Source organism: Clostridium sp. 19966, assembly GCF_032335695.1.
GTDB lineage: Bacteria > Bacillota > Clostridia > Clostridiales > Clostridiaceae > JACTOJ01.
The window spans coordinates 1-46,719 of record NZ_JACTOJ010000033.1 but is presented as its reverse complement, the minus strand read 5'-3'; the positions used below and the strand labels follow the sequence as shown (position 1 = coordinate 46,719).

Annotated in this window: 47 protein-coding genes, 1 pseudogene and 1 other annotated feature; of the genes and pseudogenes, 28 read left to right on the top strand and 20 right to left on the bottom strand. The window is 33.7% G+C overall.

Annotated features, from left to right (window positions below; translation table 11 throughout):
- The first annotated feature begins 470 nt into the window (after positions 1–470).
- Positions 471–719, top strand: a complete 249-nt coding sequence (locus IAI10_RS22020) for a hypothetical protein (RefSeq protein WP_315675470.1) — start codon at positions 471–473, stop codon at positions 717–719.
- Positions 720–723: 4 nt separating this feature from the next.
- Here IAI10_RS22020 and yyaC read toward each other — a convergent pair whose 3' ends face one another.
- Both yyaC and ytvI read right to left on the bottom strand, forming a co-directional pair.
- Entirely contained in the window at positions 724–1,314 is a 591-nt protein-coding gene (gene yyaC / locus IAI10_RS22015) for a spore protease YyaC (protein ID WP_315675469.1), read from the bottom strand.
- Between the two features lie 49 nt (positions 1,315–1,363).
- Positions 1,364–2,419: a sporulation integral membrane protein YtvI gene (gene ytvI, locus IAI10_RS22010; RefSeq protein WP_315675468.1), complete on the bottom strand. Its 1,056-nt coding sequence runs from the start codon at positions 2,417–2,419 to the stop codon at positions 1,364–1,366.
- 212 nt (positions 2,420–2,631) lie between these two features.
- Between ytvI and IAI10_RS22005 the strand changes: the two genes are divergently transcribed.
- The 14 genes from IAI10_RS22005 (at position 2,632) to IAI10_RS21940 (ending at position 15,453) form a co-directional block, all read left to right on the top strand.
- Positions 2,632–2,880: a DUF3343 domain-containing protein gene (locus tag IAI10_RS22005; RefSeq protein ID WP_315675467.1), complete on the top strand. Its 249-nt coding sequence runs from the start codon at positions 2,632–2,634 to the stop codon at positions 2,878–2,880.
- 11 nt (positions 2,881–2,891) lie between these two features.
- Complete coding sequence (locus IAI10_RS22000; protein ID WP_315675466.1) at positions 2,892–3,773, top strand: mechanosensitive ion channel family protein; 882 nt, start codon at positions 2,892–2,894, stop codon at positions 3,771–3,773.
- Position 3,774: 1 nt separating this feature from the next.
- On the top strand, positions 3,775–3,996 hold the full coding sequence (locus IAI10_RS21995) for a DUF951 domain-containing protein (RefSeq protein ID WP_315675465.1): 222 nt from the start codon (positions 3,775–3,777) through the stop codon (positions 3,994–3,996).
- 85 nt (positions 3,997–4,081) lie between these two features.
- Positions 4,082–4,369, top strand: a complete 288-nt coding sequence (gene rpsF, locus IAI10_RS21990) for a 30S ribosomal protein S6 (protein WP_315675464.1) — start codon at positions 4,082–4,084, stop codon at positions 4,367–4,369.
- A gap of 12 nt (positions 4,370–4,381) precedes the next feature.
- Entirely contained in the window at positions 4,382–4,822 is a 441-nt protein-coding gene (locus IAI10_RS21985) for a single-stranded DNA-binding protein (protein ID WP_315675463.1), read from the top strand.
- Positions 4,823–4,842: 20 nt separating this feature from the next.
- Positions 4,843–5,106 (top strand): 30S ribosomal protein S18, encoded by a 264-nt coding sequence (gene rpsR, locus IAI10_RS21980; RefSeq protein ID WP_315675462.1) that lies wholly within the window; start codon positions 4,843–4,845, stop codon positions 5,104–5,106.
- A 130-nt stretch (positions 5,107–5,236) separates the two neighbouring features.
- Positions 5,237–6,217, top strand: a complete 981-nt coding sequence (locus IAI10_RS21975; RefSeq protein WP_315675461.1) for a ribose-phosphate pyrophosphokinase — start codon at positions 5,237–5,239, stop codon at positions 6,215–6,217.
- Between the two features lie 21 nt (positions 6,218–6,238).
- Positions 6,239–6,724 carry an LURP-one-related family protein gene (locus tag IAI10_RS21970; RefSeq protein ID WP_315675460.1) on the top strand — a complete coding sequence of 162 codons (486 nt, stop codon included), beginning with the start codon at positions 6,239–6,241 and terminating at the stop codon, positions 6,722–6,724.
- 86 nt (positions 6,725–6,810) lie between these two features.
- Complete coding sequence (locus IAI10_RS21965; protein WP_315675459.1) at positions 6,811–7,809, top strand: DUF2232 domain-containing protein; 999 nt, start codon at positions 6,811–6,813, stop codon at positions 7,807–7,809.
- 33 nt (positions 7,810–7,842) lie between these two features.
- Positions 7,843–9,819: a DHH family phosphoesterase gene (locus IAI10_RS21960; RefSeq protein ID WP_315675458.1), complete on the top strand. Its 1,977-nt coding sequence runs from the start codon at positions 7,843–7,845 to the stop codon at positions 9,817–9,819.
- Positions 9,819–10,259 carry a 50S ribosomal protein L9 gene (gene rplI / locus IAI10_RS21955; protein WP_315675457.1) on the top strand — a complete coding sequence of 147 codons (441 nt, stop codon included), beginning with the start codon at positions 9,819–9,821 and terminating at the stop codon, positions 10,257–10,259. Before IAI10_RS21960 ends, rplI begins: the two co-directional genes overlap by 1 nt.
- Before the next feature lie 14 nt (positions 10,260–10,273).
- On the top strand, positions 10,274–12,172 hold the full coding sequence (lonC, locus tag IAI10_RS21950) for a Lon family ATP-dependent protease (protein ID WP_315675456.1): 1,899 nt from the start codon (positions 10,274–10,276) through the stop codon (positions 12,170–12,172).
- 103 nt (positions 12,173–12,275) lie between these two features.
- Entirely contained in the window at positions 12,276–13,601 is a 1,326-nt protein-coding gene (locus IAI10_RS21945) for a replicative DNA helicase (protein ID WP_315675471.1), read from the top strand.
- Positions 13,602–13,734: 133 nt separating this feature from the next.
- Positions 13,735–15,453: a hypothetical protein gene (locus tag IAI10_RS21940; RefSeq protein ID WP_315675455.1), complete on the top strand. Its 1,719-nt coding sequence runs from the start codon at positions 13,735–13,737 to the stop codon at positions 15,451–15,453.
- 223 nt (positions 15,454–15,676) lie between these two features.
- On the opposite strand, the gene IAI10_RS21935 is transcribed toward IAI10_RS21940, so the two are convergent.
- From IAI10_RS21935 to mvk, 5 genes are all read right to left on the bottom strand, one after another.
- Entirely contained in the window at positions 15,677–16,786 is a 1,110-nt protein-coding gene (locus IAI10_RS21935; protein WP_315675454.1) for a phosphomevalonate kinase, read from the bottom strand.
- 76 nt (positions 16,787–16,862) lie between these two features.
- The gene (locus tag IAI10_RS21930) at positions 16,863–18,221 is read right to left on the bottom strand and encodes a tripartite tricarboxylate transporter permease (RefSeq protein ID WP_315675453.1); all 1,359 of its coding nucleotides are present in this window, start codon (positions 18,219–18,221) and stop codon (positions 16,863–16,865) included.
- Position 18,222: 1 nt separating this feature from the next.
- Positions 18,223–18,495, bottom strand: a complete 273-nt coding sequence (locus tag IAI10_RS21925) for a hypothetical protein (RefSeq protein ID WP_315675452.1) — start codon at positions 18,493–18,495, stop codon at positions 18,223–18,225.
- A 14-nt stretch (positions 18,496–18,509) separates the two neighbouring features.
- Complete coding sequence (gene mvaD, locus IAI10_RS21920; protein ID WP_315675451.1) at positions 18,510–19,484, bottom strand: diphosphomevalonate decarboxylase; 975 nt, start codon at positions 19,482–19,484, stop codon at positions 18,510–18,512.
- Between the two features lie 63 nt (positions 19,485–19,547).
- Positions 19,548–20,507, bottom strand: coding sequence for a mevalonate kinase (gene mvk / locus IAI10_RS21915; protein WP_315675450.1), 960 nt, complete (start codon positions 20,505–20,507; stop codon positions 19,548–19,550).
- Positions 20,508–20,758: 251 nt separating this feature from the next.
- On the opposite strand from mvk, the gene IAI10_RS21910 reads away from it, so the two are divergent.
- The gene (locus tag IAI10_RS21910) at positions 20,759–22,513 is read left to right on the top strand and encodes a glycoside hydrolase family 2 TIM barrel-domain containing protein (RefSeq protein WP_315675449.1); all 1,755 of its coding nucleotides are present in this window, start codon (positions 20,759–20,761) and stop codon (positions 22,511–22,513) included.
- A 105-nt stretch (positions 22,514–22,618) separates the two neighbouring features.
- Here IAI10_RS21910 and IAI10_RS21905 read toward each other — a convergent pair whose 3' ends face one another.
- Genes IAI10_RS21905 through IAI10_RS21895 form a run of 3 tightly spaced genes read right to left on the bottom strand, consistent with a single transcriptional unit; the run spans position 22,619 to position 25,192 of the window.
- Positions 22,619–23,404, bottom strand: coding sequence for an ABC-2 family transporter protein (locus IAI10_RS21905; protein WP_315675448.1), 786 nt, complete (start codon positions 23,402–23,404; stop codon positions 22,619–22,621).
- Between the two features lies 1 nt (position 23,405).
- Positions 23,406–24,215, bottom strand: coding sequence for an ABC-2 family transporter protein (locus IAI10_RS21900; RefSeq protein ID WP_315675447.1), 810 nt, complete (start codon positions 24,213–24,215; stop codon positions 23,406–23,408).
- Positions 24,212–25,192 carry an ABC transporter ATP-binding protein gene (locus tag IAI10_RS21895; protein WP_315675446.1) on the bottom strand — a complete coding sequence of 327 codons (981 nt, stop codon included), beginning with the start codon at positions 25,190–25,192 and terminating at the stop codon, positions 24,212–24,214. The genes IAI10_RS21900 and IAI10_RS21895 overlap by 4 nt, the downstream gene beginning before the upstream one ends.
- 229 nt (positions 25,193–25,421) lie before the next feature.
- On the opposite strand from IAI10_RS21895, the gene IAI10_RS21890 reads away from it, so the two are divergent.
- Positions 25,422–26,570 carry a PLP-dependent aspartate aminotransferase family protein gene (locus IAI10_RS21890; RefSeq protein WP_315675445.1) on the top strand — a complete coding sequence of 383 codons (1,149 nt, stop codon included), beginning with the start codon at positions 25,422–25,424 and terminating at the stop codon, positions 26,568–26,570.
- Positions 26,571–26,655: 85 nt separating this feature from the next.
- Here the strand turns inward: IAI10_RS21890 and IAI10_RS24725 are convergent.
- The 6 genes and pseudogenes from IAI10_RS24725 to IAI10_RS21865 form a co-directional block, all read right to left on the bottom strand.
- Positions 26,656–26,937 (bottom strand): annotated as a pseudogene (locus IAI10_RS24725) (IS3 family transposase); the annotation flags it as partial.
- Positions 26,921–27,313, bottom strand: coding sequence for an HTH domain-containing protein (locus IAI10_RS24720; RefSeq protein ID WP_396334417.1), 393 nt, complete (start codon positions 27,311–27,313; stop codon positions 26,921–26,923). The gene IAI10_RS24720 and the pseudogene IAI10_RS24725, both read right to left, overlap by 17 nt.
- Before the next feature lie 100 nt (positions 27,314–27,413).
- On the bottom strand, positions 27,414–28,316 hold the full coding sequence (locus tag IAI10_RS21880; RefSeq protein ID WP_315675444.1) for an AraC family transcriptional regulator: 903 nt from the start codon (positions 28,314–28,316) through the stop codon (positions 27,414–27,416).
- Between the two features lie 199 nt (positions 28,317–28,515).
- Entirely contained in the window at positions 28,516–28,803 is a 288-nt protein-coding gene (locus tag IAI10_RS21875; RefSeq protein WP_315675443.1) for a hypothetical protein, read from the bottom strand.
- Positions 28,804–28,834: 31 nt separating this feature from the next.
- Positions 28,835–29,644 (bottom strand): methyltransferase domain-containing protein, encoded by an 810-nt coding sequence (locus IAI10_RS21870; RefSeq protein WP_315675442.1) that lies wholly within the window; start codon positions 29,642–29,644, stop codon positions 28,835–28,837.
- A gap of 49 nt (positions 29,645–29,693) precedes the next feature.
- Complete coding sequence (locus IAI10_RS21865) at positions 29,694–30,791, bottom strand: glycoside hydrolase family 113 (protein ID WP_315675441.1); 1,098 nt, start codon at positions 30,789–30,791, stop codon at positions 29,694–29,696.
- A gap of 159 nt (positions 30,792–30,950) precedes the next feature.
- Here IAI10_RS21865 and IAI10_RS21860 point away from each other — a divergent pair, with 159 nt between their 5' ends.
- The 4 genes from IAI10_RS21860 to IAI10_RS21845 all read left to right on the top strand — a co-directional run bounded on the left by IAI10_RS21860 (position 30,951) and on the right by IAI10_RS21845 (position 37,357).
- On the top strand, positions 30,951–31,334 hold the full coding sequence (locus tag IAI10_RS21860) for a GntR family transcriptional regulator (protein WP_315675440.1): 384 nt from the start codon (positions 30,951–30,953) through the stop codon (positions 31,332–31,334).
- The gene (locus IAI10_RS21855) at positions 31,331–32,449 is read left to right on the top strand and encodes a DUF1648 domain-containing protein (RefSeq protein WP_315675439.1); all 1,119 of its coding nucleotides are present in this window, start codon (positions 31,331–31,333) and stop codon (positions 32,447–32,449) included. The genes IAI10_RS21860 and IAI10_RS21855 overlap by 4 nt, the downstream gene beginning before the upstream one ends.
- 57 nt (positions 32,450–32,506) lie before the next feature.
- Positions 32,507–32,753 (top strand) — a binding site (T-box leader).
- Positions 32,754–32,851: 98 nt separating this feature from the next.
- A complete protein-coding gene (locus tag IAI10_RS21850) occupies positions 32,852–35,227 on the top strand; it encodes a valine--tRNA ligase (RefSeq protein WP_315675438.1) in 2,376 nt (791 codons plus the stop codon).
- Between the two features lie 102 nt (positions 35,228–35,329).
- A complete protein-coding gene (locus IAI10_RS21845) occupies positions 35,330–37,357 on the top strand; it encodes a methyl-accepting chemotaxis protein (protein ID WP_315675437.1) in 2,028 nt (675 codons plus the stop codon).
- A gap of 150 nt (positions 37,358–37,507) precedes the next feature.
- On the opposite strand, the gene hsp18 is transcribed toward IAI10_RS21845, so the two are convergent.
- Entirely contained in the window at positions 37,508–37,951 is a 444-nt protein-coding gene (gene hsp18, locus IAI10_RS21840) for a heat shock protein Hsp18 (protein ID WP_315675436.1), read from the bottom strand.
- Positions 37,952–38,275: 324 nt separating this feature from the next.
- Positions 38,276–39,082, bottom strand: coding sequence for a rhomboid family intramembrane serine protease (locus tag IAI10_RS21835; protein ID WP_315675435.1), 807 nt, complete (start codon positions 39,080–39,082; stop codon positions 38,276–38,278).
- Between the two features lie 232 nt (positions 39,083–39,314).
- On the opposite strand from IAI10_RS21835, the gene IAI10_RS21830 reads away from it, so the two are divergent.
- The 3 genes from IAI10_RS21830 to IAI10_RS21820 all read left to right on the top strand — a co-directional run bounded on the left by IAI10_RS21830 (position 39,315) and on the right by IAI10_RS21820 (position 41,910).
- Positions 39,315–39,788, top strand: a complete 474-nt coding sequence (locus tag IAI10_RS21830; protein WP_315675434.1) for a GNAT family N-acetyltransferase — start codon at positions 39,315–39,317, stop codon at positions 39,786–39,788.
- Positions 39,785–40,252: a deoxyuridine 5'-triphosphate nucleotidohydrolase gene (locus IAI10_RS21825; protein WP_315675433.1), complete on the top strand. Its 468-nt coding sequence runs from the start codon at positions 39,785–39,787 to the stop codon at positions 40,250–40,252. Before IAI10_RS21830 ends, IAI10_RS21825 begins: the two co-directional genes overlap by 4 nt.
- A 98-nt stretch (positions 40,253–40,350) precedes the next feature.
- Positions 40,351–41,910 (top strand): AAA family ATPase, encoded by a 1,560-nt coding sequence (locus IAI10_RS21820; protein ID WP_315675432.1) that lies wholly within the window; start codon positions 40,351–40,353, stop codon positions 41,908–41,910.
- A 144-nt stretch (positions 41,911–42,054) separates the two neighbouring features.
- Here the strand turns inward: IAI10_RS21820 and IAI10_RS21815 are convergent, their stop codons facing one another.
- Entirely contained in the window at positions 42,055–42,891 is an 837-nt protein-coding gene (locus IAI10_RS21815) for a class I SAM-dependent methyltransferase (RefSeq protein ID WP_315675431.1), read from the bottom strand.
- Positions 42,892–43,389: 498 nt separating this feature from the next.
- Between IAI10_RS21815 and IAI10_RS21810 the strand changes: the two genes are divergently transcribed.
- Positions 43,390–43,575, top strand: coding sequence for a hypothetical protein (locus IAI10_RS21810; protein WP_315675472.1), 186 nt, complete (start codon positions 43,390–43,392; stop codon positions 43,573–43,575).
- A 19-nt stretch (positions 43,576–43,594) separates the two neighbouring features.
- Positions 43,595–44,005, top strand: a complete 411-nt coding sequence (locus IAI10_RS21805; protein ID WP_315675430.1) for a peptide deformylase — start codon at positions 43,595–43,597, stop codon at positions 44,003–44,005.
- Between the two features lie 294 nt (positions 44,006–44,299).
- Here the strand turns inward: IAI10_RS21805 and IAI10_RS21800 are convergent, their stop codons facing one another.
- Complete coding sequence (locus IAI10_RS21800; RefSeq protein ID WP_315675429.1) at positions 44,300–45,052, bottom strand: alpha/beta hydrolase-fold protein; 753 nt, start codon at positions 45,050–45,052, stop codon at positions 44,300–44,302.
- 152 nt (positions 45,053–45,204) lie between these two features.
- Here IAI10_RS21800 and truA point away from each other — a divergent pair, with 152 nt between their 5' ends.
- On the top strand, positions 45,205–45,951 hold the full coding sequence (gene truA / locus IAI10_RS21795) for a tRNA pseudouridine(38-40) synthase TruA (protein ID WP_315675428.1): 747 nt from the start codon (positions 45,205–45,207) through the stop codon (positions 45,949–45,951).
- A 284-nt stretch (positions 45,952–46,235) separates the two neighbouring features.
- On the top strand, positions 46,236–46,619 hold the full coding sequence (locus IAI10_RS21790; protein WP_396334416.1) for an AAA family ATPase: 384 nt from the start codon (positions 46,236–46,238) through the stop codon (positions 46,617–46,619).
- Positions 46,620–46,719: the final 100 nt, after the last annotated feature.

Below are 46,719 nucleotides of genomic sequence, written 5' to 3'. Positions count from 1 at the left end.
TAGAAAAAGGGAAGAGCACGAAATATTTTACTAAATCGTGAAATGCTTCGTGCTCTATTTAGCATTTAGCTAAATTCTTCATGAAAAAGCGAAGCTTTTTCAGTGGCCTCCCCGAACTGAAGGAAGTTTTAAATCAGTGTAAAAATCAACACTGATTTAAAACAGAACCTAAATAAAAAGAGATAGAAATACTAAAATCTATCTCTTTTTATTTTTGCTTCTTACCATGACAAAATTATACTGATTATAAGTCGTACTTCCTAAGAGTGTTTTTCAACTCTCAATATAATCAGATATATATAAAAGTATAATTTTATATATTGAGTTAGATTTAAATTGGAATTTATAATCAACATTTATTTAAAACAGAAGCTATTTTAAAATAGATTAATTTTATTGAATAATAATTCGCTATAAGTTTAATAATAAATAATAAAACATAAATTGTATTCGGAAAGGGCTAATGGAATATGAATGTATATATTGATGGAAATATTGATATAAAAAATGAATTATTAGATAGAGGCTATTGTATTATACAAGATGATAGTGAAATCTGCGATGTAGTAATCTGCGATTTAAAAAATTGCGATTTAAACCAATTAAATAGTAAAATAAATTATAAAAAAGAAGGTTCTTTAATCATTGATATAGGAAGTAAAAATATAAATGACATAGATTACATTCTCAACAACAGGTCATACAGTAATATATTCTAAATAATTAAACTTTAGAAGTAATATTAGATAAAGAAGAAATTTTATCTATACTTTTCACTTTAAGTATAGAATGATATATAGCATGGGATATGACATTTGCAAGCTGCATTACAGTGAATAATCTAGTATTTTGTAAGACCATAAATTCTAATGAACCACATATATTAACTATTCCAGTTATGCTTATATCACCAACTGGTGGAAGTTTTTTGTTCATTGCAGAACCAGGATTTAAGGGTTTCTTTTCAATTATAATATTACCTACATTATTTATAGATCCTAAACAGGCATCTACAGCAATAATGAATGGATCTGAATATTTATCCTTTATGAGGGCAAGTACATCTATTAAGTTTTTAGCATGAACAGGTGATTCAAGGTTACCAAATACAGATATATTGTTTCCCTTTAAAAATTTAAGCTTATCTCCAATTAAAGGACCTAAACTATCACCGGTAGACCTGTCCGTTCCAATACATAAGAAAACAAGCTGTTTTTGCTGCTCTAATGCATCAAGTATATATTTAAATAATATATTGCTAAGGGTATAACTTGCATTTATATCTAAACAATTTAAAACATATTTATTATCCATAATAAAAACCTCCTTATTTGAAGTTTATCCAAAAAGGAGGTAAAATATTCTAAAGAATTTTAACTTTTCTAAAAATATTAAAGAATACAACTAGGAATATGCAGAAAATCATTCCCATAAAACCAGCGGCTTTTAGACCTATGAAGAAAGCTGCAAGAACAGCTACGGGGTGAAGGCCTAAGGAAGAAGAAACTATCTTTGGTTCAGCTATCTGTCTGGTTATGAAAACTATTATATACCATACCAGTATACCTATTGCAGCAAAATAATTTTTATCCGCTGCATAATATCCAATTAATGGAAAATATACGATAGGAATACCTAAAACCGGTAACAAATCTAATATTCCACATAAAACACTTAGCGCAAAGGCATATCTAACATTGAATATTATAAATCCAATAAGAGTTACTACAAAAGTTATACTTATAACTATCATATAGGATTTCACATAATTACCTAGTGTTATTTTTATCTCATTAAGTACATCCCAAAACTTTGAGTATTTTGAATCAAACAAGGGAGAAACCTTATTTGAATTTCTAAATTCAGAAATGTCTCTAGAGAAGAAGTAAGTTGAAATCACAGTGAAAAGAAACAGCATAATCCAATAAGGTATAGAGGATACAAAATTGGTAACCAAATTCAGCAAAAAGGATATTGTCAGAGTACCAAAATTAGCTACATACTTTGTTACATTGTTCCAGTTACTTTCAATAGCTTTTGTAATCGTAGGATTTAAATTATTATAAAATTTATTAATGTAGTCGTATGTATTTTGTATATTTATGTTTTTAGAAGAAACAAAAGTAGTTATTGATGAAGTAAGAGAAATAAGTTCACTAATTAAAGAGGTAAGTATCAGCCCGATAATAGTGAAAAATACAATATAAAATACTAATGTAGTAATAAGCGAAGCTAGGTACGGCTTTAAAGAAAATTTTCTAGCTAAAAACTTCGTTGGTTTTTGAAGTATAAGGGCAAATAAAAAAGCTAGTACGAAAGGAATAGTGTAGGGTAATGTCTTAAAAAAAGTAAAAAAAACAAAGGTGTAGATAATAAAGAAAATAATATATCTGTCCAGTTTTTCTAATAAATTATCCATATTCACTCCTAATAAATTATTTAGTAATATTATTATAAAGATAAAAACTTATGGTGTCTAGAGAGAATATTATCTGCAATAATTACTAGCTCTTCACTATCAATTATCACTTATAATTTGTAAATTGCAAATTAAAGAATATTATATTTCATCAGCAATAAAAATAGGTTATACTAATTATTGAATCTAATAATAAAGGGGCATGTAATTTTATGAACGAATATTATTTAATAACCTTTGATAATACAAGCACTACCATGCAGGCAGAAGGAAAATTAAAAGCTAAAAACTTTGATATAAAGATAATGCCTACGCCAACTTTTATAACAAAAAGCTGTGGGATAAGCATAAGAGTAGAGACAAGTGATGGAGAAAGTATAAAGAGAATACTAGAAGGAGAAGAGATAAAGTTTAAGGGATATTTCTATAAGAAGGAGAATAGTTATAAACAATTGATTTAATGGAGGAAGTTATGGGAAAATTATTCAGTATAGATATAAAAAATGGTGTATTTAAGATATTAGGTATAACTATAACCTCAAGTAATATAAATTCTGCAATATCCTTTATAATATTCTTAGTAGTGCTTTTCTTAGCCATGTATCTATCAATAAAGATAGGAAATAAAGTTATTGCTAAAACTGTAAAGAAGCAAAAGAATATGAGGTTTTCACTAGATGATAAAAAAGCAAAAACCATGGGAGCTATATTATCCAGTATTTTAAGATATACGGTGTATTTTATTGGTATAAGTGCATTACTAACTAAACTATTTGGAAATATAAGTATTACCTTCGCCGGAATTGGTGGTGCGGCTATCGGTTTTGGAGCACAAAGTCTTGTAAAAGATATTATAAATGGATTTTTTATATTGTTTGAAGACCAGTATGTAGTGGGAGATTATATATCAGTAGATAATATGAAGGGTATAGTGGACAGCATAGAGCTTAGAGTAACAAAGCTCAAAGATTTCAATGGAGATTTACATATCATACCTAATGGAATGATCACTAAGGTTACTAACCACTCTAGAAATAATATGAGATTTATGGTAGAAATGGATATTGCCTATGAAGAAGACACCTACAAGGCAACTGAAATTTTAAAGGAAGCCTGCGAAAGCTTTAAAAAGGAACATGAGAATGTGGTAGAGGGTCCTAATGTAGTCGGAGTGGTGGCTTTGAAAGACAGCGGAGTAACCCTTAGAGTTGTTGGAAAAGCGAAGCCTATGACTCAATGGGATCTTGAGCCTGAATTGAGAGCCTATCTGAAAAAGATTTTAGATGTTAATAATGTAGAATTAGCTTATCCAGTTACAAGAATAGTTAATTATGATTTAAGAAAGGAGAAATAGTATGCCAAAGGTTTTTTATATGGGTGATATAGTACAACTAAAAAAACAGCATCCTTGTGGTAGCACAGAGTGGGAGATAATAAGACTTGGAGCTGATATAAAAGCTAAATGCTGTGGTTGCGGCAGGATAGTTATGCTTCCTAGATCCAAATTTGAGAAGGATGTTAAAAAAATAATTAAGCAAAACGAGCCAGATAATAATGAAAAAAGTATTGAAATCTAGGTGACATTGTGGTATAATAACCAATTGTAGTCCCTGCTGTAATCAAAGATTACGGCCGTTAGTCCAAAGGGAGGAGGTGGAATTGATGAGAAAGTATGAAACTATATTTATATTACATCCATCACTAGACGAGGAAAGCGTAAAAGCTAATATCGAAAAGTTTAAAGGTGTAATAGAAAATGGCGGAGGTACTGTTGACAATGTTGATTTCTGGGGTAAGAGAAAGCTTGCTTATGAAATAAACAAAGTTGGCGAAGGCTTCTATACATTAGTTAACTTCAGTGCTAATCCTGAATTACCTAAGGAGTTAGACAGAATATTCAGAATTACTGATGGTGTTATCAGACACATAATAGTTAAGGAAGAGAAATAAGGTGGTGCCATAATGAACAAGGTTGTTTTAATTGGTAGATTAACACGAGATCCGGAGTTAAGATTTGCTCCTGGCAGTGGTACTGCTGTTGCAACCGTAACTTTAGCGATTGATAGAAGAGTGCCAAATAAGGATGGACAGCGTGAGGCTGATTTTATATCCGTAGTAATATGGGGAAAACAGGCTGAAGCTACAGCAAACTACATGGGAAAGGGACGTCTCATGGGGGTTAGCGGAAGAATCCAGACTAGAACTTATGATGCTAAAGATGGTACTAAACGTTATGTTACAGAAGTTGTAGCAGAAGAAGTACAATTCCTTGACAAAGGAAATGGTGCTAGTAACCCTAGAACCAATAACACAAATTCTGAATTTGGCATGGCAGGAGGATTTAATTCCGATTCATTTGATATGGATATGACTCCTGTAGATGATGGAGATATACCATTCTAACAGAGTAAGGAGGGATAAGCATGAGTGATAAGAGAGAAAGAGATTCAGTTAAAAAGACTGGCGGAAGAATGAAAAGAGGCAAGAGAAAAGTTTGTTCTTTCTGTGTAGAAAAAGCTGAGTCAATTGATTATAAAGATATCAACAAGCTTAGAAAGTACGTTACTGAAAGAGGAAAGATACTTCCAAGAAGAATTTCTGGTAACTGCGCTAAGCATCAGAGACAGCTTACAGATGCTGTTAAGAGAGCTAGAAACATAGCTTTATTACCATTCACTACTGAATAGTAAATTTAAACCACACTTTTTACAAGTGTGGTTTTTTTATACATAAAATTATATTGCCTTTATAGCTTATTATTTGATATTATGTAATATAAAAACAAGTTTATAAACTTAGGAAAATGGGGGAAGTGGCGTGATTAGAGAAGAGGTAAGGATATTTTCAGGAAGCAACGGAAAAGAATTGGGCAAAAGAATATGTGACTGCTTGGGAACTACTCTTGGAGAATCGAAGGTTATAAAATTTTTGGACGGAAATATATTTGTAAAGATAGAAGAAGCTGTTATGAATAGGAGAATATATTTAGTTCAAACAATAGGCTTAAACCCTAATGATGAATTTATGGAACTGCTGTTTTGGATGGATGCCTTCAAAAGGGCTGGGGCTCTATCAGTAACCTTGGTTATTCCATACTTTGGCTATGGAAAATCAGATAAACAGGAAGAGGATGGAGTATCTATAAGAGCTAGAGTATGTGCGGAATGTATTGAAAGACTAGGCGTGAAGAGAGTTATAACTATGGATTTGCACAGTCCACAGGTATTAGGATTTTTCAATAGTCCTATAGAAAATTTGATGGTTTCACCTGTGCTTTGTGAATTTATAAGGTCATTGAATTTAAAAGAATATGTAGTAGTATCGCCTGATGCAGGTTTTTCAAAGGATGCCAGAAAAATAGCAAGCCATCTTGGAGTAGGAGTAGCAATAGGGGATAAAACTAGAAAATGCCATGATGAAAAGGCAGAAATTTTAGATTTAATAGGAGATATAAAGGGAAAAGACGCTGTTATATTTGATGATTTTACCATATCTGGAGGAACGCTTATTGAACTGGCAAAGGCGTTAAAGGCTAGAGGAGCTGGAAAGATATATGCATGTCTTTCGCATCTTCTTTTAAATGAAGAGAATTTAAAGAAGGTTGAACAAAGCGATATAGACCTTATAGTAAGCACGGATTCTGTAAATAATAACTATATTACAAATAGTAAAAGAATAAAGATACTGTCTGCGGCACCATTGTTTGCAGAAGCTATAGATAAGATAGAAGATGGTAAATTAGTCAGTGAGATATATGATAAGAAGAACTTAGAAAAAATTTATGCGAAAATGCAATAATATTAAAAGGGGATTGATATTATGAGATATATTATGAAGCAAAGAATGTTTTCTTTTGGTGACAGCTTTACTATAAAGGATGAATTTGAAAATGATATATTTTATGTGAGAGGGCAGGTATTTAGTATAGGTAAAAAGCTTTCTTTTGAAAGCATGGATGGGGAAGAACTTCTATTTATAAAGCAGAAGCTTATGTCCTTTGTACCTGTATATGAAATTTACAGAGGAGAAGAGCTCATGGGCGTAGTTAAAAAGCAGATGATGACCTTGTTTAAACCTAAATTTGATATACAGTCTCAAGAAGGAGATATACAGATTGAGGGAGATGTATGGACCAGAGAATATGATTTTTGGAAGAATGGTATAAATATAGCTAAGGTATCAAAAGAATTCTTTGCCTGGTCTGATACCTATGGAATAGATGTAATAGACGGAGAGTACGATGCATTTATATTGGCTTGTGTAGTAATAATAGATATGATATGCTATGATAATGATAATAGATAACCATATGGTTGCACAATAATACAAAAAAAATTACAATATAACTAGGATAAATTATGTAAGTTGTAATGACTCAATTGGAGGAAATGATGAACAATAAAAATAATACAAGAGCCATAACCGATGCAGGCATATTGATAGCTCTTATAGTTGTAATCAATTTAATGGTATCTGTAATACCTATTTTAGATTTAATAGGCATTATAATTTTGCCACTGCCAATAACTTTATTATATTTAAGATATGACATCAGAACTACAGTTATTGCTATAGCCGCAAGTACCATAGTAACTGCAATTATAATAGGTCCCTTTGCAGCTGTTAGTTCTACATTATTGTATTCAGGAGTAGGAATTGCTTTAGGCTTCTGCGTAAAGAAAAACAAGGCAGCTAGCTTTACTATTGGATTTATGTCTATATTTGTTATGATAGGTTATATAGCTGTTATGGCGATAACTTTGACTTTAATTCAGAAAACATCATTATATGATCAGATAAATCAGATGATAGATATGCTTAAAAGCTCCATGAATGAATCTATTAAGCTTTTAAATGCCAATTCTTCAAACAACCAACAGACAAAAATACTTCAGGATTATATTAATTCTTTAACTCCTAAGCTCCTTATGGCTACAATTCCAGGAGCACTTATAATGTACTCTATTGTAATGAGTTTAATTAACTATGCTTTCTCGAAAAAGATATTAAAGAGATTTAAATATAATCTGAATAAGCTTCCTAGCTTTGATAAATTCTATATTGATAATAGAATAGGTGCACTGCTGATAGCTATGACTGCTGTTTCAGGAATATTATACAAGAAAAATGTACCTGCAGGATATTATCTCTTTAATTCATTGTGGATGATTTTGCAATTGGTTCTTGCTGTGATCGGTTCAGCAGTAATATATTATTTCTTAATAAACAGATTTAAGCTTCACAAGGGGCTTTCTGCGGTTATAGTAATATTTTTAGCACTTTCTCAGGTATTCTTCATTGTGATTTTATACTTGGGTTTTGCAGATATGCTATTTGATTTTAGGAAGTTGGATCCTAATAGACTATTTAATAAAAGAAGAATAGGCTAACAGGGTCATGGATAATTTGGAAGGCGGATATTAATGGATAACAAAGATTATTTTTCACCTAGTAATAAAGTTTACATGGTCATATTAGCGGTGCTTATAATTCTTTTATTCATACATGGTCATTTTATAGATGGAATAGTTGCGTTGATTGTGTATGGAATCCTGGTGGTGTATTATTTTGTAACTCTTGAAGTAAAAAAAGTTGAATGGAAAAAGTTCATAGAGAATTTTTCAGGTCAGCTGGATGCAGCTACAAGGAATACACTTGTTAACCTGCCCTTCCCCCTTATAATAATAGGTGGGAAAGGTAATATAGTATGGTATAATCAGAATATGAGCACTGTTTTAAAACAAGAAGAAATACTAGGTAAAAATGTAGCAAACGTTATAAAAGGGTTGGATGCTAAAACCATAAAAAACTCTAAGGAGAATCTTTTTAGGTATGTAAAGGTTAAAGAAAAATTTTACAATGTTTATACCAGTGTGGTTCATGTTTCTGATATAAGAAACCTAAAGGATGAGATTATACTTTTATATTTTTATGACATGACAGAAGTTAAAAATATATTTGACAATAAAGAGTGTGTAATGCTTGTAGAGGTTGATAATTTAGATGATGTGGTAAAGACCACCGAGGAAAATCAAAAGCCTCTTCTCATAGCAGAAATAGAAAGAACCATAAATAATTATGCTCAAAGCATAAACGCATTTGTAAAAAAGTATGGAAACAATAAGTATGTCTTATCTGTACAAGACAAATATATAAGCGAAGAAATAAAAAAGAAATTTGATATATTAGATACTGTCAGAGAAATAAATATGAGCAATAAACTTGCGGTTACCCTTAGCGTAGGAATCGGAAGAGGAGGCAGTACCCCTATCGAGAATGAGAGTTATGCCAACTCTGCCAAAGAATTAGCTTTAGGAAGAGGCGGGGACCAAGTAGTTATTAAAAATGGCGATAAGCTTTCTTTCTTTGGAGGAAAAACTAAGGAAGTAGAAAAGAGAACAAGAGTAAGAGCCAGGGTTATAGCTCATATACTTAAGGATTTAGTTAGTGAAAGCAGTTCGGTATTCATAATGGGACATAGGAATCCAGATGCAGATTGTTTTGGAGCTGCAGTAGGATTATATGGCGTATTGAAAACTTTTAAGCCTGAATGTAATATAATATTAGATAAGCCAAATCATGGGATAAAAGTACTTTTAGATGAATTCAATAAAGATCCCGACTATAATGATGTGTTTATAACCTCTGAAGAATGTAAGAATCTAATAGATGAAAATAGTTTAATTATATTAGTAGATGTACATAATAGAGGGTATGTGCTTAATGAAGAATTGCTCAAATATACCAAACGCGTAGTAATAATAGATCATCATAGAAAATCAACAGATTACATAGAAAATACACTGTTCAGCTACATGGAAACTTATGCGTCATCAACTTCTGAGCTTGTAACAGAGATTATTCAATATATGGTTGAAAAACCAAAAATCAAACAGATAGAGGCAAGTGCTCTTTTAGCTGGTATATGTGTGGATACCAAAAACTTCTATTTTAAAACAGGAGTTAGAACTTTTGAAGCTGCATCCTTCTTAAGAAGGCTAGGCGCAGACACGTTAGATGTAAGAAAATTATTTTCTGATGATCTAAATACTTATATAAAAAAATACCAAATTATAGAATCTGCTAAGGTAGAAGATGGCATTGCTATAGCAATGTGCCCAGGAGATATAACAGATACTGTAATAGCTGCACAGGCAGCGGATGAGCTGCTAAATATTACAGGTATTCAAGCATCCTTTGTACTTGTTAAAATAGAAGAGGATATTAATATAAGCGGAAGATCTCTTGGGGATGTAAATGTGCAAATTATTATGGAGCAGCTTGGCGGCGGAGGTCATATGAATATAGCTGGAACTAAGCTAAGCAATATGTCTATGGAAGATGCTGTTAAGCTTCTGAAGAAAACTATAAACGAAAACTTAAAGGAAGGTGAAAAATAATGAAAGTAATTTTATTAAAGGATATAAAGAACATGGGAAAAAAGGGGGATGTGGTTAATGCGTCTGATGGATACGCAAGAAACTACCTATTCCCAAGAAATCTTGCACAGGAAGCAACTACAGAGAACATGCATATATTAAACCAGAAAAAAGAAAATGAAAGAAAGAAAAAGCTAGAGGAGACCGAAGCAGCTCAGGCATTAGCAGAGCAGCTTAAAGGAAAAGAAATAAAGATAACTGCAAAGTGCGGAGAACATGGCAGACTTTTTGGAGCCATAACTAATAAAGATATAGCTGAGCAAATAACTAAGCAGTTTAATATAACTATAGATAAGAAAAAGATTTCTATGGATACAATAAAACAAACAGGGACTTATGACATAGAAGTCAAGTTGTATTCTGAAATATCAACGAAGATGAAGGTCATTATCTCTGAATAAAGAGGAGGAAAAAATTGAAATCACAATTTAAAATAAATGAACCACAGCTTGAATTAAGTGATGAAACATCATTAGAAGCTCAAGTTAATGTTCTGTTTGAAGTAGCAGATAATGTTTTGGATCAAGGAGCAGTAAAAGCTCGTACCGTTAAGCATAAGCTACAGAAATATATTAATAGCTCAGATACCTTAAAGAGGCTATATGCTATTAACAAAATAATGAGTGATGGAAAAGGATTAGCAATCACTGTTCCAGAAGAAGATGATGCAGATAAAATTTTAGAAGATACTCATAGATGGATAGCTGAGGCAGTGGCTAAAAGATATATACAAAATAAAATAGAAACTGAAGTTGAACAAGCTCTTGTAGATAAGCAGGAAAAGTATGTAGATGAAATAAGACTCGGAATCATAAAGAGACAAAAGGGTCCTGAGAATGCTAAAACTCTAAAGAAGTATGCTCAACTGGAAGTTATGGATTCAATAAAATTGCCTAAAAATGTACAAGCTCTTTTAAGACCTGACAGTTTTTCTGAAATTGTAGGACAAGAAAGAGCCATAAAAGCTTTGATATCAAAGCTTGCATCACCATATCCTCAGCATATAATACTTTATGGACCTCCAGGAGTAGGTAAAACCACAGCAGCTAGACTTGCGCTTGAAGAAGCTAAAAAGTTAAGATATACTCCATTTACTGATAAATCAAAATTTGTTGAGGTGGATGGAACTACTCTCAGATGGGATCCGAGAGAAATAACTAATCCGCTTTTAGGTTCCGTGCATGATCCTATATATCAAGGCAGCAAGAGGGATTTAGCGGAAATTGGAATACCAGAGCCTAAGCCAGGTTTAGTAACTGAAGCACACGGTGGAGTACTTTTCATAGATGAAATAGGCGAACTTGATACTATACTTCAAAACAAGCTTCTTAAGGTTTTAGAGGATAAGAGAGTGGAATTTTCATCTTCCTATTATGATCCAGAAGATGATAACACACCTAAATATGTAAAATATTTATTTGATAATGGTGCACCAGCAGATTTTCTACTGATAGGCGCTACCACAAGAGATCCAGAAGAAATAAATCCTGCCTTAAGATCTAGATGTACAGAAGTATATTTTGAACCACTTTCTTCAAAAGATATTGAAAAAATTGTTTTAAATGCAGCAAATAAGTTAAACATTATATTAGAGGATGGTGTAGCTGAATTTATCAGCAGATATACCATAGAAGGAAGAAGAGCCGTAAATATTCTTGCGGATGTCTACGGATATGTGCTATATACTGAAGGATTAAGTGAAGAGGATAGTATAAATATAAGCCTTAAAGATGTGGAAGAGGTAATTTCTATAAGCAGACTTACACCTTATGAAGAGGTAAATAATGAAGAAAATTATGAGGTAGGGCATATTTACGGTTTAGGAGTAAGTGGATATATAGGCTCTACCATAGAAATAGAAACTGCAGTTTTTAAAGCTAGAGAAGAAGGTCAAGGCAGTGTGAGATTTAATGATACTGCAGGTTCCATGACTAAGGATTCTATCTTTAATGCAGCTTCTGTAATAAGAAAAATAACAGATAAAGATATAAGAGATTATGATATACATGTTAATTTTGTAGGCGGCGGAAGAATTGACGGACCTTCTGCTGGAGCAGCTATCACCTTAAGCATAATAAGTGCAATATTGGATAAACCTTTGAGACAAGATGTGGCTGTAACAGGTGAAATTTCACTTAGAGGAAAAATTAAGCCTGTTGGTGGAATCTTTGAGAAGGTATATGGTGCTAGAAGAAAGGGAATTAAGCTGGTTTTAGTCCCTGAGGATAATAAAAAAGAAGTACCAGTTGGACTTAGCGATATAGAGGTAATATCGGTAAGTCATATAGAAGAATTGATGAAGTATGTATTTTAATTATAGCTTTAGCTATAAGCTATAGAGGAGTTGAACAATGGATACTAAAGAGCAATCTAATGCTCCTAACAACCCGGGAAATGAAAAATCTCAAACAGCTCCAATGCTTAGAAGTCTCCCTCAGAATATAGAGGCTGAACAGTCTGTAATAGGCTCTATGCTTATAGACAAAACCTCTATAGCTCAAGCAGCAGAGGTTTTAAAGGGCGATGATTTCTACAGAGATTCTCATAAAGTAATATTCAGTGCTATATTAGATCTTTTTCAAAAGGATATGCCTATAGACCTTGTAACCCTTATAGAGCATTTAAGGGCTAATGATAAATTGGAGGCTTCAGGCGGAATCACTTATATAACAGAAATAAGTGATTCTGTGCCTACCACAGCCCATTTGCAGTCCTATATAAAGATTGTAGAGCAGAAAGCTATCTTGAGAAAGCTAATAAGATCCTCTACTAATATAATAGAAGAATGTTATAGCAAGCAGGATGATGTTGAAAAGGTACTTGATGGAGCTGAAAAGAAAATATTTGACATAGCAGAGAAAAGAACCACCAATGATTTTGAAGCTATAAGTACTGTACTGGAAAGAGGCTTTTTAGAGATAGAAAGGCTGTTTAATAATAAGGGACAGATAACCGGTGTTGGCTCTGGCTTTAGGGATTTGGATTCGAAGACCTCAGGCTTTCAGAAGGGTGACATGGTGCTTATAGCTGCAAGACCATCTATGGGTAAAACTACCTTTGCTCTTAACCTTGCTGAGCATGCTGCCTTAAGAGAAGGGAAGAGTGTTGTAATCTTCTCGCTGGAAATGTCTAAGGAGCAGCTAGCCTATAAGCTTTTATGCTCCCAGGCAAATGTAGATATGCTTAAGCTTAGAACAGGTAATCTGGATGATAAGGACTGGGAAAATATTGCCCGCGTATCAGGTCCTTTAGCAGCTTCTAAGATATTTATAGATGACACTGCAGGTATGTCTGTCATGGAAATGAGATCAAAGTGCAGAAGAATAAAAATTGAGCACGGTATCGATATGATAATGATTGACTATTTGCAGCTTATGAGCGGAAATTCTTCCTCTGACAGCAGACAGCAGGAGGTTTCTGAAATATCAAGATCCATAAAGGCACTGGCTAAGGAAATGCAGTGCCCTGTAATAGCTCTATCACAGCTTTCTCGTGCACCAGAGCAGAGAGCTGACCATAGACCGATGCTTTCAGACTTAAGAGAATCTGGATCAATTGAGCAGGATGCTGACTTAGTTATGTTTCTTTATAGAGATGAGTATTACAATAAGGAAACAGAAGATAAGAATGTAGCTGAATGTATAATCGCTAAGCAAAGAAACGGTCCTGTAGGAACTGTAAAGATGGCTTGGCTTGGACAATTCAGTAAATTTGGTGACCTGGATAATGTGCATCAAGACTAGAAGAACACATCAACTTTTTATGCAAAGTTGATGTGTTTTTAAATTATGAAAAAATATGTTGACTATTTACTAAATAAGCAATATAATACATCATATAATAAGTTAATAAATATCATTTAAAGGGGAGTGCAATATGTCAATATTGTGGTATTTTTTGTTTCCATTGCTATTTCTAAATTTTAATTTTCTTAGGGCAAAATTACCTGAGCAAATAGGAAGGTATGTTATAGGGTTAGTATATTCATTTCTAGTGTTCTATGCAGGTAATGAGGATAGAAGTCTTTCTTTTTTACTAACTAATATAAAGGTTATAGCTATATTTCAGATTGTATTATTAGTGCTTAGCATGAACGGGGATGATACTAAAAAGAAAGCAGCTAAGGTTGGATTTATACTGTTCTTCTTAGTGGTTACTATAGTTAGCTTCGTATATTCAGCTATGCCATATGTATACGGGGGAGCTAAAAATCTATACTCTATGGCTAATGTAAAAGAAAGCGATAAGCAGTCACCTAAGATAGATACAGAAAATATAATAATAATTCCTCCAGAGACTGCATATTATGAGATGCAGACAGTTCTGGGATCTCTTTCTAATTCAAGCCTTTATAAAATTGGACAAGTAAGCCTTACTAAAACTGAAAATGGTGCCTACTATGTAGCACCTATAGATATAGAGGGCGGTATTAAGGCGTTTTTAAATAAGGAACTGCCTGGAGTGGTATATGTTTCAGCTGAGAAGGTTGAAGAGGCTCAAATAATAAATATGCCTTATAAGTATGGTGAATCACTGGTTTTAAATCACAATGTGTTCAGAGAGTTTAGAAGCTATGAACCCAATAAAATACTTTTAGATGCTGATGTGGAACTGGATGACAGCTTAATTCCTTATTATGTAGGAACCTATGGGCATTATAAATATGGAAGAACCGGACTTCAGGCAGATGGTGTTATTCTCTATAATATTAAAACAGGAGAAATAAAAGATTATCCAAAGGATAAGGTTCCATCCTGGGTAGATCAGATTTATACCTCAAGGATGGCAGAAGATTATAATGATTACTTTGGAAAATATCAAAAGGGATTGATAAACTCCATCATTGGACAAAGTGGAGTTCATGTTCCAACTCAATGGAATTCAGGAGTGGATTTAAATGGACTTGAAGTAGAATCAAAGGAGGTTACAGGCGTTATAGGTAACAACGGAGATTTTTACTACTTTACAGATCATACAAATACTTCAAGTACTTCTACAACTATGACTGGATATACTTTAATGAATACCAGAACTGGTGAAATGACTTATTACAAAACCACTAGCTCCATAAATGGCAAAGGAGCCATGGATTCTATAGAAAAGCTTCTTGGAGCAGACAAATCCAATTGGACTGCAGCTCAGCCTATTTTGTATAATATATATGGAATAGATACCTGGATTGTACCAGTTATAAATAAAGCAGATGGTTCTTTTGTTAAGCTTGGTCTAGTAACCGCTCAGAGCAAATATTCGATAATATCAGATACTAAACAGGATCTTTTAGATTCATTTTCCACAGCCATAGCGGAGGGAACTGTAAATGCTAATAGCGATTTAAAGATAAGCAATAATGCTAAGTTAAATACAGTAGAAAAACAAGGCAAGATAGTAAGAATAAATCAATCTGTAGATAATGGGAAATCAGTATTCTACTTAAAAATTGACAGCGTACCAGATAAAATATTTATGGTAGGCAAGAATGTTAATGCGGATGTGGTACTTGCAAGGGAAGGCGATGAGGTTGATATAAAATACATCGACCTGGAAGGGCAGAAAATCATATCTGTCACTGATTTTACTCTTAATTTAAAGTAGACAAAAGTAATCTATAATTTTTAGGAGGAGTTAGTAATAATAAGTATGAAGGCGGCGTAGTATTTTTTTCATTAATAGCTATGTTAATCATTGATGAATTTCATAGCCTCCCAAACTGAAGGAAGTTTTAAATCAGTGTAAAAATCAACACTGATTTAAAACAGAGCCAAAAATTAAAACAGAGGGAGCACAACAAGGCTCCCTCTGTTTTTTAATATAAGAACTATATGTGCTTAATAGAAGCTCCCGATCTTGATACCTGCAAGTCTAAAGGTAAGATACCTTCTTTTTCCCACACATTAAGAAGCTCTTCTGCATGCTTATATCCATTTAAAAAGGCTATACCGCAATCTCCGCCACCAGCTCCAGAAGATTTACCTGACCCAAAGCGTTCAGCAGCATTACATAGAGCTCTTAGAGCTGCAGTCTCAATATTAATATTAGATCTTTCTCCCAGCCTTTTCAGAGCATTTCTGTTTTCAGTAAGACTAATAATTGCTCCTGCGCAATCATTTATTTTAAAGCTTCTAAGCATTCTATTTACAGCTGCGGAGCTTTCTATTAAAAAATCATTATAAGCTTCAAGATTTTCTGCTTTAAAATCATGGACATTTTTAATCATTGGTGCTGTGGATATAGCAGACTTTGTCCATCCTACTACCAATTGAAGCTCTTTGGGTGATGTAATGGGCAGGATTAATAAGTTTGGCCATTTCTGATTTACTATAGCTATTAGCTTTTTTTGCTGCTCCAGTTCACTAGTTATCCAATCAACGCTAAAAGCAGAGTATTGTAACCACCCGCCATATACTGAGGCTGCTATATCAGCTCCAGAACCAGTATTTTGAGTTTTTATATGAGCAATTGCTGAAAGCTTGAAAATTTCATCTAAGGAAGGAGCTTCATTTTTTCTTCTATTAAGCCTCAATATAGCGGTGACAACTGATACCACAATAGCTGCACTTGAGCCAAGACCATACTTCTTTCCTGTGGAAGGATCATCAAGTTCGCTTCTAATCATTATTTTAAAAGGCATAGGCTTCACCATTTGTTCTTCTAAATATTGATGTACTGCTGAAATGGAATTTGCAATAAAGTTTAATCGGCAATCGTCAACATTAAATTTCACTTTTCCATCATTTATTTCCCAGGCAATATTCATAAGCCCAAGCTGTGGTATAAATATGCGATTTTTTTCTGAGGGCTCAATAATAGCATGGATATAACGATTTACTGCGATTACTACTGCCTTATGATTTGGTTCTAGTACGGCATATTCGCCGGCAATCATAAGCTTTCCTGGTACTTTTATATTATAGCTTGAGCAGTTCATAGATTAAAATCCTTTCTATATGGCTTTGTTTTAAGTCAGGGTTAACTTTTACACTGATTTAAAGCGCAGGATACGTTTATAATCCAGCTAATTTAGTAACAATCCAAGGAGCAGAGTATAGTATCATGAACTGAACACCATAATTAACTCCTAGACGATAAAGAACTCCTCCTACGATGCCAATTAAAAGAACACCGCCAACATTAATAAGACCTGCATCCATATAAGCCAGTAAGATAACTAAGCTGAAAAATAAGCCTAATAGCGCTTCGTGAGGAATCCTCTTGAACACAAAGGCACAAATCTGCCTAGAATATTTTACGGTAACATAGTAAGTGATACATAAAGCTACCACTGCTCCAATTATAGTTGCCCAGACAAAATCCGAATTAGATAATAAGTGATGCATATTGTTCTTAAGATTGTACACTGGTGGAGCGTTAAATAACGGATTAGCTGGTCCAAGAGCCATTGGTGACAAAGGAATACCTAAAGCAATAAGCGGAATTAAAGTCCCTGATATATAGGTAGCGTGGGTTAAAGCTTCCATGCAGGAAATAGAAAGAGAAGCTTTTTCTACTGGATCCTTTGTGCGGCTGGAGAACAATTCTCCTAAGAAAGTGGTGATTCCTACTGGACTTAAGATAAAGGTTATTGATCCGATTACAGAAGTTAAGGCACTATAGGCTGTTTCTTTCTTAGTAAGTATAGTAAAAGGATTAGGAACAGTTTTTATATTATTATCTCCCTTGAAATATATTTTCTTTTTATCAAATCTTTCAAGGCTATCTCTCTTATTTTTATTTAAAAGTTCAAATAAAGTTAGGATAACCGGTCCAATTGTGATTCCAAGAAAAATAGAAGTAGATATATTTGTTCCTTTTGGCACCGCTCCTGTACCCCAGTATAGATAGCGAAGCCCTTGAATCAACAATGCAAAAGGAACTATGGCTGCAAGAGATACCCATTTATTTTTACTCATTAAGGCTAAAAATATAGCTCCAATAAAGAAGACTATGTCCCCATATTGCTTAATCGAGGTTGAAAAAGGGATTAGAGCGTGGGCTAGGAGCAGACTCATTGGTATTGAGACAATTGTACCTATAATTGAACCTGAAGCCATTTTCTTAATGCTCGTGTCTGTAAGACCAAATTTTTTTAATACCATGGCATGTTCAATCATAGGAGTAGACATTACTCCAGCGGGAATACCTGCTATGGAAACTGGTATGGCATCTGTAAGCTTACTTGCTACTATAGCTGAAATAAAGAAAGATAAAATTATGGCAGGCTTTAAGCCTGATAATACTAGAACTAAGGTTACTGGTGCTATGGTAGCAGTTTCATCTGTACCTGGTGCGGCACCAATTATAGTATATATAATAGCTGCGATTACAGCTGCAAGAATCATCTGTAAAATTAATGTAGTAGTCATTTTAATCCTCCTGATGGACTTCTATAAATTCTCTCTTAGGCTTTATAATTATGCTGCAGAGGATAAATCCAATGAGGGCACCAAGGAGACCTAATAATAATTGCTTAGGTCTCTCTTTAGGAGCCAGAAAATATCCTCCAAAGGCTGATAAGCTGCAGACTATAATTGATATAACAAGCTCTTTAATGGACACAAGATCTTCCCAAACCTCAATATTATTTTTAGCCTTATCACTTTCAAGTGATGCTTTTACTTTTTCATCTATATTATTCATTTACTCAACTCCTATTATAAATATGTAATGCCGCCCCCTGGATGGCAGATAAAGATTTCTTTAACTTCTGAAAGCTTCAATAAAGCTTCATATACAATTTGCTCATGTTCTGGCGGGCAAAGTACTTTTACATTGGGACCGGCATCAATAGTAAAATAAGCTGGAACGCCAGACCTTCTAAGCTCTTGAATGCACTGCATGACATACAGAGTTCCGCTTTGCCAATATATAATGGGAGGATCTGAGCCCAGCATGGTCGCATGCATTTTCAGGGCATTTGCTTCCGTGATTTTTCCTAAGACATGAAAATTTTTATCTTTTATTGCCTCTTTTGCAATAATAAGATCATTTTCCACGGTATCAAGCCAGCCTTGATAAAAGGGAGAAGTTAATACCGTCTGCTTCATACCATCTCTGCTGGATACCTTCTTTTCTTCTGAATTTACCAAAACTGAAAGAATACTTATATTCCAGGCGTTTGCAGGAAGAACCTGACTTGCATAGGAATCCTCTCCAGCGTCTCCTATTCCTTTTTGCCATTCCACATAGCCTCCATATATAGAACGGCAGGCTGAACCGGAGCCTTGACGAGCAAGTACTGATAATTGCTTTCTATCTAAATTCAATCCCAGCGCCTTAGAAGAGGCAGCTGCCAGAGCTGCAAAGCCTGAAGCTGAAGAGGCAAAACCAGCAGCTGTAGGTACTTTATTCTCAGAATACACCATTGCATGAAGCTTTACATTAGCCATATTTCTAACCTTATCAAGAAATTTTGAAATTTTTAGAGAAGCTTTATGATCTGCCCTGACATTATTCAGAAGAAAGGTGTCTTTATCAAACTCTGGCCTAAATTCAACAGTAGTTACAGTGTAAAAATGGTCAAGAGTTATAGACAAGCTGCTGTTCATAGGCAAAAACAACTCTTCATTTCGCTTTCCCCAGTATTTTATAAGGGCTATATTTGTATTTGCTTTTGCTGTGGCTTTCAATTTTGTCCCTCCTGTATGAATACTTATTTTTTGTCTTCTTGAATTCTTATATATAAATCAATCTTATGGTGAATAAAGAATATTTTCCTCACTTGAAAAATACCAGCTCTTGGAAGCTCCTGCCTTAATTAACTCTTTTGCAATTGTTTCGGCATGTTCTAGGTTTTTAGCAAGAGCAAGCATGCAGCCACCTAAGCCGCCGCCTGTAAGCTTTGCGCCTAGAGCACCTGCGTCTTTAGCGGCCTGCACCAGTTTATCCAATCCTTCATCGCTGACCCCAAGAGATACAAGTCTCTCATGAGTATAATTTAAAAGCTTTCCCAAGTGATTAAAATCGCTCTCTATAAGAGAATTCCTTGCTGAAGCTGCAGCCTTTTCTATTTCCTCCAAGGAGTATTTCACTTCCATAGGGTGCGAAATATATTTCTTTCGAACGTTTTCCACTGCAGTGCGAGTATCACCTATTCTGCCAGTATCGCCTACTGCTATATAAAAAGGAACTTTAGTCTCAATAGGGAGAACTTCTTTTCCTTTCTGAAACCATATGGGATGGCCACTTAGTTCAGCGGCAGTATCGATTCCGCTTGATATGCCGTGAGCATAATTTTCAGCAACTTGAACAAGAAAAAATAAATCCTTATTAGAAAGCTTATGCTCAAAAAAAGAAAATAAACTTTTTACAGATGCTATAGCAACAGCAGCGCTAGAGCCTAATCCACGGCCTAAAGGGATAGAAGAATCAATAAGGATATTTAGTCCATAAAAAGGCTTATTTAATTTATTTAACGCTTCTTTAATACACAAAACTAGTCCTTTCATCTTATCTGGTATTTTGTCAATATGGCCAGTGTAGATATTGGATTCAAGCATGATTGGTCCATCTAGCTCTTTTGTTATAACTTTTACTTTAAGAGGAAAGGGAATCGCTATAGCTGGCTTTCCATAGACAACCGCATGTTCACCAACTAAAATCAATTTGCTATGGGCTTCTCCTATAGCTTTCTTAGTAGAAACTGTACGCATATAGAACCATCCTTTTTTATTTAGCTATAAAATATATTTTATAGTGTTATTCAAATTTTATGTGTTCTGTTAATGAAAAATAATATCTATTGATAATAATAATTGATTAATACTATATTGTCAAACAATACTAATTTCTAGTTAATAACAAATATGATTAAGATAATGTAAAGTATGTTAGTAGTCTTTATGGGAATATGTTATAATCGATTTGGAAAATATATTTTCGCATTGCTTCAGGAGGAATATTAATGGAAGATAAGAATAGCAAGGAAGATTACTTTTTAAAATACCAGGAACCTTGTATAACCTATGACAGCATGATTCACGATAGATTTAGGGACAAAGAAATGCTTAATGGGTATTGGAATTTTCAAATAGATCCTTATGATACTTTTTTAAGAGCAGATTGGTATAAGGAAAACCGCAAGGATATATGCCAAAGAGATTTACCCTACGATTACAGTTTTGATAATTGGGATAAGGTAACAGTACCTTCTTGCTGGAATACAGCAGATACAAGATTCTTTTATTATGAAGGTACTATGATTTACACAAGAACCTTTAAATATGTTAATCGCGGAGAGGGAAGAGTATACATAAAATTTGGAGCTGCTAATTATGAGTGCAGAGTATTTTTAAATAAAAAGTTTATTGGGATACATAAGGGTGGATCAACACCATTTTATATAAATGTTACAGATTTTATTCAAGGAGAAAACAGGCTTCATGTAGTGGTGAGCAACTGGAGAAGAAAAGAAAATGTACCTACTGACAACATGGATTGGTTTAACTATGGCGGATTATATAGAGATGTTGAACTTATAAGAGTTAAAAAGACTTTTATTAAAGCTATGAGAGCAAGTTTAGCGGAAGAGGGAAACCTGAAGAAGATAAGAGTAGAGATAAATGTAGAAGGTGAGGAGCTTAGCGGCAAAGCTCAAGTAAGGATACCTATATTAAATGTTCAGAAGGATTTTGAAGTTGCAAATGGAAAAGGTGTAATAGAATTTAGAGCAGAGCTGGAACCTTGGAGCCCTAATAATCCTACTTTGTACATGATAGAAGTTGAGTACTTGGAAGATATAGTAAAAGACAAGGTGGGCTTTAGAGAAATCAAAGTAAAGGACGGAGAAATCTATCTTAATGGCAAAAAAATATTCTTAAGAGGCGTTTGCTGCCACGAAGAGAGTGTAGAAAACGGAAGGTGCCTTACTGAGGATGAAGTTATAGAAAATATTAAGCTGGCAAAGGAAATGAATTGTAATTTTATGAGGCTTACTCATTATCCTCATTCTGAGAGAGTAGCAAAATTAGCAGATCAGCTTGGAATCATGCTTTGGGAAGAAATAGCTGTCTATTGGTCCATAAATTTTGATAATCCTAGCACGGTTAAGGATGCTAAAAATCAGATGCTGGAGCTTATAAACAGGGATTATAACAGAGCCAGTGTCATAATTTGGGGTGTGGGCAATGAGCATGAGGATACGGATTCAAGATTTACTTTTATGAATGATCTTATAGAATTAACCAAAAAGCAGGACAGCACCAGGCTTATTTCTGCGGCATGTTTACTAGATGAAGAAAAGCAAAAAATAAGTGACAGACTTTCAGATTGCATAGATGTGATTTCAATAAATGAATACTATGGCTGGTACGATAGAGACATAAACCACCTTACGGAGCTATTTGAAAATAGTAACGTAAATAAGCCTGTCATAGTGACAGAATTCGGAGCAGATGCTTTATGTGGACACAGGGGAACTGTAGATGAATTATTTACTGAGGAATGTCAGGCAGATGTATATAAGAAACAGCTTGAGATATTTAGAAAGGTAAAATGCATAAAGGGCTTGAGTCCCTGGATTTTGTATGATTTCAGAAGTCCAAGAAGAACCAATAAATATCAAAGAGGGTATAATTTAAAGGGACTTTTGAGTGCGGATAAAAAGTGCAAAAAGATGTCCTATAATATAATGAAAAAGTTCTATAAAGATATTTATTAATAAGGATATGTTTTAAAAGAATAATGATAAAAAATGAGTTCGCGTTGGAACTCATTTTTTATTTCAGGATATGTTCTATGGCAGCAATCAGAATCCTCCAATATTTTAGCTTCCAGAAGAATGATAGTGTCTTACACCAACCTTCCATATGAATAATGAAAATATAAAAAATAATATACCTCCGGGAAGGGCCATAAAGCCAGTCCACTTAGAAGCTTCACTGCCGCATATAAGCATGGCAGGATAGTAATAGCAAAGTCCTAAGGGAAGTATGAAGGTCAAAAAGCTTTGAATACCTCGTCCAAGAAGAGGCAGCGGTATCTGAGCATATTGAAGAGTGGCATTGGTGAAGATATACATAATATCTAAAGGCTGAAGAGTCCAAAAGGATAAAGTGGACAGCAGCATGAAAATAGATGTATATACCAGAAAACCTCCAATAAGTGAGCCTATTAAAGCTAAGAGTTTAATAGAGGTAATATGAACTCCTAGTGTATTGAGTGAATAAACAATGCAAAATATACCTACACCAACGCGCCCAAAGCGCTGAAATTCAAACTTTTCTCCCAGCACCTGCAAAAAGGTATTTCTTGGTCTTAATAATATTTTATCAAAATTTCCTGCTCCCACATAGTAGGGAAATACATCGTAGCCTCTAGAGAACCATTCCGCAAGACCAAAGGAAGAAGCTGCTATGCCATATACTAATAAAACATGAAATCTTGTCCATCCACCTAGATTTCCGAACCTGGAAAAAAGAATGATAACCCCCATAAAATCTACTATGCTGTTTACTATGGTGGTAAGTATGGATAGAGGCCAAGTCTTATATTGAAGAGTAGATCTTACATTTACTTTCACATAATTAAAATAAAGTCTTAAATCGCTCATTTTAGCCTCCTTGAATAACTGTTTTCTTTAAGAATCTAGCTAGGTTCCATCTTCCCACAGCTGTCAATATAACTATCCATAATAATTGCCTTAAAAATAACTGGGGCACTCCAGCTGCAGGCATTATTCCAGTATAGATTTCACAGGGATAATCTATAAGCCCTGAAAAAGGAAGAGCAGTAAGTACAGGCTTTATCCAATCAGGGAAGATGGATAGGGGAACTAAGGAGCCTGAAAACACAGTTATTATTGCACTCAATAGGTTGTTAAGACCTGGTCCAAGCTCTACATTCAGCAGTATGGTGTTCATAAAGTTGGAAAAAGAGCAGGATAAAAGCAATGCTCCAAAGAGCAGGAGTATGCTTCCAAGCAATGCAGTTAAACTGCTGGGAGGCTGCAGTCTATAGGGCTCAGGAATAAGAAAACATATGATTAAGGCTATGCCTGATTTCAATAGGGTATTTGCTACTCTGGAAGCCATAGATCTAGCAAACCAATGATTGTACATATCTAAAGGCCTGCAAAGCTCATAGGCAAAATCGCCGCTGGTTATCCTTTGATAAACTTCGCTGTCTAGCTGTAATGGGATTAGGCTAATGAAGCATTGAACTATCCAAATATAGCTTATGGACTGCTTTAAGGTCATATTTAAATCATGAGGTCTTCCAAGCCTATAAAATAAAAGCATCAGGGTGGTAAGTATGAGTCCCCAAAATAAATTTATGCATATGCTGGCTAGGGCAACCGTTCTATATTGAAGGCCGGAAATCAGCTTTATGCGAAAGATGGATTTGTAAGGAGCGATTCTCATAGAGACACCTCCTTGTACATTTTAGCAATTATCTCTTCTATAGGCAGATTTTCTACTACTAAGTCTTTTACAGAATAGTTTAGTGTCAAATTAGATATCATCTCTGGAGAAGATATTAGGTTAGGATTGAATAGTATGGTAGCCTTTTGTCCATCTATTTTTATGGCTTTAGCTGAATTAATAGCTTTAGGCATGTCTCCTTCTATAGTAGCTATTATTCTTTTATCAGGAGCATACTTATTTCTTAGGCTATCTAAGGAACCGTCAAATAATAGATTGCCGTGACCTATTACCATAACTCTGCTGCAGAGAGCTTCTATGTCATCCATATCGTGAGTGGTTAATATTATGGTAGTTCCATGATTTTTATTGTATTTCTTTAAAAATTCTCTTACTTTTAGTTTGCTTATGGCATCTAATCCAATGGTAGGTTCATCAAGAAATAACAGATTAGGTTTATGTATTAGAGAACCTGCTAGTTCGCAGCGCATTCTTTGTCCAAGACTTAGCTGCCTTAAGGGGGTATTCAAAAGGTCTTTTAAATCCAGTATTTCCACTAGTTCTTCTAGGGAAGTTTTGAAATTTTGTGAACTAACACCATAAATATCCTTTATCAGTTCTAAGGAATCTATTATGGGGACATCCCACCAAAGCTGAGTTCGCTGTCCAAATACCACACCAATATTTTCAACATGCTTCACTCTTTGCTTCCAGGGTATTCTTCCCATTATTTCTACCTTACCGGAGCTTGGGACTAAGATTCCGCTTAAGATTTTTATAGTGGTAGATTTACCAGAGCCATTAGGCCCTATGTAGCCAATAAGTTCTCCAGCATCAATTGAAAAGCTTACGTCCTTTAGTGCATTCACTACTTTCACTTTAGGCTTAAAGAAACCCTTAAGTGCGCCGTTTATACCTTTTTCTCGCTGATATACCTTGTAGTCTTTAGAAAGGTTTTCTACTAGAATATGTTTCAAAAAATCACCTCCAAAATGCAGGTCTTGAAAATTAGAACAGGCTTTAAATTATACTCCTCCAATTTATGTAAGTCAACAGAAATTGGAAAGGTTTTAAGAGGCATTGCTATAAAACTTCCTTCATTATATTTGACAACAAAATTTCAAGGAAATATAATTAAACAAATAAGTATAGTAAAAAATAAGAAATGCTGCAAATTATAAGCTTTATAATAATGGAGGAATTTTTATGGAAGATTGTTGTAGAAGTTTTGAAACTAAAGTTGTTCATGGAAATGGTTATAAATCTAAAACAGGAGCTGTAAGTATTCCAATCTATCAGACAGCTACCTTTCAGCATCCAGCGCTTGGACAGTCTACTGGCTATGATTATTCAAGATTGCAGAATCCTACTAGAGAAGAGGTTGAAAAAACCGTAGCTTTATTAGAGGGTGGAAAAGAAGGTATGGCTTTCTCTACAGGCATGGCTGGAATAACCTGCTTATTCTCATTGTTTAAGCCGGGAGATCATATAATATTGTCAGATGATCTATATGGCGGAACCTATAGAATAATGGAAGAGCTGTTCAAGGTTTATGGTGTAGAGGCTGACTATGTGGATGCTTCCTACATAGAATTAGTTAAAAAAGCAGTAAAACCTAATACTAAGGCCATATATATAGAAACTCCAACTAATCCTATGATGAAGATAAGCGATATTAGCGCAATAGCAGCTTTAGCAAAAGAAATAGGAGCTATAACTATTGTGGACAATACCTTTATGACACCTCATTTTCAAAAACCTTTTGAGTATGGTGCGGATATAGTGGTTCACAGCGGTACCAAATACCTAGGTGGACATAATGATACTTTGGCAGGCTTTATAGTAGTAAAAGATAATGAAGAGCTTATTTCAAGATTAAGACTTCTACAAAAAAGCATAGGTTCCGTACTTTCACCCTTCGACAGCTGGCTTATATTGAGAGGAATAAAAACTCTTTCAATAAGAATGGAAAAGCAGCAGGAGAACGCTTTGAAAATAGCTGATTTCTTAAGTAAGCATTCAAAGGTTAAGAAAATATATTATCCAGGGCTTGAAAGCCACTTAGGTTATGAAATTCAAAAGAAGCAATCCACTGGCTTTGGGGCTATGATTTCCTTTGAAGTGAATAGTGAAGAAACAGTAGAAAAAATACTTGAAAAGGTGGATTTAATAATGTTTGCGGAGAGCCTTGGAGGGGTAGAAACCTTGATAACCTATCCTTACAGGCAAACTCATGCGGACGTGCCTGAGGATATAAAGAATTCTCTAGGGATAACTAAAAAGCTTTTAAGACTTTCCGTGGGAATAGAGAAGGCTGAAGATATTATTGCAGATTTACAGGCTGCCATGGAATAAATTAAATGAAGGGGTAAACTGTACCATTTGTCAAGTACACAATAAAACAGGCTGTCCACCTAGTAAAAATTTCTAGGTGGATTTTTTAATAAGGCTTAATACCTGTAGTTAAGTAGTTGTAGTATTCATTAGGAGTCATTTTCATAAGATCCCACAGATAACGATCATCATTATAGTATTTCATGTATTCATCAACTTCCTGTTTAAGCTGATCAAATGTATAACAATGGCTAAGATTTAGCTCATCCTTCATATGTCCAAAGAATGATTCCTGCGGAGCATTGTCCCAGCAATTTCCCTTTCTAGACATTGATTGTAGAAAGCCTTTTTCTTTTAGAAGTTTTTGAAATTTAGTACTTGTATAATGAATTCTCTTGCTTTAGATACTCATTTTGCTGTTTTAAACGTAGCAGTTCTTCTTCAATACTTAATTCATCTTTTGAGGCTTTAGTTCTCCCGGAATTTCCTTTACGGATATCTCTAACGACCTCCGGGCGAACAGCTTTTAAACGCCACCTGCTACTGCATTTATCAATACGATTTTGTCCTATCATCTCAGGATAAAATCCATTTTCTATAAATATATCGCTAGGAAGCTTTCCAGCATTATGCTCAGTAATAAATAACTCCTTAAAAAAATCCTGATACGTAATCTGCTTTGGAAAAATATTTTTAACGTTTTTATTTTGGGATAAAATGCTTATCTCTGCTTCTGTAAAATCACGATTTCTTGATTTCCCCAATAAAGCACCTCCTCTTTTCTGCGTCTACCTTATAGGGTACAGTTTACCCCTTGAAACATCTTTTAAGAAAATTTCTTACAAAGATAGCCAAGTAGTGTGCCTAATCAGTCTGTTTTTTAACTACGGGATACCATAATTCGATATACCCATATTCCTGAGTTCCGCCATAAATTTCAAATTCTGCACCGTCAATCTTTTCATAATTTGAAGTCGGTAGCCATTCACTATAGAATCTTTTTTGTAGTGTAGTTAGAATTGAGCCAAAATCTTCATCCCATTTAAATTTTGATGATGGAAATATAGCGTAAGTTTGTGCTGGAATATGTGCAATGCTATAGCCTTGTGTATTACTATTATTTCCTACGAAACTACAAAGCATATAAGGGAATGTATTTTCTTCTGTGACTCTATAATTTACTGCACCATGAATCTTACATAAATCTTGGGAAATAAACGAGGGTAAGTCCCCAGAGTCTCTAAATAACTTTTCATACAAGCCATCTTTGTGGCATTTTTTCCAAAGTTGGCTTGGGCTTTGATAACTTTCATCTCCGATTGAAGACCCAATTGTCTCAATTCCAAAAATGTCAAAAGCCTCTTTCACTTCAATTCTGTATTCCATCTCACTCTCTCCTTTAATCGAAATTTGGAAGGACATTCGTGGATAGACTTTAAGTATAACACCACCGTCACGTGCCAATGATGGTACTATACCATGCAATGCCTGAAATGCCCTAGTAAATGAAACTGGAGACTCATAACCATACTTTAATGCAACATCTATTACCTTCACATCACTATTTTGAATTTCAAAAGCTGACAGAGTTAATCTCCTTCGTCTTATATATTCAACAAGTGATATTTCTGTTATAAATGAAAACATTTTTTGAAAATTATAAGTTGAAGTACATGCCATTTGAGCCACAACATTCATATCAATTTCATTCATTAGATTACTTTCAACATAGTCTAATGCACGGTTCATTCTTTTAAGCCAATCCATAAGTTAACCTCCTTTCAACTAAGAGTATATCTAAAATACAAGTTAGTGTCGCAACTATTCTTATACAGAAAATGTTTGCTCTGTTACCTATGCGAAACAAAGTAGCTTCACATTATAACAAATCCCTTACTCTTTCGAGTGGGGATTTTGTTTTTTATGAAAAAAGAAGCTGTGCACTAATTACTTAGTGCGACAGCCCCTACTTTTTATACGCCTTTAATTCAATTCTTATGAAGCTTAAGGCTGCACTTATTGTAGCAGCTGCAAATAGAAGGATAATGCCAACTATATTTTTATAGTTAGGTAAAATTATATAAGCAGCTTCTATTAGCATAAATAGAGCTATTAAATCAATAATAGTACATTTTACTTTCGTATTAATCCTTAATTTTTCTATTAAAAATTTGATGAAATCTGTTTTTCTGTACAAGTAATTACTAAAAAAGCCAGATATTAAAAAGGTTAAAATTATAACTACATATTTCATAAGTTCCCTCCTAAAATTCGCTTTGCTTCTGCTAAAACGCAGATTTTTTTCTGCAGATTATCATACCGTGATTGCTTAACCCAAGTATGTTCTTATCTCTGCAGGTTTTTAAGCAATAATTTATCCAAGTAGCATATTGAGCCTCATTTAATTCATTTATATGGCTTCTTAAAAGAGCGGTTGTACCGTCTATGGCTGCATGGTCAATGATTTCTAGTGGAAATTTAGAAATAAAAGCTTGGATTTCCTCAGGTGCTGTAAAGAAAGCAATGGGAAAGAAACAATCATCACTTCCGCATTTATCCACTCCTAGAGTTAGTATTTTATTTAGGAAGCTGTCAGTAAAAAACTCTCTCTGATTAGCCATTGTACTTTGGATTATGAAGTGTTTGTTTATATATGAGATAGCTAAAATGCCTTTGGGCTTCAATACTCTCAAAGCTTCATTTATACATTGTATCCTTTTTTCTTCAGCTTGTATATGATACATAGGACCTAAACAGTTTACTGCATCAAAGCTTTCGTCTTTAAAATCCTGAAGATTTGATGCATCCCCCAAGCTTGCACGAATATTTATTTTGCCTTTTTCCTTACTTATTTTTTCGTTAATTATTTTTATATGTTTAGGAGTTAAATCCAAAGCTTCAACGGAATTTCCTTTTCTGGCGTAGTAAAAGGAATAAGCACCAGTTCCAGCACCAAGCTCCAAGATTTTATCCTTTGGTTTTATATATTGATTCAGCAAGTTCACTGTCATGGTGAATTCGATTTTTCTTGCATTATCCTTAGAGAGTCTATTATCTTCATCGTAGCTTTCGTAAAAATCTGCAACATCCTTCATGCTAAAAACTCCTCGTATAATAAGTTTATAGTCAGTTAAATGACTGCTTTTATTTATACCAATTTTTTATTATGCTCCCACCTTTGCTGCCAGGATAATATAAATTTCCATCAGCCTTTCCTAGGGCAAATACTGAAAAACCTATGTTCCAGGACTCCTTTTCAAATACCTTTCTGTAGGCCGCGAAACAATTTGCCTGCTCTTCCTCGTTAATATTTTTAGATACTAAAGGATTCCAAGGTTCCTTTGAGGCAAATTCAGTTCTAGGGAAACCTAATTCACCGAAGAAAATAGGCTTTTTATATTTATCATAAAACTTTTTTATTTCTCCTTTAACATTTTGTTTCCTCCCATAGATCTCTGTGCTTTCTAGGGCTGCTGATAGTTTGTCCTGTGAATTAACAGCATTTTCTGTAAGCTCAAAGTAGGCAGCTATGGATATAAAATCTAATTTTAAAAATAAATTATTATTTAATTTTTTATTATAGGCTTCTAGAGAATTAGAGTCCCAAACTGCTGTGTTCCAATGGTTGGTTCTATAGGTTATAAGTCCTTTATAATATTTTCTTGCATAGTCCACCATATCGCACATAGCTTTTTCATAGCCTTCCATATGTTCAAAGCTTGTTCCTATATTTAAAGCATCTACGTGATAGGGGATAGCTATATCGTCTATTAAAGGTTTCAAAACTTTGGATTTCCAGTTATTGAAAAAGTCATTTATGTTGCTTGGATTCCAATCAGTCTCAGCAAATTTGCCGTTAGCTATCCAGGGGTAAGGCTCTAAAATTATATTTATTTTTTTACCCTTTAATCTATTTAGCAAATCTATAGCCTTTTGCTTGCTGTAATCTATAATGGACATATCTGAAGCTTGCGCATTATCTATGTTTATTGCTATAGGTACATTTAAAGTATTCAGCTGAAATTTATCTATATCTTCCATAGCTTCATCTATGCTGTAATCAGTGACAAGATTTCCTGATTTTATTTTGGTTTTTAATTGTGAATTAAGAGTCTTTCCATAAGATTTATTTATTAGACTGTTAATTTCTCCTCTGGAAGTGTAGTTTATCTTGTAAAGATAAAAGGAAAGAGAAAATAATATTATTAGGACTAGTAAGCTTATTGTTTTTTTCCTGTTCATTATAAAACTCCTAAGATAACCTTTATTCAAGAAAAATACATAGATAATTATATCATGAATGTAATAAAATGTATTCATAATTTTTCTAAAATATTGCTTTCATATTATATTTGTTATATATTATATATAACAAATATAATAAAGTAGGTGATAGGCAGAATGTATTTAAAAATCGACTTTGACAGTGAGGTGCCTATATATACCCAGCTTAGAAATCAAATCGTAGCAGGAATTGCCTCAGGGGAGCTTAAGGATGGAGATGAACTTCCTTCCGTAAGGCAGATGGCTAGTGATATAGGAATAAATCTTCATACAGTGAATAAAGCCTATAATGTTTTGAAGCAGGAAGGCTTTATAAGATTGGATAGAAGAACAGGAGCAGCTGTAAGTGTAAGCATTGAGGATAAGGATAAATTAAAAGAAAAAGTTGAAAATGAGCTAGAAGTGGTATTAACAGAGGCTATATGCAAGGATATTAGTGAAGATGAAATAAAGAATATGGTGCAAAGCATTTATGATAAATACAGGGGTGGGAATTTATGAAAATAATATTTTTTGTATTAGATATATTTGATGTACTGATAATTTATCTCTGCGGACTTTATGTTCAGGAGATGTCCAATAAGAATATAGTTTACGGCGTAAGAGTTCCTGTAGGTGAGGAAAAAAGTGAAGCTATACAGAGGTTTAAGAAAAAATATAAGAAAAATTTTAGCTTCACCCTGCTTGCTGCATTAATAATTCATGAACTTATTTTTGTATTTACAAATAAGTTATTGGCTTTTCAAATGACTTCTTTTTTATTTTTATGTGTAGCGTTAATGTTTTTTAATTACTACGCTATAAATAAAGAGATACGGTCTTATAAGAAAACAGCAGGCTGGAAATTTGAGAGCAACAAGGTTATAGTGGTGGATACTAATTACAGAAAGACTAATGCTAAGGAAGGAAAGACGGTGCTTTCAGATTGGTGGTATCTGATTCCATTAGCTATGGTAGCTATAAATATTATTGCGCTGGCTGTAAATTATAACTCCATACCTGAAAGAATAGCTGCACATATGGACTTTAGCGGTAATGTGGACAGGTGGGAAACTAAAAGCTTTCTTAATGTCTACATGCTGCCTATAATCTCATTAATCATGACTTTAATGATGCTTGTATCAAACAGATTTATAAGAAATGCAAAGCAAAATTTAAACAGCGGAGTTATTTTTCAGATAAAGTTTAACAGCAGAAGAGAAAGGTATTATCAGTCTCTTATATTGTGGATCACAAATATTTTTGTAGAGGCAGTATTCTTTTTTATAAGTCTTCAAACTGTAAATATACTAAAGCTTAGCAGCGGCGCTTTTATAGGCATTATGGTGATAGCTTTTCTACCTGTGGTAATTTCTATAGTTTTATCCTTTATAGCAAGAAAAGAGAAAACCATAGAGGTGAAGGAAGATAAACCTATAATTGTAGACAGGGACGATGATGCTAATTATATTTGGGGCATGATTTACTATAATCCTGATGATCCATCCACCTTTATTGAAAAGCGAGCTGGATTTGGAATAACCTTTAATTATGCCAAAACGGGGCCTATAATATTTACTGTGATTATGGGCATAATAGTGTTTGGAACATTAATACTATTATTATTTGCAAATTGATTGAGTAACCTTGTTGACAATTATACAATATAATGGTAGTATGTATAAAAATAAATATTTAAAGCTTTGATGAAGAGGAGTAATTGCTAGTCTTAAGCATAGAGAGGGAATGCTGGTGGAAATTTCCCGTGAGGACAGTGAGGAAGGTAGCTTTGGAGCTGTAAGCTGAAGTTTTAGTAGGCTGTAACGGAAATTTCCACCGTTAAAAGGAAAGTAGTATCGGCATAGAGGCTCGTACTATATTTGAGAGCATGCATTTTGTATGAATTTAGGTGGTACCGCGAACATACCCTTCGTCCTATTTATTTAGGATGAAGGGTTTTTTTATTGCAAATTATTGTTTTTAATAAGTGCCTGATCAACACTTTTTTAAAATCTATACTGAATTAAGGAGTGAAGAATATGTTAAACAAAAAATATGACTTTAAAGAAAATGAAAAAAAGTGGCAGGATTATTGGCAGGAAAATCATATATATAAGTTTCAAGAGGATGAAAAAAGACCAGTTTATTCTATAGATACGCCACCTCCAACGGTAAGCGGAAGTCTCCATATAGGGCATATATTTTCTTATACTCAAGCAGAAATGATAGCTAGATTTCAAAGGATGCAGGGGAAAAATGTATTCTATCCTTTCGGCTTTGATGATAACGGGCTTCCCACGGAGAGACTGGTTGAAAAGGAAAGAGGCATAAGAGCCGCTGATATAGATAGGAAAGAATTTAGAAAGATATGTTTGGAGATAAAGGAAAAATATGAGGAAGAATTTAAAGGAATGTGGCTTCGCATGGGCTTTAGCGTGGACTGGAAGCTTCAGTATTCTACGGTAAGCGATGAAGTTCAAAAGCTGTCTCAAAAAGCTTTTATAGAGCTCATTAAAAATAAGAAAGCCTATATAAAGGAATCTCCAGTACTTTGGTGTACCAGCTGCCAAACCTCAATTGCTCAGGCAGAGCTTGATAGTATGGAAGGAGATACTAGCTTTAATTATGTTCCTTTCATGGTAGAGGGAGAAAAGTTAATGATAGCTACCACAAGACCAGAGCTTCTATATGGTTGTGTTTGTGTCTTCGTAAACCCAAAGGATGAGAGATATAGCTCCTTTATAGGTAAGGAGGCAGTTGTTCCTCTATATGATTTTAAGGTTCCAGTATTAGGGGATGAAAAGGCTGACATGGATAAGGGTACAGGAGCGGTTATGTGCGCTACCTTCGGAGATACTACAGATGTTAGCTGGTACGAAGAGCATAAGCTTCCTTATAAGAGAGTTATAGAGGCAAATGGCAGAATAAATGCTGAGGTACCTTTTATAGCAGGTATGAAGGTTAAAGCTGCAAGAGAAGAGATAATAAGACTTTTAAAAGAAAAAGGACTTTTAGAGAAAGAGGAAAGAATAAAACACAGCTTCTCAGTTCATGAGAGATGCAGCACACCAGTAGAAATAATACCTTCCAAGCAGTGGTATATAGATATATTAAGCTATAAAAAGGAGCTTTTGGAGGCAGGGAATAAGATAAATTGGTATCCGGAATCCATGAAAATAAGGTATATAAACTGGGTAGAAAATTTAAAGTGGGATTGGTGCGTATCAAGGCAAAGATATTTTGGGGTTCCCATACCTGTTTGGTATTGCAAAGACTGCGGAGAGGTAATATTGTCTGAGGAAGAAGAGCTTCCTATAAACCCAATAAGCGATAAAACAAAGAATATATGCAAGTGCGGATCTCATAATCTCATAGGGGAAACTGCGGTTTTAGATACTTGGGCAACTTCCTCCATAACGCCTCTAATAAACAGTAGAAGCGGAGAGGGACCTATGTCCATGAGAACTCAAGCTCATGAGATAATTAGAACCTGGGCCTTTTATACCATAGCAAGAAGCCTTTTTCATAAAAAGGATATACCTTGGAAGGATATAATGATCTGCGGTTTCGTAATGGCTAAAAAGGGAGAGAAGATAAGTAAATCCAAAGGAAACTCAAAGTTTTCTCCAGATTATCTTATAGAGAATCATTCAGCAGATGCTCTTAGATATTGGGTTGCAGGAGCTAAGCTTGGCACAGACACCATGTTCTCTGAGGAGGAGCTTAAGATATCTAAGAGGTTCCTTACAAAGCTTTGGAATGCAGCTTCATTTTCAATAATGCATCTTCAGGATTACCAGTACGAAGAACCTGAGAATATAAAATATATTGATAGCTGGATATTGGAAAAGCTAGCTGATACGGAAGCTAAGGCTGAAAAATATTTAAAGCAATATGAAGTAGGCCTAGCTCTTAAGGAGATAGATGATTTCTTCTGGAAGGACTTTTGCGATAACTATTTGGAAATAGTTAAGGATAGGCTATACAAACCAGAGCTTCATGGAGCTAAGGAGAGAAAGTCAGCTCAATATGCTTTATACCATACTCTTCTTGGAATAATAAAGCTTTATGCTATTTATGTACCTCATATAACTGAAGAAATATATCAGGATTATTTTAAAGCTCATGAGAAAGCTAAATCCATTCATCAGCTTCCATGGGAGGAAGATAAATTTAGAGAAAACCTAGGCTTACTGGAATTTGGAGATAGAATCAAGAGCATAGTTGCAGATATAAGAAAATACAAGACTGAAAAAGGTATGTCTATGAAAGATACCTTAGATAAGTTGGATATCCATATAGAAGAAAAATATAAAACCTTTATGGAAGATACCCTATCAGATATAAAAGCTTGCTCTTGGTCAGACAAAATTAGAATAATGCAAGATAATTCTACAAAAATTGATATATTATAAGAAAATATTTACTTTTGTTTATGAATAATTTCTCCCGTATATTAAGAATATTTAAAAAAGGCACGATAATTAATTAATAATCAGTATAGGGGGAGTAAAGATATGTCAATAAAAAAGAAAATTTCACTTTTTACCGTGGGAATTTTACTTCTATCCATAGTAGTGACATCTGGATTAACAAGGTATTTTACTGATAATGCATTTGATGACACAGCTAAAAGCGATATGAAGCTCGTAACTGAAACTTTAGCACAAACTATTGTAGAAACTTCTGATAAAGAGAAGGCTAATATTTCCAAGCTTGCTTATCAGAAAGATGTATTCGCTCTTCTTAAAATGAATAAATCAGACCCTGATTACAATAGCTTGAGAGATACCGTGGACTCACTTTTAAAGAAATATTCCGATGAGCAAGGCAATCTAGAACATGCCTTTATAGTAGACAGCACAGGAACTATTATAGCTGATAGTGATACCAAGATTTTAGGAACCAGCGTGACAGATAGAGATTACAATCAAAAAACTTTAAGCTCCGCTAAAGCTGAAATCAGTGAAACCTTAACTTCAAAGTCAACAGGAGCGCAGGTTGTGGCTTTTACTGCACCAGTAATTGACAATGGAAAGGTTATTGGATATTCAGCAGCGGCAGTTAAAGGAGAAACTTATAGCCAGTATCTAAAAACATTAAAGGTTAAGAACAGCGCTACAAGTTATGCATATCTAGTAGATGAAAAGGGTAATTTGGTATATCATCCTGATAAGTCTAAAATAGGTAAGCCCGTAGAGAACGCACAGATTAAAGAAGTGGTTAAAGAAAACAGCAATAACACTGCAAAACAGGAAGATGTGGTTACTTATAATTATAAGGGAGCAGATAAGCTGGCTGTATATAAAATAATACCAGAGACTAATTGGATTGTAGTTATGACCGTAGATGTAAATGATTTTAAAGCCAGCATAAATGAGCTTAATAAAATAGTGCTTATAATAAGTGTGATAATGCTGGTTGCAGCTGCTGCAGTATCTATACTAATGTCAGCTAAAATAGCTAATCCTATAAAAAAGATAGCAAAGCTTGTAGATGATACTGCTAATTTAGATCTAACCTATAAAGAGGAATATGGAAAGCTTACAAAGCGTAAGGATGAGGTTGGATTAATCAGTAAATCAGTAGCTAAAATGAGGGAAGAGCTCAGAGAATTTAATAAGAGCTTAAGTGAAGCCTCAGGGCTCATAAGTAAAAATGCAGTAACTGTAGATAGTCTGACTGGAAATTTAAAAGAGAAAGCCGACATTAATGCGGGAGAAACGGAAACTCTTTCTGCAGGAATGGAGGAAAGTGCTGCTACCATAGAGGAGGTATCTGCTTCTGCAGCGGAGATGGAAAATTCGGTGGAGAATATAGCAGAAAAATCTTTAGAAGGATTAAATAAAACAAAGGATATAGCCTTAAGAGCTAGCGATATAAAGAAAAAAGCTAAAGAATCCATCCAGCAGTCCCAAAATATATATGATAGGGTGAAAGAGCAGCTTACAAATGCAATGAAAGGCTCCAGTGCAGTTAAGGACATAGCCATATTGTCTGATGCTATTCTAGGCATAAGTGATCAAACTAATCTCTTAGCACTTAATGCGGCTATAGAAGCATCAAGAGCTGGGGAAGCAGGAAAAGGCTTTGCTGTAGTAGCTGAAGAAGTAAGAAGCTTGGCTGAACAAACTTCCAGCACTGTAGCAGATATACAAAAGGTGGTTACGGAGGTTATAAAGTCTGTAGAAAATTTAAATGCAGGAGCTTCTGAAATTCTTAAATATATAGATGTTGATGTTAATAGAGAATACAATAGGCTTTTGACTGTAGGAAATGATTATAGTCAGGATGCGGATGAACTTGAGAAGTTCATGACACATTTCTCCTCTACAGCAGAAGAATTAAAAGCTACTATAGACACCATAGCTAAGGCTATTTCAGATATGGCTGTAACTATAAATGATGGAGCTGAAGGAGTAGGAAATATATCTAATAAGACTATGGATATGGTTGAGGATATAGACATAATAAGATCTAAAGCAGAGGAAAATTCATCAAGTTCAAAGCTTCTTGAAGATATAGCTGCAAAATTTAAACAATAGCTTAATGAATAAATTCTATAAATAATATAAACCTGTGCAGGGGGTTATGGCTTATTCCGCACAGGTTTTTATATGAAACCATAGATAATATTTGATTAACTATGGTAGTTTACTACTGAGAGATATGCTGGGGAAGCATATCTCTGTTTTTTATTGAATGTCAATTCTTTTAGTATTCTTTTTGTAGCCTTCAACTTTAGGAAGATTTACCCTCAATACACCATCTTTGAAAGATGCTTCAATTTTACTTTCATCTATGTTGTCAACATAGAAAGCTCTCTTAAATTCTCCATAATGTCTTTCTTTTCTTATATAGTTATCTTTCTTATCCTCAACGGAGTCTTCTCTCTTTGCTGATATAACAAGATAATTGTTAGCGTACTCGATGTTTATGGCATCCTTATTCATACCAGGTAAGTCAGCCTCAACAACATATTTATTTTCATCCTCTCTCATGTCTACCTTAAATGAATTACCCATAAAACTAGTTGGAGATTCAAAATCTTCATCAAATAAATTACTTAAGAAGTTATTGAAGAAGTCATCTCCTTTTTTAATTAACCCATTTCTTCTAAAAGGTACTAAATCAAACATACAAATTCCTCCCTATACCATTTAATTTTTTTTATTTTTATCATTGACCATCTTTGACCTTACATGTATATAATAACCTTTAGGTCAAAGAAAGTCAAAGACTAAAAAATAAAGATTTTAGCATATAAAAGAAGAAATAATATGAAAGCTAGCTTTAATTTATTTTAAGCATTAATTATCAATATATTCTATGAAAAAAGAGGGAATCTTGACAATAAGATTCCCTCTTTTAAAAAATTTGTCTATGTTTTAAAAGAATGTTGATAAAGTTTTTGGTGAATCTGAAACTTAATAGATAATATCAACATTTTAAAACGTAGTCTATTATTTCTTTATATGTGCGTGGGTAAATAGATGATTGTTACAATATTCATGAAGACCGTCGCATTTTGCACAATATCTAAATTCCAAATCAGGATTATCCTTTTCTGTAGCCCCGCATACTGTGCACTTATGCATGGTAGTTTTCTTTTCCACTCTCATATTAAAAGCTTTGTTAAATTGCCTTTTTCTAGTTATGCTTTTGCTTCTGCTGGTGAATTCAGTAACTATATCTCTGCCAAAAAATATAAAGTAGTTTATTACTGAGCAGATAGCTGAAACTTTTAGATAAAAAGGTGACATTATTACAGTTCCAGCAATAAATAACCAATCCAGCCATGCTAAATATTTTACTTTTACAGGTATGAAAAAGAAAAGTAAAAGCTCATACTCTGGATAAATATATGCAAAAGCAAGAAACAGGGAACTGTTAATAAAGGAACCAGTAGCGTAGGAATTGGTTAAAAGTGCAACAAAAGTAGTAGATATTATTCCTATTAAATAATAAATGTTAAACTTAAAGCTGCCCCATTCCTGCTCTAAAGCGTTGCCTAAAATATAATAAAGATACAGTGTGAATATTACCCAAATTATATTGGTGTCACTAGGGATGAATATGTAAGTTATAAGTCTCCATATTTGACCTTTTAAAATTAAACTTCTATCTATTTCTAAAGCGCTTATAATAGTTGCATTTGGATCTATCATCATGAGCAAAAATACAACAAGATTTATTCCTACTATGTACATCATTAAATTTTTAATAGCATATCTTCCAAATTTTCTTTCAAGTTTATTTAACATATTCATGTGTCTCACTTCCTTAAAAGTATTACTTATTCTATTATACCTTTTTTTATTGATAATGATATTAAAAAGATTAAAATTAAAATATGAATTTTTTTCAAATGACCTAACCTACTAAGGAAATGTTTTAAATAAGTGCAGAAATCAACACTGATTTAAAAGAGAGCCTTGAAATAAAGGGTATAGAGTTTATTGTTAAATTATGATATATTTTAACCATCAGAGGTGAATTTTTATGAGTTTGAAAATAAGAGAATGCTGCTACGAGGACTATGAAGCAGTAGCTTATTTAGTTATGCAAGTCCATAGGCTTCATTTGAAGAATAGACCGGATGTTTACTGCGATGTGGAAGAACCAATGAAAAAAGAGCGCTTTAAAGCTGTAATTGATGGAGAAGATAAGCTTTTTGTTGCAGAGTGGGATGGAAAAATAGCAGCTTATGCTATAGTGAGAATGACGGAAACGCTGAGCTTCAGCATGATAAAGCATAAAAAATATGCTTACATAGATGATTTTTGTGTTGATGCAAATATGAAAAGAAAAGGCATAGGTAAAAGCTTATTTGAACATATTATGGAGTATGTTAAAACTCAGAAGGCTGAGTCTATTCAGCTTTCAGTATGGGAGTTCAATAAAGATGCCCTAGGCTTTTATGAAGCTTTGGGTATGAAAACTAGGAACAGAAGAATGGAGCTGGATATATTATGAAAATAAGAATAAAATATTTCGAAGGTGCAACTAAGTTAAAAAAGATAGAAAAAGGGAATTGGATCGATGTGTATTCAAATAAAGATGTATTCGTAAAGCTTGGAGAGAGAGCCATGATTCCGCTAGGCTTTGCTTTGGAATTGCCTCAAGGCTGGGAGGCTCATTTAGCACCAAGAAGCTCCACCTTTAAAACTTGGGGAATAATACAAACTAACTCAGTAGGAGTTGTGGATGATACCTACATAGGCGACAATGATCAGTGGCATATGCCTGCATTTTGTTTGCAGGGCAAGCACGTTGAAAAAAATTCAGAAGGAATAGAAGAGGCAGGCACTTGGATAAGAAAAGGAGATAAGATAGGCCAGTTTAGAATAATGGAAGTAATGCCAGCTATAGAATTTGAGGAAGTAGATTCCTTTGGAAATGCAGATAGAGGCGGCTTTGGAAGCACTGGGGTGAAATAAGGGTTCTATTAAAAGAAATCCTTTGATTATGATATAATTATTGTAGTTACTGTATGAGGTATGTAAATAAATTGAGTAATGTGAAGGGAGAAAGTAAAGTGTCTATATATTTAAATACTAATAAACCTTTTGAAAATTATAGAGAGCTTGTAAATGAGGAGTATTTTGTAGATAAATCTTCAATGATAGCATTGCTTAATCAAAAAATAGCTACAAAGAGTAAATATATATGTGTAACAAGACCAAGGCGCTTTGGAAAATCTAGTGTTGCCGATATGATAGGAGCTTATTACTCCAAAGCGATAGATGCAAGGAAATTATTTAGCCATCTCAATATAAGTAAAGTACTAACTTATGATGAACATATTAATAAGCATAATGTAATTAATATATCCTTTAATGAAAGATCTGATAAAGGGAATACTTATGAAGCTTATATGAAGATGATAAGTGATACAATTAAAAAAGATATATCTGAAAAACACCCTCATATTAACCCAGATGATTACTTTAATTTAAGCTCAATGCTATATGATACAAAAGATAAGTTTATTTTTATATTTGATGAATGGGACTATATCTTTGCTAACAATCTTTTTGAGGAAAATCAAAATGACTTTTTGGAGTTTTTGAGAAACCTCTTGAAAGATCAGCCTTACGTATCCTTGGTTTATATGACAGGAGTTCTTCCAATAAAAAAATATTCCAGCGGTTCAGCGTTAAACATGTTTGATGAGTTTACTTTTTTGAAAGATAGAATATTTGATGAGTATTTTGGATTTACGGAAGAAGAAGTTACAGAGCTTTGCAGTAAAAATAAAAGTGTTAAATTTGAAGAACTAGAGAGCTGGTATAATGGATACTTAACGGCTAAAGGAATAAAAATATATAATCCAAGATCTGTCGTAAAGGCACTTCAAAATAATTATTGTGAAAGTTACTGGACTAACACTGGAGCTATGGATGAAGTTGCGGAGTTACTTAAATATAACATCTCGGAAATTAGAGATGATGTCATAGAAATGGTTTCAGGAGAAGAAATCGATATTTTTATTGATGAAGATTTTAGAGCTGGTCAGGGAGCTCCAAGAAACAAAGAGGAAACATATTCTGCTATGATAGTGCTGGGTTTTTTGTCTTATCATGATGGATATTTGAAAATTCCTAACCGAGAACTTATGAAGGAATTTGAAAGAGCCTTAGGGGACAGATCTTTCGGATATGTTGCAGATATAATTGATAATTCAAGGAAAATGCTAAAGGCAACAATCAAAGGAGATGTAGATACTGTAGAAGAGATATTGCATGACATTCACAATTCAGAAGTACCAATACTTCAATATAATGACGAAAATAGCCTTTCATGCGTATTAACATTGGCGTATATTTCAGCTAGAGATATCTATAGAGTAGAGCGTGAGGAAAAGACGGGGAAAGGCTATGCAGATTTTACCTTTCATCCAAGGAGAAAAAACGATGTTCCTTTTATAGTTGAATTGAAAAAGGATGAAGATCCAGAAACAGCAATAAATCAAATTAGAGAAAAAGAATATGTGGAGAAGTTCAGAAAAGAAGATAAAGGAAGTAAAGTGCTGGCAGTAGCAATATGCTATGATTCAAAGAGTAAGAATCACAGATGCAAAATTGAGGAAATTTGATATTGAGATAGGTGCTTGATATAGCACCCTATAGTATACAATTCTAGTAGTATCACTATTTAATATTTGATTAAAAATAGTAGCCATCCATTTGAGCACGGGGCTACTATTTTTTATAAGTAACACTATCGTATTGATGAATATCTAAAGCTTTTCCACTACATAAATAATGTTCATGCCGCAGTCTAGAGTACCTGGCAATTTAGTAAATTCAATCTCTTTTCTTATTAGGAGTTCCCATAATTCATCGTCTTCCTTGGCTTTTGATAAAGTTTCTTCCTGTGAATGCATAAACAAGCCCGCAGAACTCTTTTCCAGTATTTTTACCGATTTTCCTTGGAACAAAGCATCAAGATCCTTACTGGTCATCATGTGTACATAATGCTTATTCGCTACTGGATAATGCTCTTCATCTTGCAGGCCAGTGGAAAATATCCATTCAGTGGCGTCAATTCCAAACAGACCTTTTTCATAGATTACACCACCGAGATAATACATTAATGCACCTACTAAGGACATAGAGCCGAGGATCAACTTACCCTTAGGCTTTAGTATTCTCAGCATTTCATTTATAGCGTTTTCTTCCTTATCAAATAAATAGTTTATAGGACCACCAATACATACAGCAACATCATATGTGTTGGATTCTATGCTTTCTAAATTGGAGATATCTAAATTCACGAAAGCTTTCACTTTATCAGCTAATCCAAGTTCCTCCATTTTATTTTTGTTGATTTCGATTTGTACAGGGGATAAATCAGAGGTTACTAAGGAATCAGCCAGATTAACAATATCTTTTGTGAATCTTCCTGCTCCAGCGCCCAATTCAATAACACTGTCTGATTTAGATATATGGCGTTTTAGTATATCAAGATGTACCTGATATAGTAGGTCACCTAATCTATCCTTTTCTAGTCTTTCCCACTCTCTATTTCCGTACTTGTTATAATGTTTTTTTGTATTTTCCGGGTTATAATGCATATCAATCACTCCTAATATAATTTTTATTTCCTTCAGTTTTTATATAAAATATGTGGCTTATGTCTCCTTCACTCATTAACATCACCTCACAAAAATGAATTTCCAATTTTGCGGTATAAAAAAGAAAAGCTCTCGTCCCTATAACAGGACGAAAGCTTATATTTCGTTATACCACCCGATACAGCATACCAACATATGCGTTCCTATTAACGGCAGAAAACCGTGAGAACCTACTTAAAATTCGGTCTAAAACTCCAGAGGGATGTTCAACAAAATCTAATCAATACTGGGCTTACACCATTCCCAGCTCGCTGCGATCTTTCAAAATTGTCTACTGTCTCTATCATCGTCTTATTTCTATTAAATTAATAATAGTATACTCTCATCATAAAATTTTTTCAATAATAACAAGTATCTGATAATTACAAAAAATATTCCTTCATAATGATATAATAAAGGCACTGGATTGTCTTAAATTTGAGAGGAGTGAAATCATAAATGAATGATAATCACAAAAATGATTTGTTCTATGTATGTTCAGAACAGGATGATATAGTAGATTGTATGTATAAGGTGTTTTCGTCATTTATTAGTGATAAAATTTCAGATTTTAACTCATCGGTATATTATAGCAGTCCAGAATATTTGAAATGCTCTTTTTTGGAAGGGAAATTACTAGCATAACTGTAGAGAGGTATAAAAAATGATAAAACCAATTGTAAAAGATGTGCTATTTTTAGGACAAAAATCAGAAGAGGCAACTAAAAAGGATATGGCTGTAGTTGAGGATTTAATAGATACCTTAAGGGCGAATTTACAGCATTGTGTCGGGCTGGCTGGAAACATGATTGGAGTAAAAAAGCGTATATTGGTATTTGCTGTGGGCAGCCTTATTGTACCAATGATAAATCCAGCTATTTTAAAGAAAGAAAAGCCCTATGATACAGAAGAAAGTTGTTTATCATTAATTGGCTTTAGAAAAACAAAGAGATATGAAATCATAGAGGTGGAGTATCTAGATAGAAATTTTAAGAAGCAAAAGCAAGTGTTTACGGAATTTACAGCACAAATAATTCAACATGAAATGGATCATTTTGAAGGGATTATAATATAAATAGTAAATGGGGCTGTCGCAAAAAGATTATTTATTCTATTCAATTAAGAAGTAAGAGGTAAAAATTAATAGTTATTGAGGAAATCGTCTCTTTATGAGCCGATTTCTTTAAATTATAAATTTATAATAAATTCAACAAGGCTGAATTTTTACCTTCACTTTTAATTCTTACTCTTTAATCCTTAATTTGTTCTTATCTATTTCTCATTAAAATAATTTTATCATCATTGTGCAACAGCCCCATCTTTGGAACACTTATTTCGCTTTAGGACTATTGAAGGAATAGAAAAATAGTTATTTTCCCATGAAATAGATTAGTCCCTTAGCTAAGGTTTCACCCCAAGATAAATAATCATGTCCGGACTGAAACTGCTCATATTTAATCTCATAGCCTTTAGAGAGCAAAACATTATACATATTGTTTATGGCATCCATCATAATAGGCTCCGTATCGTAGGGCTTATTCTCAAATATGCCTACATTCAAGTAAAATTTAACGGGCAGAGTATCAGAGCTTTTCACCATTTGGGTGAGCCATTCTGAGTTCCACCAAAAGGATGCTGATTGAGCAAGGGCATTTCCAAATATATTTGGATGCTTATAGGCTAAATAGGTAGCAGTTAGAGCGCCGAGATTAAAGCCTCCAATCACTGTATCTTGTGGGTTCTGGGTTACTTTGAAATTATTCCAAATCCAAGGTATAAGCTCTTTTGAAATGTAGCTTGAAAAACCTTCATTACAAGTTAATTCCTGAAATCTGTCCTTATGGTTATCAATAAAAATGGCTACTGTGGGAGGAATTATTTTTTTATAAATAAGATTATCAAGTACTTCTTTTGCAGAAAGATAATTTAGGTAATCAAAGCCATCTGTAAGCACTAATAAATTAAAGGCATCAGAACTTTCCTTATAATTGAAGGGAGTGTAGCTCCATATTCTTCGAGAATTAAAGCTATGGTGATTGACTTCTCCTTTTTCTATGGAAGCATCACTGGCTGTCCAAATATCCTTGCTAACATTTGGCATAGCTAATAATGAATGAGTCATTTCATTGACTCATATGAATTTACCTCTCTTTAAATATCATACAAAATTGTTATAGTGAAGATAGTTTTTGTTTAGCATAGTATACCATATATGAACCTATCTTAATATATGATAAAATAGATTAACTGGTCTTTAGGAAAAGGAGAGCAAAAATGCAAAATTATAAGATGATGATAGCATATGATGGCAGAAAATATATGGGGTTTAATAAATCAAAAGATAACTTGGAAAAGAGTATTCAAGGCAAGTTAGAATTGATATTAGCAAAGCTCTATGAAAAAGAGGTAGAGGTGATTGGTGCGGTTAACACCGAGGCGGGAGTACATGCTAAAGGACAAATTGTTAATTTTATAGCGCCAGATGATAGGTTAAGCGAAAAAGAAATTTTCGATTATTTGGAGAAATATTTAACGGAGGATATCATTATATTGTCAGTAGAAACTGCTGATGAAAGATTTCATAGTAGATATTTAATGAAAAGTGCAACTTATGAATATCGATTATGGAAGAAAGATGCCCCAAATCGTCCTTTGTTTGAGAGACAATATGTTAACTTAATGAATCAAATAATAGATGTTGCTAAAAGTAAAAAAGCTGCAAAGAACCTTGTAGGTGAACATGATTTCTTAGCTTTTACTACTAATAGAAAAACAAAGAACCCAATAAAAAGAGTGCTTTCTGTTGATGTGAGGGAAACTACAAATGAAATTATTATTACTATGAAAGCAAATGGATTTTTATTGAATATGGAAAGAGTAATAGTGGGTACATTAATTCAAGTGGGGCTTGGTCAATTACCTATGAATATAATTGAGAAAGCTTTTGAGTCTAAGGATACGAAGGATGTAGGCCATAAAGCTAGTGCAGATGCGCTTTGCTTATTAAGCGTTGAATATTAGCTCACAGGTTATATTTAAGTATATAATTTTGTTTTAGGACTATTGGATGAAATTAATTGAATATCAATTAAGGAAAAGTGCTACTCTTTGCAGGATGAGGCACTTTTTTCTTTGCTATTAACTTCTATGTGAAAAACAAGAAATTTAATTTTTATGGACAGTATTAGTAATGCCTACAGGAAAATATCCGAAATCGTTCAGTAGGTAGGGTGAATTGTACCATAAATAATTTAAATAAGAAAAACATAGTTTCTTTGAATAATTTAAATGAATGGGGTGAGGTTATGACTATATATTTAAATACTAATAAACCTTTAGAAAATTATAAAGACCTATACAGAAGCAAATACTTTGTGGATAAATCTTTACTTATCCAGAAGTTAAGTGAAGTTATAGAAACATCTGATAAGTATGTATGTGTAACTAGACCAAGACGCTTTGGAAAATCAAGTGCCATTCATATGTTAGCAGCTTATTATTCTAAAGAAACAGATTCAAAACATATATTTGATAATCTTAATATAAGTAAATCCGCTAATTATCTTGAACATTTAAATAAGTATAATGTGATAAATATATCCTTTAATGAGATACCTGATAATATGAAAACTTATGAAGATTATATAAATAATAGGCTCTGTTTTAAATCAGTGTTGATTTTACACTGATTTAAAACTTCCTTCAGTTCGGGGAGGCCACTGAAAAACTGACAAAATAAAGCCGTCATCGCGAAAGTGATGGCGCTTTTACTTTTCATCCATAAATGAC

Bases quoted from the DNA above. Each gene is read 5' to 3' on its own strand.
- IAI10_RS22005 (WP_315675467.1), top strand. From the start codon at position 2,632: ATGAACGAATATTATTTAATAACCTTTGATAATACAAGCACTACCATG.
- rplI (WP_315675457.1), top strand. From the start codon at position 9,819: ATGAAAGTAATTTTATTAAAGGATATAAAGAACATGGGAAAAAAGGGG.
- IAI10_RS21995 (WP_315675465.1), top strand. From the start codon at position 3,775: ATGCCAAAGGTTTTTTATATGGGTGATATAGTACAACTAAAAAAACAG.
- IAI10_RS21905 (WP_315675448.1), bottom strand. From the start codon at position 23,404: ATGAGCGATTTAAGACTTTATTTTAATTATGTGAAAGTAAATGTAAGA.
- yyaC (WP_315675469.1), bottom strand. From the start codon at position 1,314: ATGGATAATAAATATGTTTTAAATTGTTTAGATATAAATGCAAGTTAT.
- IAI10_RS21965 (WP_315675459.1), top strand. From the start codon at position 6,811: ATGAACAATAAAAATAATACAAGAGCCATAACCGATGCAGGCATATTG.
- IAI10_RS21925 (WP_315675452.1), bottom strand. From the start codon at position 18,495: ATGAATAATATAGATGAAAAAGTAAAAGCATCACTTGAAAGTGATAAG.
- IAI10_RS21860 (WP_315675440.1), top strand. From the start codon at position 30,951: ATGTATTTAAAAATCGACTTTGACAGTGAGGTGCCTATATATACCCAG.
- IAI10_RS21825 (WP_315675433.1), top strand. From the start codon at position 39,785: ATGAAAATAAGAATAAAATATTTCGAAGGTGCAACTAAGTTAAAAAAG.
- IAI10_RS21835 (WP_315675435.1), bottom strand. From the start codon at position 39,082: ATGAATATGTTAAATAAACTTGAAAGAAAATTTGGAAGATATGCTATT.
- IAI10_RS21945 (WP_315675471.1), top strand. From the start codon at position 12,276: ATGCTTAGAAGTCTCCCTCAGAATATAGAGGCTGAACAGTCTGTAATA.
- ytvI (WP_315675468.1), bottom strand. From the start codon at position 2,419: ATGGATAATTTATTAGAAAAACTGGACAGATATATTATTTTCTTTATT.
- IAI10_RS21930 (WP_315675453.1), bottom strand. From the start codon at position 18,221: ATGACTACTACATTAATTTTACAGATGATTCTTGCAGCTGTAATCGCA.
- IAI10_RS21985 (WP_315675463.1), top strand. From the start codon at position 4,382: ATGAACAAGGTTGTTTTAATTGGTAGATTAACACGAGATCCGGAGTTA.
- IAI10_RS21870 (WP_315675442.1), bottom strand. From the start codon at position 29,644: ATGAAGGATGTTGCAGATTTTTACGAAAGCTACGATGAAGATAATAGA.
- IAI10_RS21960 (WP_315675458.1), top strand. From the start codon at position 7,843: ATGGATAACAAAGATTATTTTTCACCTAGTAATAAAGTTTACATGGTC.
- IAI10_RS21790 (WP_396334416.1), top strand. From the start codon at position 46,236: ATGACTATATATTTAAATACTAATAAACCTTTAGAAAATTATAAAGAC.
- IAI10_RS21970 (WP_315675460.1), top strand. From the start codon at position 6,239: ATGAGATATATTATGAAGCAAAGAATGTTTTCTTTTGGTGACAGCTTT.
- IAI10_RS21865 (WP_315675441.1), bottom strand. From the start codon at position 30,791: ATGAACAGGAAAAAAACAATAAGCTTACTAGTCCTAATAATATTATTT.
- IAI10_RS21935 (WP_315675454.1), bottom strand. From the start codon at position 16,786: ATGAACTGCTCAAGCTATAATATAAAAGTACCAGGAAAGCTTATGATT.
- IAI10_RS21805 (WP_315675430.1), top strand. From the start codon at position 43,595: ATGATAAAACCAATTGTAAAAGATGTGCTATTTTTAGGACAAAAATCA.
- IAI10_RS21815 (WP_315675431.1), bottom strand. From the start codon at position 42,891: ATGCATTATAACCCGGAAAATACAAAAAAACATTATAACAAGTACGGA.
- IAI10_RS21900 (WP_315675447.1), bottom strand. From the start codon at position 24,215: ATGAGAATCGCTCCTTACAAATCCATCTTTCGCATAAAGCTGATTTCC.
- IAI10_RS22000 (WP_315675466.1), top strand. From the start codon at position 2,892: ATGGGAAAATTATTCAGTATAGATATAAAAAATGGTGTATTTAAGATA.
- IAI10_RS21845 (WP_315675437.1), top strand. From the start codon at position 35,330: ATGTCAATAAAAAAGAAAATTTCACTTTTTACCGTGGGAATTTTACTT.
- IAI10_RS21850 (WP_315675438.1), top strand. From the start codon at position 32,852: ATGTTAAACAAAAAATATGACTTTAAAGAAAATGAAAAAAAGTGGCAG.
- hsp18 (WP_315675436.1), bottom strand. From the start codon at position 37,951: ATGTTTGATTTAGTACCTTTTAGAAGAAATGGGTTAATTAAAAAAGGA.
- IAI10_RS21855 (WP_315675439.1), top strand. From the start codon at position 31,331: ATGAAAATAATATTTTTTGTATTAGATATATTTGATGTACTGATAATT.
- IAI10_RS21875 (WP_315675443.1), bottom strand. From the start codon at position 28,803: ATGAAATATGTAGTTATAATTTTAACCTTTTTAATATCTGGCTTTTTT.
- rpsR (WP_315675462.1), top strand. From the start codon at position 4,843: ATGAGTGATAAGAGAGAAAGAGATTCAGTTAAAAAGACTGGCGGAAGA.
- mvk (WP_315675450.1), bottom strand. From the start codon at position 20,507: ATGCGTACAGTTTCTACTAAGAAAGCTATAGGAGAAGCCCATAGCAAA.
- IAI10_RS21800 (WP_315675429.1), bottom strand. From the start codon at position 45,052: ATGACTCATTCATTATTAGCTATGCCAAATGTTAGCAAGGATATTTGG.
- IAI10_RS21910 (WP_315675449.1), top strand. From the start codon at position 20,759: ATGGAAGATAAGAATAGCAAGGAAGATTACTTTTTAAAATACCAGGAA.
- IAI10_RS21940 (WP_315675455.1), top strand. From the start codon at position 13,735: ATGTCAATATTGTGGTATTTTTTGTTTCCATTGCTATTTCTAAATTTT.
- truA (WP_315675428.1), top strand. From the start codon at position 45,205: ATGCAAAATTATAAGATGATGATAGCATATGATGGCAGAAAATATATG.
- IAI10_RS21880 (WP_315675444.1), bottom strand. From the start codon at position 28,316: ATGGATTGGCTTAAAAGAATGAACCGTGCATTAGACTATGTTGAAAGT.
- IAI10_RS21830 (WP_315675434.1), top strand. From the start codon at position 39,315: ATGAGTTTGAAAATAAGAGAATGCTGCTACGAGGACTATGAAGCAGTA.
- IAI10_RS22020 (WP_315675470.1), top strand. From the start codon at position 471: ATGAATGTATATATTGATGGAAATATTGATATAAAAAATGAATTATTA.
- IAI10_RS21890 (WP_315675445.1), top strand. From the start codon at position 25,422: ATGGAAGATTGTTGTAGAAGTTTTGAAACTAAAGTTGTTCATGGAAAT.
- IAI10_RS21810 (WP_315675472.1), top strand. From the start codon at position 43,390: ATGAATGATAATCACAAAAATGATTTGTTCTATGTATGTTCAGAACAG.
- rpsF (WP_315675464.1), top strand. From the start codon at position 4,082: ATGAGAAAGTATGAAACTATATTTATATTACATCCATCACTAGACGAG.